Consider the following 47,890-nt stretch of genomic DNA (forward strand, 5'->3'; position numbering starts at 1 on the left):
ATCTCAACAAGCCTTAGGCCGGCACCAATTGCGGCTCCTGCCGGGCCGAAATCCGGGCGATCAAATCAAGTCAGGTAGCGGAGTTAGTTGTGGCGGCGGCCCGCAAAACCGGCGCAAGGCCCGTTTGAATATCGCTGAGAAGCAGCGTTCAGAAGGGGCTCAGAATTTGTATGCCATGCCGATACGGAGGTCATGGGAGTGCAACTTCACATCTATTTCGGATGCCGACAATTCCTTGCTGCCAAAATCGGTATAGCGATATTCTGCCCGCCCGACCCATTGGTCGGAGAATGCGTATTCTGTACCGAGACCCAACGTCCAGCCGACATGGGTACTGGTCCCGCCACTGTCAAATACGGTACCGTTGTCAAAGCCTTTGTACTCGATACTGCCAACCGCCACACCACCTGCTATGTAGGGGAGAAACCGGTCGACCGCATAGCCAAGGCGCGCGCGTACCGCGCCAGACCATTTCAAGTTCACATCGCTCTGAAACTCTGGATCAAACGGATCCCCGGCGTCTGTGAAGTAACTGGCCCCGCCCTTCATGTCGCTGTAGGTGACGTCAGCGTCCAGGCCGACAACCACATTGTTGGACAACTGGTAGTTATAGCCGACGTAGACGCCGCCGATGAAACCATCAACCTTGGGGCTGGTGGTGTCGCCATCGCTGTAAGTCGCGTCCGACTTACCCCAACCGTAGCCAGCCTGTAGGCCGACATAACCGCCGGTCCATACGAAACCGGCGGGTACCGCTTCCGGGGCAATTGCATCTGCTGCAAAGCCGTTGCCGGCAATCGCGAGAAGAAAGGCTGAAGTGAGCAGAATGCGTTTCATCGGAAATCCCCGGTTACCAAGAACATAACACGGTCGCTCTGGATTGGGAGCAAGGGACAAGCATTTAACACCGCGTGTTGTATCGTCGCCACAATGCTACTTGGCGGTGCGGCCTAAAATGCGTTTAGGCCGGCCTAAAATGCGTTCAGGCCGATGTATAGGTTCTTCAGGCAGCCGGGCGACGCGCCAGATCAGGGAGCCGGTCCGCGCGCCGGATTTCGTCTGCATCATTCACGTCGCCTTGCCGACTGCCGCGTCCGGTTCCAGCTCGCCTTCGGAAATATCGTCGAACGAGGCGTAGTTCATGGTGTAGAGGCGTGCGTAGAGGCCTTTTCTTGCCATCAGCTGTTCGTGGTTGCCGCTTTCGACGATCTCGCCGTTCTGCAGCACGATGATGCGGTCGGCGCCGCGGATGGTGGCCAGACGGTGGGCGATGACCAGTCCGGTGCGGCCTTCGAGCAGTGTTATCAGCGCCTTCTGGATCAGCATCTCGGTATAGGAATCGATGCTGGCCGTGGCTTCGTCGAGCACCAGGATCTTTGCATCGGCGACGAGTGCGCGCGCAAAACTGATCAGCTGGCGCTGGCCGAGCGAGAGGTTACCGCCGCGCTGCTCGAGCTCGGTGTCGTAGCCATCGGGCAGGTTCTCGATGAAATCATGCGCGCCGACGGCCTGCGCGGCGCGCACCACCTCCTCGCGGCTGGCTGATGTCTTGTGGTAGCGGATGTTCTCCAGCACCGAGCCGGAGAACAGGAATGGCTCCTGCAGCACCATGGCCACCTGATCGCCGAGCGAATCCTGGGTCAGGTCACGCACATCATGGCCGCCGACCAGAACCTCGCCTGACCAGACATCGTAGAAGCGGTGCACCAGCGCCATCGAGCTCGACTTGCCCGACCCGGTCGGGCCGACAAGGGCCACGGTCTCGCCCGGATTGACGCGAAAGGAGATGTTCTTCAGCACCGGCTGGTTGTGCCTATAGCCGAAGGTGACGTTCCTGAACTCGACCGAGCCGTCCATGTCGCGCGACAACGCCACCGCACCTTGCCTGTCGCTGACGTCCACCGGCACGTCGAGCACTTCGGAGATGCGCTGGCCCGAAGCCATGGCGCGCTGCATGACGCTGTACTGCATGGTCAGCGAGCGGATCGGGTCGAAGAAGCGCTGGATGTAGAACAGGAACGCCACCATGACGCCGATGTCGAGGCTGTGCGACAGCACCATCGAACCGCCGACGACGATGACCGTCGCCATGGCGATGCCGGTCAGCGTGTCGACGATCGGCACCATCACCTGCGCGTATTTCGCCGACGTCAGATGGGCATTGAGATTGGCCAGCACCTTCTCGTCGTAAAGGTCGAAATTGACGTGCTGGCGCTCGAGGCTCTGCACGGTGCGCACGCCATGGATGCCTTCGGCCAGCGCGCCGTTGGCGATGGAATTGGTTTCATGCGCGGCCATGAAGGCGACCTTGGCGCGCGGCAGCCAGAACAGGCGCACGATGAACAGCACCGGCATGGTCGACAGCGTCAGCAGGCCGAGGCGGAAGTCGAGCCACAAAAGCACACTGACGATGCCGAACAACAGCACGATGTCGCCTACAGACATGACCGACGTCTCGAGGAATTCCTGCATCGAATTGACGTCGCCCTGCAGGCGCGACATCAGCCGGCCAACCTCGGTCTTGTCCATGAAGCTCAACGAGACACGCTGCAGGTGGCTGAACATGGCGCGGCGCAGGTCGGACAGCACGTTTTCGGCCACCTTGCCGACGACGCTTTCCTGCACATAGCTGGCGGCGTAGTTGATGAGGATGATCGCAGAGAAAGCGCCGATCGCGGCGATCATCACCGACTGGTCGAGCCTGCCCGCCGTCATGCCGTGGTCGATGGCGTAGCGGATGACCAGCGGGATCGCCAATTGCGTCAGCGTGAACACCAGCACCGCGGCGACCGAGATGAAGATCCGGCTCTGATACGGCTTCACGAAGCTCCAGATGCGCCTGACAATGCGCGGGTCGTAGGCCTTGCCGAAGACCTCTTCCTCATCGCGGTGCGAGCCGACGACCGCCTTTGTCGGCCGGCCGCTGGTGTCTTCCTTGTCGTCGTCGCTTTGTGTCGACATCACGCGGCTCTATCTCTTTAGTTTTGACGCAATTCCCAAGGGAAAGCGGCTACGCGCTTTTCCCGGGAAAACCGGTTTCCACTTTTCCTGGAATTGCTCCCGCCACGACAGGCCGGTCGTCGTCGGGCCGCAACTGCAAATCGTAGAGCGCGCGATAGCGCCCACTGAGCGCCAGCAGTTCCTCATGCGTGCCGCGCTCGACGATCCGGCCGCCCTCGACGAACAGGATCTGGTCGGCATGCATCAGCGAACTCAGCCGGTGCGAGATGATCAGCGTGACGCGATCCTTGGCGAAGCGCTTCATGGCCGCCCGGATCCGCTGCTCGGTGCCGGCGTCGATGGCCGCGGTGGAATCGTCGAAGACCAGCACCGATGGCCGCAACATCAGGCTGCGCGCGATGGTCAGGCGCTGCCGCTGGCCGCCGGAAAGCGATGCGCCGCGTTCGCCGACGACCGTGGTGTAACCCGCCGGGAGCCCGATGATGTAGTTGTGCAACTGGGCGTACTCGGCGGCCTGCCCGATGCGGGTCTCGCGCGCCCAGGGATTGCCATAGGCGATGTTGTTCTCGATCGAGGTGGTGAACAGGAACGCGTCCTGCTGCACGACGCCGACGGCCTTGCGCAGCGATTGCAGCGTCACCTCACGGATGTCCTGGCCGTCGATGGTGATCGTGCCCGAGGTCACGTCGTAGAAGCGCGGGATCAGGTGCGCGATGGTCGACTTGCCGCTGCCGGGTGGGCCGACAAGGCCGATGGTCTCGCCGGACCGGGCCTCGAAGGAGATGCCGGACAGCGTCGGGCGGCCGCCCGCGCCCTCATAACGGAAGCCGACATTGTCGAAGCGCAGCACGCCGTCGGTGACGACGAGGTCCTTGGCGCCGGGCGCGTCCTCGATGTCGAGCTCGGCGTCGAGCAGTTCGAACAGCCGGGTGCCGCAGGTCGAGGCGCGCGCGAAGGAGTTGACCATCAGCCCGAGCTGGCGCACCGGCATCTGCAGGATGGTCATGAAGGTGAGGAACTGGGCCAGCGTACCGACGCTGATCTGGCCTGCAATCACCTTCTGGCCGCCGAACCAGAGCACCAGGCCCATGGCGGCCAGGAACGAGAAGTTCATGGCGCTGGTGTTCGAGACGCGGATGTCGACGCGCTGATCGGCAAGCTCCAGCGCCGACAGCTTGGCGCGGTCGAATTTTTCCAGTTCATGCCGCTGCGCCGCAAAGGCCCGCACGACGCGGATGCCACCGAGGTTCTCATCCATCACCCGGCTCAGCACCGAAAGGCGCTCCTGCAAAGTCAGCCAGGTGCTGCGCAGTGCCAGCTGGGTGACCGAGGACCGCCAGGCGACGAACGGCACGAAACTCAGGCTGAGCAGCCCGAGCACGAGATCGGTGCTGATCAAGAGATAGGCGCCGACGCCGATCAGCACGCCGAGCAGGACGACGCGCAGGATGCCGGTGGAAAAGAACATGCGCACGCCGTCGAGATCGAGCAGGCCGAGCGTGATGAGATCGCCGGTGTGGACCCTGTCGTGGTAGGCGAAGCTGAGGCGCTGGATCTTCTCGTAGAAAGCCAAGCGCAGTTCATAGCCGGTGCGGTGGCCGACGGCCTCGCCATAGTAGTTCTGGGCCATGGTGAAGAGGCCGCGCAGGATGCTGACGACGAGCAGCGTCAGCGCCGTGTTCCACAGCGCCTGCTCCGCGGCAGCTCCGGCACCCGCGGCCATCACGCCCTGCGCCTGGTCGATGGCGCGTCCCAGCAGGCGCGGAATGAAAAGCTGCAGCGTCGCGGCGATGAAGGTCGAGACGATGGTGATGGCGACCTGCCAGGGATGGCGCAGCGTCATGCGCACGATGCGGAGCAAGGTGCTGAGGCCCTTGCCCCAGGAGGCTTCCGCCACATGGGCAAACGATTTGCCGCGCTCCGGCGCGCCGCCGATTGCTTGCGTGTTCAAGGGAAATATCCAAACCAATCCGGATGTTAGCCCGGACTAATGAAGCAGACTCAATTCAGATGGCGCGATGGTACGCGTGTCCGAGTCGACCGTTCAAGAGCCAATTCTTGTATCGCGCTGTGCCTGAACGGAAAGCGAGCATGCGGCTGTGACCCGGCCCAGTGGCGGAATCCTGCCGATCTTGCTGAAGGGCGTTGGCCGGACGAGGCCAGCACCCGGCTGTAGGCAAGCGACGGCCGGACGGCATGCGACCTTCCATCCGGCCGGAATCCGGTCTGCTAGGCAGGTATCAGGACGGCGATACGATGCACGCCGACCTCCTTGCTTGTATTCGTCGACTCGTCGGTCTTGCCCTTGGCGCAGGTGTACATGTCACCTTCCTTGAGCTTGAATTCCTTGTCCGCTTTCTTGATCGTGAATGTACCGGCGGTAATCGTGCAGACCATATCGTTGACCATCATCGTTGCCGGAGCGTGTGCTCCGGGCTGAAACACCACGTCGACAATTGCGATGCTCTTGTAGGCGGGAATGTCGGAGTTGCCGGTGCTGACCTCAACCATCCTGACACCGGGCGCAATCTCCTTGCCTTCCTTCGGGCCGTATTTCTTGACCTTCGCGGACGCCACCAGGGTGAACAGAGGCGTTATCGCGGCAGCCGTCACACCGAGAGCAATTGCAGACCTGCGATTCATGGTTTTCATCGCATCCTCCCACATGTTCGTCACGAACGAATGTGCATGACTGCTATATATTAGCACAAACGCATTTAATTGTACGCAATGCCGCAGTAGAGCGCCGGCCGGCGACCGGATCGCGCGGTAGCGGTCCATTTCACAGGACCATGCCTTCTCCCGACAACTCGTCGATGATCGGGCAGTCCGGCCGCTCGTCGCCCTGGCAGTACTCGACCAGGTGATGCAGCAGATCGCGCAATCCGACCAACTCGGCGATCTTCCTGTCGATCTCCACCAGCTTGGCTTCAGCAATTGCCTTGACGTCGGCGCTCTCGCGGTCCTTGTCGTGGTAGAGCGACAGCAACTCACGGCACTCGTCCACCGAGAACCCCAAGCTTCGAGAGCGCTGCAGAAACCGCAGCCGGTGAACATCAGCCATCGAATAATCGCGATAGCCATTGCCTGTCCGGGCCGGGCTCAAAAGGCCGATATCCTCGTAGTAGCGAATTGTCTTGGACGGCAGACCTGATTTTTCGGACGCGATACCAATGTTCATCGTGAGAAATCTCCGTGTCACACGGACGGTAAGGCTTCCGGTTGATGGAAGGTCAACACACCGGCGGAATTTTTACATGCCACCACCGCAACCATCTGACAGGTCCCAGACGTCGACGATCTGCTTGCCCGTGAAGTCGTGCTCGTGGATCAGGTATTTCGCCAGGCCGCCATACGTCTTCCAGCGCCAGCATGGGCAACAGCATGGCCCTTTCTCCTCGGAATTGGCCATCGCGTAGTCATGGGCCTTCTGTTCGTCGCCGGTGAGTTTCGTGTCGTAGTAAGGGATCATCTTCTGCGCGATGCCCGCCGGGATGTCGTAGGGATCGCTCGGGATCATCGCGATGGCGCGGTATTTGGTCAGGCCGTTCACCTGCTCGACATAGCGCTTCATTTCCATCGGGCTGCAACATGAGCCCGTGATCCGCGACATCGCCGGCATGGTCGCGATCGATTCCGTGAACTTGGCCGAGCAGGTGCTGTTGCCGTTCTGGCTAAGATCCTTGAAACGCTTGGCTAATTCCGGATCGTCGGCAGCGTTTGCCAAACCCGAATCCTTGAAAAGTCCCGCAACCATTGCGGCGCCGAAGACACCGCTCAGAACGACCATTCGTCTGTTTGGGCACATTGTTCGGATCATGGCGAACCTCCGTTCTCGGCTCTCAGCCGATTCGTGTGAAAACTGGAAATTGCTCAAGCAACCAGAATGAGAATGTCGACATCTGCCCCGTAATCATGGCGAGCCCCATCGCGACCATGACTGCGCCTGCCGCGGGCTGCAAAACCCGACCCGCCTGGCGCATCGCCTTTAGCCGCCGGGCCAGACTGTCGGTGAACAGCGCGGCAAGAAGGAACGGAACGCCAAGGCCGAGCGAATAGATCGCAAGCAAGGCAACGCCGTTGGCGACGGTGGCGGACGCCGCACCGATGGTCAGAATCGAACCGAGAATCGGGCCGATGCAGGGTGTCCAACCAAACGCGAAGGCAAGGCCGAGGGTATAGGCTGAAATCGCGCGTCCGCCGGGCAAGTCCGCATGAAACCTCGCCTCGCGCATCATCCAGCCCGGGCGAATGAGCCCGATGAGAAAGAGGCCGAACAGCATGACAACGGCGCCGCCGACAAGGTTCAGTTCAACGCGGTAGCTGAGCAGCAGCCGCCCCAACGCGGTGGCGCTCGCGCCCAGCACGATGAAGACCGTTGAGAATCCGAGCACGAAGCACAAGCTCAGGCCAACAGTCGACAAGCGGGCTGCGGTTGTTTGATTGGGTGCACCGTTCATTGGTGTTCTGCCAGCCACATACGAAACGTAGCCTGGCACCAGCGGCAGCACGCACGGCGAAAGAAACGAGACAATGCCCGCTGCAAAGGCGGCAAGAACGCTAATGTTGGATATCGCGGGCATCGCTCAGCTCTTCAACCATAGGCTCACTTGCCGGCCCTTGCTTGCCTGATCAATTTCTTCATGGTCGCAAGATCGGTCGCACCCGGAAAAATCTGATCGCCAACGACGAAGCCCGGCGTTCCCGTGATCCTCAGCGCCTGGGCCAGCTCCACATTGCGGTCGATCAGCGCCTGGATGTCCGGCTGCTGCATGTCGGTCTTCATGCGCTCAACGTCGAGCCCGGCCTCGGCGGCGATCTTGAGCACGACCGCCTCTGTCACCCTTGTCCTGGACCCAATGAGCGCCTTGTGAAACGCCGTGTATTTGCCTTGCTTGTCGGCGGCCAACGCTGCCTTGGCCGCGAACAAGGAATCCGGGCCGAGGATGGGGAATTCCTTGTAGACGATTTTGAGCTGCGGATCGTCGGCCACGGCCTGCTCCATCACCGGCGCCATTTGGCGGCAGTAAGGGCAATTATAGTCGAAGAATTCGACCAGGGTGACGTCGCCTTCGGCGTTGCCGCCAATCGGGCTCTGCTTGTCGCGGAAGATGTCGTCCGCGCGCGCTTTGAGCACCTGCTTTGCCTGGGCTGCCTCTGCTTCACGCTGGCGCTGGTCCAGACTTTGCAGCGCCTGCATGAGAACCTCCGGATGCGCGAGGATATAGTCGTGGACGCGTTGATCGAACTGGCTCTGGGACATTTCGTCCGCGGCGATCGCCTGGCTGTGAAAGCCGGGACCGAGCGCGAGCCAGGCCGTTGCAATGACCAGCATGAGGGAGCGGGCCATTTTGCCGGCAACTCCGCCGAATTGCCCTGAATTATAAGCCATGGGGTTCTCCTTCCTTCGGATGATGCTTCAGAAAAGGCTCTTCAATTTCGCCAACCAGCCAGCTTCCTGCTCGTGATGCGGACGCTCCAGGTTATTGGTCAGGGCATTGACGAAGGTGACGAGATTGATCGGTGCGAAATCCAGGCCATGGAAATTCGCGCGCCAATGGCCCTCCTTGTCGATCACATGGGTGACGATGCCGTGCGCCTGAATGCCGTCGTCCGTTTTGGTGAACTTGTGGCCGAAAGCTTCCGCCAGCCTGCGGGTGGCATCTTCCGGTTGGTCCGGGGCCGTGGTCAGGAACAACCAATTGACAGGGTCGAGGCCATGCGTTGGCCCGTAGTTGCGCATGACGTCCGGCGTGTCTCGCGTCGGATCGGTGGTGATGCTGACAAAGGTGACCTGGCCCTTCATCGGGGTGCCGTTCACCATCTTCTGGATTTCTGCGATTTTCTCGGCATGCAGGGGGCAAACGTCCGTGCACGATGTGTAGATGAAATGCAGGACCACGACTTTGCCGCGCAGATCAGCCAGACGAACGACGCGTCCTTCGGCGGTGCGTAGCGTGAAATCTGGTGTTGGCCTGTCGATCGGCTGGAAATACTTCTCGTCCCCCTGAAGCATGGTGTCGAGTTCTTCGAGCGAGTGAGCTTGCGCGCCATGTACCAGGCCTCCAATCAGCGTCGCCACCGCGATCAGGCTTCCGAGCAAGTGCATACATCCGTCCCAAGCCGACGAAGCGTGCCTTGGCTTGTATTCGACCTGGCCGAACATCAACCATTGCCTTTCAGATCGGCGGGGATTGGGTTCGGATCGTCGACAGCTTTTTTTTGTGACGCGTCATCGGTCTTGCACGATCGACCGGTCATCCGGTGCATGCACAGGCCAAGCGCGCACATGGCAACGCACGGCAAAACGCTAAGAAGCAGCGGCGCGATGCCGGCGGCGACCAGCCAGGCCCAGTTGAATGCAAGGCCGGCGACGGCGGCGGCCGCCGCCGCCGCGATCAGGCCGCGCCGGCCGCCAAGATAGTGGCGGACAGCGGTAAAGGCGTCACGGCTCGATGCAGTTTGCGAGGCCGGGGTCGATCCTATGATGGTCATGGCGGTTCCTTTCTCAATGGACAGCAAAATGGCTGCGGATGAAGTCGACCATGTCGGGCGAATCCCATTCGGCCGGGCCGATCAGTCGTCCGATTTCCTTGCCCTGGCGGTCGACCAGCAATGTCATGGGAAGGCCCGGGGCGCCGAGCGCGAACATCGCCTTGCCCGACGTGTCGATGTTGAGGGCGAGATGCGCGATGCCGATCTCGGCGAAGATTTTTTTCACCTTGTCCGGGCCGCCGCGATCCATAGACAACGCGACGACCTCGAAGTCCGGCCCGCCGAGTTTGGCCTGCAGCCTGTCGAGCGTCGGCATTTCCTTGCGGCAGGGCGCACACCACGTCGCCCAGATGTTGAGCAGCACGACCTTGCCGGAAAAATCCGCGAGCGTTCTGGGTTGCCCGTCGCCGTCCTGGAACTGGATTTCCGGGAGCGGCTGCGGCGTTTCTTGAACAGCAAAATTCTGCGGCGGCTCGCCGGCGGTCGCGGGCGGGGATGCCGCCAGCAACGCACCGAAGAGGGCGAGAGCGGACAGGAACGTCATCGCGAGCCAGGTTCTGGCCGGGCGATCGGACATATCGGCAGACATCGCGGTTGCCTTTCAGTCCGTCGCGTAGACAGTGGGCGCCCTGCCGTCCTTGGTGAAGGCGTAGACGACGAAGGGGCCGACCTTCTCGCCACCCATGCCGGGGGCGCCGGTCGGCATGCCGGCCAGCGTGATGCCTGATATGGCGGGCCGTTCGGTCAACAGCTTCTTGACGATATCGACCGGCACCAGGCCGTCGACGACATAGCCGTCGACCATCAGCGTGTGGCAGCCTTCGAGGTCGGCCGGCACGCCGGCATCGCTGCTGATCTGGGACAGGTTGTTGACCGGCTTGATGTCGACCTTGAAGCCGTTGTGTTCCAGATAGTTGGCATAGGATTCGCAGCAGCTGCATTGCGGGTTCTTGTACATCACCGCATTGATGGTCGCCGCGACAGCTGGCAGCGGCATGGCGATCGCGACCGCGAAGGCGGCGAGGGAGTAAGTCAGTTTCATTGCAGTTCTCCTTGTTGTTTCGACGTTGTTTGACGAGAAAATCAGGTCACTCGAAACACCGTCATGAGGCCGGCCATCTGGTGGTCGGCGACATGGCAGTGCAGCATCCAATCGCCGGGATTGTCGGCGACGAAGGCGCATTCGATCGTGTCCTTGGGGGCGAGCAGCACCGTGTCCTGCCATTGCCGGTGCGGCACCGGCGAACCGTTGCGCGCAAGCACCAGCATGCTGAAGCCGTGGATGTGCATTGGGTGCCACCAGGCGGTTTCGTTGCGCATGGTGAGGTGACAGGTTGCGCCGCGCGGCAAGGTGAACTGCGGCGCCATGCCGGCGTGGCCGTCACCGGTCATCGACATGCCGTTGATCGCCCAGGCCGCGCCACCATTCATGCCGGGTGTCGCCATGCCCATCATGCCGCCGACGCCGGCGAGCTTGCCACCACCCATCATGCCGCCTTGCAGGACGATCTCCTGACGTTCGGCTTTGGCAAGGTCGGGTTCAGGCAAGGGATTGCGCGGCAGGCCAGGCGACACGTCGAGAGGATGGGCTCGCAGCGACGATGCGGTGTCGTAGGCAAGCGTGGTCAGCGTGTAGGCGAGACCGTCATAGAAGTCGTCGATCACCGCGTAGCGCTTGCCGGGGTCGCCCTGCATGTCGAGCACGATGTCGATGCGCATGGCCGGAGCCAAGATCAGACGGCCGCCCTCCGGCTCATGCGGGTCGCAGGGTTGGCCATCGACTGCCACGACGACCGGGCGGTGGCCCTCGAAGCGTAGCGCCATGATGCGGGCGAGCGAGGCATTGGCCAAGCGCAGCCTGATCCGCTCCCCCGCCATCACGCTCTGATCGATTGGAACCGTGCCATTGATGGTGACGATATTGCCGATGCGGCCTGACATCGCCGCGTCCATTGTGCTGCCGAAGCCCGGCGCCATCTGCCCATCGGCGGCGAGCCGCCAGTCCTGCAGCAGCCACAGCAGGTCGCGGTCGACGGCAACGGGTTCGGCCTCCTCGACAATGAGGGCGCCGGCGAGCCCGCGGCCGAGCTGGACGAGGCTGTTGGCATGCGGATGGTACCAGAACGTGCCGGCGTCTGGCGGGGTGAATTCATAGACGAAATCTGTCCCCGGCTTGATCGGCGGCTGTGTCAGGCCGGGCACGCCGTCCATGGCGTTTTGCAGGCGGATGCCATGCCAGTGGACTGTCGTGTCCTCGTTCAACCCGTTCTCGACGACGATGCGGGCGGGCTGACCCTGGCGTAAGCGCAGCATCGGGCCGGGGACCGTCCCATCATAGGTCCAGACAGGCGTAAGCGGACCGCTAGCGCCGGTGAACATGGCCTGGCCTGGCGCGATCCTGACGCGGCGCTCATCGACGGCGGATGCCATCGACGATACGGGGCGCACTACGGTGGCCGCCGCAACGCCCGCCGCCGCGAGGACAAACCTGCGGCGTGAAATGGAATGACGGAAATCGATACTCACTCTCAAGCCCTTTGCGATCTCGATCGACGGCGAGCCGCTCGACGTCGAATTGCCGTGTGCTCGCCGGCGCAAAGCGCCAGCGGCAATCAAACGCCAGAAATCAGCCGCGAGGCGGCTGAAACTGCGTCAGACGAGATCGGTGGATTTGGGAGGGAATGGGTCGGGCACGGAACTTCGCCCGTGACGGAACGGGGTCGGCAGCGCCGACGGCAGCGATGCCCGGACTACGGCCATCACCGCGAGCTCGAGCGGCAACACCGCGAGCACCGGTGCGATGCAGGTCGGCGGACAATGCATCGGCTTGCCGCTGTCGGCGGCGCCCTTGAGGCACGCGCTGCAATCGCCATTCATGGCGGTGTCGGCCATCTTGGCCATGCCGGTGCCGGCAGGCATGGTCATGCCGCTGCCAGTCGTCATCATCATCTTCGCCGACATGACGCTCGCCTGAGCGGCAGACAGGCTGAACCCGGCGGTCAGGAATACCGCGAGCAGCATGACAAGAACATGTTTTGGCGACCGGCGTGCCATCATCCGTCTAGGCTGGCCTCAAAAGATGGCATTTGCAAGCTGGATTCCAATGCTGCGACAATCCCGGCATCGCATCGCGCCTGAAGAGGATCCGTGCTGTTGCGGGCCTTCGGACTGCCGGTGATCCGCTTACAAAGCCTGGCCATGCCGCCAGCAGGCGATCAGATGGCCGGCTGCGACCTCCATGGCCGGCGGCTCTGCCTTTCGGCAGTCGGGCAGGACCAGGGGGCAGCGGTCGGCGAAGGAGCATCCCGTGTTCGGGGTGCCAACGGCCTCGATCTCGATGGGAGCGGATGTCTTCGGCTCGGCCTCATTGGAGGACGCGGCCAGCAGCAGCTCGGTATAGGGGTGATTGGGGCCTTGGAAAATCTGGTCGGAGGAGCCGGTTTCGACGAGGCGGCCGCGATAGAGCACGCCGATCCTGTCGGCCATGTAGCGCACCACCCTGAGGTCGTGGCTGATGAACAGATAGGTCGTGTCCTTGTCGCGCTGCAGGTCGTTGAGCAGGTTGAGAACCGTCGCCTGAACCGAGACGTCGAGTGCGGAAGTGGGTTCGTCGAGCACGACGACCTTCGGCACGCCGGCGAAAGCCCGCGCGATCGCCGCCCGCTGCCGCTGGCCGCCGGAGAGCGAGCGCGACTTCTGCTCGGCCGTGGCGCCGGCGAGGCGAACCGAGGCCAGCAGGTCGCTGACGCGGGCTCTCACCTCACTGCTGCGCAGCCCGGCGAGCCGGCGCAGCGGGCGGCCGAGGATCCTGCCGATCCGCTGGCGCGGATTGAGCGTGCGGTCCGGCGACTGGAAGACCATCTGCACGTCTCGGCGTTCGGCAAGGTTTCTCTTCTCGACACGTGGCGCGACCGTCCTGCCAAACAGCTCGACCGATCCGGCGTTGGGCGTCTGCAGACCGGTGACGATCCGTGCCAGGGTCGATTTGCCGGAACCGGACTCGCCGATCAGCCCGAAGGTTTCGCCCTGGCCTATGTCGAGATCGATATTGCTGAGCACCGGCTGGCCGCCGAAAGCATGGCTGATGCCTTTGCAGGCGATCGCGATCCGGCGTTCTTTCGGCGCGCCGGCGTCTTCATCCTGGGCGGTCGGGTGCGATGGCACGCCGTCCGCCTCCGCCAGTCTTCCATCCCGCTTGGTGTAGTTGAGCGCCGGAATCGAGGCGATGAGCGCCTTGGTGTAGGCGTGTGAAGGGTTGTCGAAGACATCGCCGGCGGCGCCGCTTTCGACCACGGCCCCCGCCTGCATCACCGCCACCCGGTCGCAGGAGCGGCGGATCATGTTGATGTCGTGGCTGATCAGCAGGATGCTGGTCCTGTGATCCTTGCGCAGGTCATGCAGGATGGCGATGATCTCGGACTGGACGCTGGCGTCGAGCGCCGTCGTCGGTTCGTCCAGCACCAGCAGCGACGGATCGAGCGCAATGGCAATGGCGATGTTGGCGCGCTGCTGCATGCCGCCGGAGAGTTCGTGCGGATAGAGCCCCAGCACCCGCTCCGGATGGCTGACCCGAACCCGGCCCAGCAGTTCGGCGGCACGCCCGCGGGCCTCGTCGAGGCGCACCGGGCGGTGCCGAATGATCGTCTCGGTGATCTGGCGGCCGATCGTCATGCTTGGATTGAGGGCCGCGCCCGGATGCTGGTAGACGGCCGCGATGTGATTTCCCCTGAGCCGGCGCAGCTGCTCGGCGGAGAGGTCGCGGATTTCGCGGCCCTGGAATTCCAGCGCTGACGCCGCGATGCGGGCGTTCTTCGGCAGATAGCGCAATATGGCGAGCGCCACCGAGCTTTTGCCCGATCCCGACTCGCCGACCAGGCCGAGCGCTTCGCCTTCGCCTATGTGCAGCGACACGCCGTTGACGGCGGGATGCGATCCCTTGCGCCCGTCATAGGCGATGGACAGCTGGTCGACGTTCAGAACCGAGGAGGACATGGGGACTTGAAACCACTTTCTTCGCGGGCTGCGATCGAGGGCAATCGCTTCCGCTTTCGCAATGCATTATCTCTATAAAATTACTCGGATTAAGCCGGAGCGCAATCTACCTTTTATCGCTCAGGAGAGATTGTCGCCGCTTGCCGAGGCAGCGCGACGGTCTCCGGAGCAGATCTGGAAGGAGGCCGGCATGGCTCGAGACCACATGATCCTCAGCGCATTTTTCTTCAACCCGCAGGGCGATCATCGGATGTCATGGCGCCACCCGCGGGCGCCGGGCCGGGAGGTGCTGGATTTCGAGTTCTACCGCGACCTCGTGCAGGCGGCCGAGCGCGCCAGGATCGACACGATCTTCGTCGCCGACCACGTGTCGATCTGGGATTCGGTCAAGAGCGGCGTTGCCCACTATGCCAATGCCCGCCTCGAACCGCTGACGCTGCTCTCGGCGCTGGCCGGCGTGACCAAGCATATCGGCCTGATCACCACGGCGTCGAGCTCCTACAGCGAGCCCTACAATGTGGCGCGCATGTTCGCCTCACTCGACCATATCAGCAAGGGCAGGGCGTCGTGGAACGTCGTCACCTCGGCCATGGATGAGGAGGCGCGTAATTTCGGCCGCGACGGCAATATCGAACATGCGTTCCGCTACGAGCGCGCGGCCGAATTCCTCGATATCGTCAAGGCGCTGTGGGACAGCTGGGAAGACGAGGCGCTGCTGATCGACAAGGCGTCAGGCTATTTCGCCGACCCCGACAAGGTTCATCCCATCGATCACAAGGGCAAGCATTTCAAGGTCCGCGGGCCGCTCAACGTCTCGCGGCCGCCACAGGGCCATCCGCTGATCGTCCAGGCTGGCTCCTCCGAGGACGGCAAGAACTTCGCCACCGCCCAGGCCGATGCGCACTTCGCCATCTACAGCACCAAGGAGGATGGCATCAAATATCGTCAGGACATCAACGAGCGTCTCGCCCGCCACGGCAGGCGGCCGGAGAGCTTCAAGATCCTGCCCGGCATCCTGCCGATCGTCGCGGCTTCAGAGGCGGAAGGGCGGGAGAAGCAGGAATACCTGCAGACCTTGCTGCCCGATCAGGTCGGCATCGACCTTTTGTCCAGTTGGAGCGGGCTGGACCTGTCGGTGTTCCCGCCGGACGGGCCGCTGCCGCCGCTGCCGGACGAGAGCACGTTCAATGGCGGGCGCACATCGCTCAACCGGGTCAAGCAGTGGGCGAAACAGAATCTCAGCCTGCGTGAGATCGCCCGCAAGCTCGCCAACAGCGGTTCGGTGCCGACGGTCGCCGGCACGCCGGTACAGATCGCCGATCAGTTGCAGGACTGGTTCGTTTCGGGTGCCGCAGACGGCTTCAACCTGATGTTCCCGCTGCTGCCGGAGGACTGGGTGAACTTCGCCGAACAGGTGGTGCCGGAGCTGCAGCGCCGTGGCGTGTTCCCGACCGAATACGCGCCGGGAACGCTGCGCGACCGCTTCGGCCTGGCGCGGCCCGCCAACCGCTTCGCCGAGCAGCGCGACAATGCGCGCGCCGTGTCCTGACCGGGAGAACAATCATGACTGTCGCACCAAGATTGCAGCCGCGCGAAGCGACCACGCCGCAGCTTGTCAACGTCCTGCACAGCCCCAAGCGCGTACGCGTCAAATTCGGCGGCCGCACCATCGCCGACAGCCGCAACGTGCTGGTGCTGCGCTCCAACCATTTCCTGCCGATCTATTTCTTCCCGCCGTCAGCGGTCGACCCGTCGGTGCTGAAACCCTCGCTGCATCGCGAGCCGCACCCGGTCGGTGGCGAGACCGCCTATTGGGATATCGACAGCGGTGACAGGCGCAGTGCCAACGCGGCGTGGTCGTTCGTGTCGCCGCCGGATGAAAACCTGTCGCCCTTGGCCGGGCGCATCGCCTTCACCTGGAAGGCCGTCGACCAATGGTTCGAGGAGGAAGAGGAAGTCTTCGTCCACGCCCGCGATCCCTATGCACGCATCGATGTGGTGCAAAGCTCGAGCCATGTGCAGGTCTGGTTCGACGGCGAGCCGATCGCCGACAGCCACCGCCCGGTGCTGCTGTTCGAGACGCATCTGCCGACGCGTTTCTATCTGCCCGCGGAAGACATCCGGCTGGAGCGGCTGACGGCGTCCAACTCAACGACGCGATGTCCCTACAAGGGCATCGCCTCCTATTGGTCCGGCCTGCTGAGCGACGGAACGGTGCGCCCGGACATCGCCTGGAGCTACCGGGATCCCATCGAGGAAATGCCTAAGATCAAAGGACTCATCGCCTTCTATCCGCAGGCCGTCGACCGCATCCATCTCGACGGTGAACCCGTCGCATAGCTTTTCAATCTTCATTTCGGAGCAGGGGTTTAACATGACCAAACACAGAGATATCGACGCAGTTCGCAATCTGTCGGGGGACATCTGGAATGTCGCCGTCGACGAATATCAGGGCGGCTTTCTCAAACGCCGCGATCTCCTGAAATACGCAGCACTGCTCGGCCTGACCGGCTTTGCCGCCTCGCAGGGGCTTGGAGGTGCACGCGCCGCGACTGCTGCCGGCGGCACGGTTCGCGTCGGGCTGGGTCAGCCGACCAAGGCCATCGATCCGGTTTCGGTCACCGATCCGGCCAGCATCGGGGTGATCAGCCAGGTCGGCGAATATCTGATCCTCGACGATCCGAAGGACGGTCTGCAGCCGAAGCTCGCTCTGTCCTGGGAAGCCGATGAGACGGCCAGCCGCTGGACCTTCAAATTGCGGCAAGGGGTGAAATTCCACGATGGCCGCGCAGTTACTGCCAGGGATGTGGTGGCGAGCTTCGAGCGGCTGGTCGACCCGGCCAGCGGCTCGTCGGCGCTGTCGGCCTACAAGGGCATCCTGTCCAAGGGCGGCGCCAAGCTGGTCGACGACGAGACGGTCGCCTTCGATCTCGACGGTCCCAACAGCAACTTCCCCTTCTATGTCTCCTCCGACGTCTACAATGCCGTCATCCTGCCGGCCGACTATGCCGGCGATTTCGAGAAGAACTTCAACGGCACCGGTCCCTTCAAGCTCGAATCCTTCCGGCCCAAGCAAGGCGCCAGCTTCGTTCGCAACCCGGACTATTGGGGCGACAAGGCGCTGCCCGACCGGGTCGAGATCAAGTTCTTCGACGACGAGCAGGCGCAGGTGCTGGCTTTGCAGGCCGGCCAACTCGACGTCATCCCGAGCACGACGCGCCTGGAACTGGCAATCGAGGGCAATCCCAATTTCAAGCTGCTGAGCGTGCAGGCAAGCTCGCATGACCAGGTGCATCTGCGCACCGACCAGGCGCCGTTTACCGACAAGCGCATCCGCCGCGCGCTGGCACTCACCATCGACCGCGAGGCGGTGGTCAAGGGCTTGCTGAAGGGCCGCGCCATCGTCGGCAACGACACGCCGTTCGCGCCGATCTTCCCCTCGGCCGATCCGTCGGTGCCACAGCGCAAGCAGGACATCACCGAGGCCAAGCGGCTGCTTGGCGAGGCGGGCGTGCCGAACGGCTTCGAGGTGACGCTGACCACCGAGCGCGCCTATGACATTCCCGATTACGCGGTGATCATCCAGAACTTCGCCAAGAAGGCCGGCATCGACGTCAAGCTCAACGTCCTGCCGCAGGATGCCTATTACGGTTCGGCGACCTTCGGCAGTTCGCCATGGCTCGATTCGGTTCTCGGCATCACCGACTACGGCCATCGCGGCACGCCCGATATCTTCCTCAACGCGACGCTGAAGAGTTCGGGAGCCTGGAACGCGGCGCATTTCAACAACCCGGCCTATGACGCGCTGCTGCTCGACTACTCGAAGGCGCGCGACCTCAACGCCCAGCGCCTCGTTGCCGGCAAGATCCAGACCTTGCTGCTCGACGAGACGCCGGCGATCATCAGCTACTTCTCGCAATACAGCCGGATCGTCAGCGCGAAGGTCGAGGGCGTGCGCTTCACCGCGATCTCGCATCTGCTGCTCGACCGCGTTTCCTTCGTCCAGGCATGATCGCGACATGCTGACCGGCCGCATCCTGTCAGCGCGTGTGGGCACACTTGTCCTCACGCTGTGGCTGGTCAGCATCCTGGTGTTCTTCGCCGGGCAGGTTCTGCCCGGCGATGTCGGCCGCGTCATGCTCGGGCCTTTTGCCGATGCGCAAGCGGTGGCGGAACTGAACAAGCGGCTGGGCGCCGACCAGCCGGTTCTCGTCCAGTACTGGCTCTGGTTCAGCAAGGCCGTGACCGGTGACTTCGGCACCTCGCTGTCGATGCGCGGGCCGGTGGCGCCGTTCGTGCTGGAAAGCCTCAAGCGCTCCGCGGCCCTTGCCGGCATTATTTTGGTTTTTCTCGTGCCGCTCGGGGTCGGCGCCGGCGTCGTTGCCGGTCTCAATGCCAGTCGCCTCATCGACCGGCTGATCGTGATGGCGGGCGTATCCTTCGGCATCGTCCCGGACTTTGTCTCCGGCCTGATGCTGCTCATCGTTTTCGGCCTGTGGCTGAACTGGTTCCCGATCTCCGGCGTTGCGCCGGACGGTGCGGGCTTCTGGACGCATGGCTATTATCTGATCCTGCCGGCGCTGCCGCTGGTGCTGAACCTTGCCGGCTACATCGCCCGGATGACGCGGGCAGGGGTGATCGAGGCGATGGCCGCCGACTACACACGCACCGCCGTCCTGAAAGGGCTCGAGCGGCGCGAGATCATCCTTCGGCATGTGCTGCGCAATGCGCTGACGCCGACCATCGCGGTGCTGGCGACACAGACCGGCTACATGCTTGGCGGGCTGGTGGTGATCGAGGCTTTGTTCGGCATCCAAGGCCTTGGCAATCTGGTTCTGAACGCGGCCAAGGCACGCGATTTCCCGATGCTTGAAGCCGGCGTGCTGGTGATGGCGGCGATCTTCGTGCTGTCGGCGGCGGCAGGCGACCTCGTGCTGGCCTTGCTCGATCCGCGGCAACGCCGCCGAACCTCGCCATGACGGATCTGGCTGAGTTTCCAGCACCACGGCGCGCTGTGGTCGGCTTTCCGGCAGCGCGCAGGATCCGCAGGGCTTTCTCCGGACTGCCCCCATCGGTCGTGGTCGGATCGCTGCTGCTGCTGTTCTGGGTCGCCTGCGCGCTGTTCGGCAACCTCTTCGTTCCATACGATCCCTATGCCGAGGATTTCCTCGCCATGCTGACGCCGCCCGATGCCGCGCACTGGTTCGGGACCGATCAGCTCGGCCGCGACGTGCTATCCCGCATCGTCGTCGGATCGCGCGACATCCTGCTGGTTGCGCCGCTGGCGACGCTGGCCGGCGTTGCCGCCGGCAGCATCATCGGCCTGGTGCTCGGCTATTTCGACGGCTTTGTCGATGCCATCGGGGCGCGGTTGCTCGATACGCTGATGGCGTTTCCGTTCATCGTTCTCGTCACCATGACGCTGGTGGCGATCGGCCCGTCGAACCTGACCGTCATCCTGGTGATCGGCATCGCCTATGCGCCGCTGGTGGCGCGCACCGTCCGCGCCGCCGTGCGCGAGCAGAAGGAGCGCGACTATGTCAGCGCCGCCCGGCTCGGCGGCGAAGGCCCGCTTGCCATCATGTTCCTGGAGATCCTGCCCAACATCAGGGAAACGATCCTGATCGAGCTCGTCACCCGGCTGGGCTATGCGTTCTTTTCGATCGCGACGCTGAGCTTTCTCGGTCTCGGCATCCAGCCGCCATCGGCCGACTGGGGGCTGGCCGTCGCCGACGGCTACGGCTTCGTGACCGGCGGCAAATGGTGGGTCGTCGTGTTCAATTCCGCGGCAATCGTCTCGCTGGTCATGGCGACCAACCTCATCGCACAAGGCGTCGGCGCCTTCGAAAACAGCGATGCATGAGTTTTGATCCAGACGTGCCGGAAATCTCTTTTGCATTGAAGCCTGGCGCGCATCCTTATATCGCATGGCTATGAAGAAAATCGGTTTCCTGTCGTTCGGGCACTGGACGCCCTCGTCGCAATCGCAAGTGCGCTCGGCTTCGGATGCGCTTTTGCAATCCATCGAGCTGGCCGTCGCCGCCGAGCAGCTGGGCGCGGATGGCGCCTATTTCCGCGTGCATCACTTCGCCCGCCAGCTCGCTTCGCCGTTCCCGCTGCTGGCGGCCGTCGGCGCCAGGACCAGCCGCATCGAGATCGGCACCGCGGTCATCGACATGCGCTACGAGAATCCACTCTACATGGCCGAGGATGCCGGTGCCGCCGACATCATCGCCGGCGGCCGCCTGCAGCTTGGCATCAGCCGTGGCTCGCCCGAGCAGGTGATCGATGGCTGGCGCCATTTCGGCTACGCGCCGCCGGAAGGCAAAAGCGACGCCGACATGGCGCGGCATCACGCCGAGGTCTTCCTCGAGACGCTGCGGGGCGAGGGGTTCGCCCAGCCCAACCCGCGGCCGATGTTTCCCAATCCGCCCGGCCTGCTCCGCCTCGAGCCGCATTCGGAGGGTTTGCGCGAGCGGATCTGGTGGGGCGCGGCCACCAACGCCACGTCGGAATGGGCGGCGAAGCTCGGCATGAACCTGCAGAGCTCGACGCTCAAATTCGACGAGAGCGGCAAGCCGTTCCATATCCAGCAGGCCGAGCAGATCCGCATCTATCGCGAGGCCTGGAAGGCGGCCGGCCACAAACGCGAGCCGCGCGTCTCGGTCAGCCGCAGCATCTTCGCGCTGGTCGACGATCGCGACCGCGCCTATTTCGGACGCGGCAATGAGAGCCGCGACCAGATCGGCTTCATCGAGGAGAACACCAAGGCGATCTTCGGGCGCAGCTACGCGGCCGAGCCGGATGTGCTGATCAAGGAATTGGCGCAGGACGAGGCAATCACTGAGGCCGATACGCTGCTGCTCACCGTTCCGAACCAGCTCGGCGTCGACTACAATGCGCATGTCATCGAGGCGATCTTGACCCATGTCGCGCCGGCTCTGGGCTGGCGCTGACGCCGGATCGAAGAAGGCAGATAGCTCCTGGGAGGTAAAACCATGCCGAAGAAAGCCCTGATTGCCTGGGGCGGCTGGGAAGGCCACACACCGGAGCGCAGCGCCAAAATCATCCGTGCGCTGCTTGAACGCAACGGGTTCGACGTCACGCTGGGCGAAGGCACGGCGATGTTCGCCGATCCGCAGCTTGCTTCCTTCGATCTCATCGTGCCGGTCATCACGATGTCGACGATCGAGAAGGCCGAACTGCAGAACCTGACGCTTGCGGTTCGCGGGGGAAGCGGGCTCGGCGGCTTTCACGGCACGATGGGCGACAGCTTCCGCAACGAGCCCGACTATCAGTTCATGACCGGCGGCCAGTGGGTCGCGCATCCCGGCGACATCATCGACTACACGGTCGCCGTCACCAGGCCGGATGACCCGATCACAAAGGGCGTCGGTGATTTCGCCTACCGGTCGGAGCAGTATTACATGCATGTCGATCCGAGCAACGAGGTGCTGGCCACGACCATTTTCACCGACGCGCATTTCCCGGGGATAGGCGGCGTCGTCATGCCGGTCGTCTGGAAGCGTCGCTATGGCGCGGGCAAGGTCTTTTACAGCGCTCTCGGACACAATGCCGACGAGTTCGCGGTCCCGGAGATGGCGCTGATCGTCGAGCGGGGTCTCATCTGGGCCGCCCGCTAGATCAGCGGAAATGAGGAAGTGACCATGACGGCATCGGTGAGAGATTTGTCCCTGCACACGCCCATCGATGGCAGGCACCGCAAGATGCTGATCGACGGCGTTTGGTGCGATGCGCTTGATGGCCGGACCTTCGAGACGCGCAACCCCGCCACGGGTGCTGCAATCGGCACCGTGCCGCTCTCCGATTCAGGCGATATCGACCTCGCCGTGGCGGCGGCCCGGCGCGCCTTCGACGGACCGTGGAGCCGGTTCAAGCCCTATGAGCGGCAGGTGCTGCTGCTCAAGATCGCCGATCTGATGGAGCGCCACTGGGAGGAGATCGCGCTTTCCGACACCACGGATATGGGCATGCCCATCGTGCGCACGCTGGCCAACAAGAACCGCGTGCTCGGCATGCTGCGCTTCTATGCCGGCATGGCGACGTCGATCCACGGCCACACGATCGGCAATTCGCTGCCGGGCGAGATCATCTCCTACACGCGCAAGGAGCCGGTCGGCGTGGTCGGTGCGATCATTCCCTGGAATGCGCCGACCGCCGCCTCGATCTGGAAGATCGGCCCGGCGCTGGCGACCGGCTGCACCATCGTGCTGAAACCTTCCGAGGAAGCGCCGCTGACGCCGCTCTTGATCGGCGCGCTGATGATGGAGGCCGGCGTGCCGCCCGGCGTCGTCAACGTCGTCACCGGCACGGGTGCGGAAGCCGGCGCGCCGCTTGCCGCCCACATGGATGTCGACAAGATCGTCTTCACGGGCTCGACGGTGACCGGCCAGAGCATTCTGCGCGCCTCGGCCGGCAACATGAAGCGTGTCTCGCTGGAGCTCGGCGGCAAGTCGCCGGTCATCGTCTGCGCCGACGCCGATCTCGAGCGTGCCGTGCCGATCGCGGCGATGTCGGTGTTCGCCAATTCCGGCCAGATCTGCATCGCCGGCTCGCGGCTGTTCGTCGAACGGCCGATCTACGAAGAATTCGTCGAGCGGGTCTCGGCCTATGCGGCCAAACTCAGGATCGGCGACGGCGCCGACCCGGAGACCGAGATCGGGCCGCTGATTTCGCCCCGCCAGCTCGAACGCGTCACCGGTTTCATCGCGGACGGCACCAGGCAGGGTGCCAGGCTGGTCACCGGCGGCAACCGCATCACCGAAGGCGCGCTGGGCGCCGGAAACTTCATCACGCCGAGCGTCTTTTCCGGCGTCACCGACGACATGCGCATTGCCCGGGAAGAAATCTTCGGCCCGGTGATTTCGGCGCTGCCATTCGACACGCTGGACGAAGTGGTGCGGCGCGGCAACGACACGCTTTATGGGCTGGGCGCCGGCGTGTTCACCCGCGACCTCGGCAAGGCGCACCAGCTGGCCAACCGCCTGCGCGCCGGCTCCGTCTGGGTCAACACCTACCACGCGATCGACCCGGCGGTGCCCTTCGGCGGCTACAAGATGAGCGGCTACGGGCGTGAAGGTGGGGCCGAGCATCTCGACGAATATCTGAACACGAAAGGCGTCTGGATAAGGGCGGATTGAGACACCGTTTGGAAACTCTACTCCTGCGGCGAATTGCGAAGATTAGCGATGCCAGCCCTCAACCTTCGCGATTGTCGACAGGCCCATGCCTTCGTCATCCTAGGGCGAAGCAGGAGCGTAGCGACGTCGCGGAGACCCTAGGATCCATGCCGCGACTATCGAGCGATGCGACGGTGCAGAAGTTTCGGATCGCTATCGTGGCATGGGCAAGGCACGTCCACGTAACGGGCGATTGGTGCAGACGACAATTCTGGGCCGTTGTACTCTTTGGTATCAGTCACGGCATGGATCCTAGGGTCTGCGCCGCGTCGCTTCGCTCCTTGCTCCGCCCTAGGATGACGAAGCCGGGGTGGCCGGCATTCACTCAATCCCGCTCGTGACAAGTTGCGGCGCTGATTGCGGCGCGCGCTACTATTGCCGGTTATGGCGGCCGCGTCTTGGTGTCTCGATCCCTGCCATACTGGAAAAGCGGTCGCTATCGAATTACCATCCGGCGAATGGCGAGGGGGATGGAATGGATCATCAGCGAACTGTATTTTTGGTCGGAGGGGGCACAGGCGAAGAAGAGGTGGCGATGTTTACACTGCATGTTGACGGCGCCGTCTGCAGCTTGACATGCGGCTACCGGGACAGGGTTATCAAGGCCGAAGAAGAAGACTTTTTCGAAGCTCTGTTTCAGATACGTCTGAGGCTGGAAGTCGACGGCTTATTGCCCTTTTGTTATGGCGCGAGCGCGAATGTTTATCCCGAAAATACGGTGATGGAGAAGAGTCGCGGATTGATAGCCTGCAAGGTGAAGATGGGACAACTTCCCCAAAAGACCGATCTGGTTGACATATTTGATGATGGCGTCGACGTGATCCCGGTTTTCGTCCGCACGCAACAGGAGTTTTGGGAAGAATGGCTGGCTTCGTTGCCCTCTTAGCGGCCGGACGACCCGATCACAAAAGGCGTCGGTGATTTCGCCTACCGGTCGGAGCAGCATTACATGCATGTCGATCCGAGCAACGAGGTGCTGGCCACGACCATTTTCACCGGCGCGCATTTCCCGGGGATCGGCGGCGTTGTCATGCCGGTGGTCTGGAAGCGGAGATATGGGGCTGGAAAGGTTTTCTACAGTTCCCTTGGGCACACTGCGGATGAGTTCGCGGTGCCGGAAATGGCGCTGATTATGGAGCGGGGTTTGGTGTGGGCGGCGCGGGGGGTAGCAGCAAGCGCCGTTTCATGAGAATCTCCGGCCGAATTCGCAGGAACATCTACGGAGATATCCAATGAATTCCAAGGAGCAAAGCTGGTCCGCATCCGAAAAGAAACTCGCACGCCATGCCTTCGATACGGCTTTTGAGGTGGCCCTCGCAAAGACGATGGCCGAATTCAAGAGCAAGGCCATTGCTGTGGCGGTTCCATCCGAGATGTGGGAGCTGGAAGACTATTTGCGTGAACGGCGACGGGAGATCGACCGGACGTTCGACTACCGCTACTCCCAGCTTCTTTATGTCTCCGCGGGTCTCATTCGGGCAGGCTATCTCGACGAAGGCCTGCTTGCCGGCCTGTCGCAGGACAAGCGGGACGCCATTCGCCGGGATATTGCTTTTGCCGAGAGCCGCTGAGTCTCAAGGGCGCAGGAAAGGCAAGATGGCGCTCTGTGGCGCCCCCCTCTGTNNAGAGGGGGGCGCGAAGGAACTCGACGGGGGGTTCTGGGTTCTTCCCGCTCTGCTCACCCAATGCCGCCAGTAACTGCATAGGCACCTGCCGTCCGCCCATCCTCCAAGCGCACTACCGCCGTGACGATCGAGCCATACGGGCCGCGCCAGACGCTGTGCAGCCGCTGGTGTTCGGCGGCCGGGACGAGCGCTCGTCCGCTGAAGCGCACACCGCTCCGCTGCACCACGGCGACCTCTCCGTTGACATGCACCTTGACGCTGGCCGTTTCGGCTACCTCGCCGGGCAGGTCGAGCGTGATGGCGATTTCCTCCTGATCGCCGGCCGGCCGTGTCTCAGCGGCAAGCGTGATGGCGAACGCAGGTACCTTGCCGTCGCCGGCCTGTCCGGGTCGCCCCAAAAACACATCATCGGGCAGTTCGGGCGTGCGCGGCGGGCGGCTGCGGCGCTGAGCGGAGCGTTCGAAATCGCCGGCCATGCGCAGCAGCCTCTCGTCGTCATAGGCCTTGCCGGCGAAGGTGAGGCCGACCGGCATGCCGATATCGGCCATGGTGCCCATCGGCACGGTGACGGTCGGGATGCCGAAATGGCGCCAGACCAGATTGCCGTTGGCGACCCAGGTGCCGTTGCGCCAGGCCAGCGCTGCGGACGCCTCGTTGATATCGGCATCGGCCGACCCGACATCGGCGGCGGTGGGCAGCACCACGGCGTCGATGCCCTGCGCGTCCAGCCAGTCCTCGAAATCGATCCGCCTCGTCGCTTCCAGCCCCTTCAGGCCGTCCTCCATTGTTGGAATTTCCAGAACCGGCGTGACGCCGGCTCGCGCTCGCTCGACATACTCGGCCAGGTCGAAGCCGCCCTCATAGCGGTCGGGCAGGGTGCCCGGCGGCTGCGGGAAGATTTTTGGGCCATCGACCGAAACGAGATCGGGCAACGCCGGGTCGGCATTGGCGCGCAAAAAATCGTCCCAGCCCCAGATGCAGAGATCCCAGAGCTCGCGCTCGGCGAAGTCCTGCGGCACCAGCCCGCGCTCGACCATGCTGCGCGCGCCGGGGCGGTCGCGCTCGTAGTTGGAAACGACGGCGAAATCGACCTCGACCACCTCGGCGCCAAGCCGCTTCAGATCGGCGGCTGCCTGCTCCCACAGGGCAAGCACCGAGGTGCGGGTTTCGATCGGCCTATCGGCGCCAGTGTCGCGGCCGATATACATTCTGGGCACGCCGAGCCGCATACCTCTCAGCGACCCCGCCAGTGTGAGGTCGGTATAGCGTGGCGGCCGCACGTCGGCGCTTTTCGGCAGCCTGACCCAGGGCTGCGCGCGCCAGAAATCGCCTCGCGTCTCAGGGTCGTCGGCGACGATCACGTCGAGCAGTTCGAGCATGTCGGGGACGCTGCGCGTGTGCGGCACCACGACATCCATGGTCGGCACCAGCGGCCAGTTGCCGCGCACCGAAATGACGCCGCGCGACGGCGTGTAGGCGACCAGCGCATTGTTGGTGGCCGGCGCGCGGCCGGACGACCAGGTTTCCTCGCCAAGCCCGAAGGCGCAGAAGCTGGCCGCCGTCGCCGTGCCCGACCCGTTCGACGAGCCCGACGCGAAGGCGGCGGTCAGGTAGTCTGCATTGTAGGGGCTTTCGGCGCGGCCATAGACGCCGCGCTGCATGCCGCCATTGGCCATTGGCGGCATGTTGGTCAGCCCGATCAGCACCGCACCGCCAGCGCGCAAGCGCGCGATGGTGAAAGCGTCCTCATTGGCTATGAGATGCTCGAAGGCTGGCGAGCCGGCGGCCACCGTCAGGCCTGATACTTTGTAGCTGTCCTTGGCGGTGTAGGGGATGCCGTCGAGCGGCCCGAGCACAGCACCGTTGCGGCGGCGCCTGTCGGAAGCGGCCGCCTCCTCGAACATCGCTGGATTGAGCACCGGCACGGCGTTGAGGGCGATGCCGTGCCGGTCGAAATGCGCGATGCGCCTGAGATACGCCCCGACCAGCTCGACACTGGTGACGGTGCCGTCATCGAGCGCGCGGCGCAGCTGGTCGATCGTCGCTTCGACGAGATGAAGGCTGGCATCGGTCATTGCTGCTCCCAGGCTGTCGTTTCCATCCCATGGATGGGCGAGGTGGCCTGCTTCGGCAAGAGCCTATCGCGGTCTTCGCTGGAACTTTTGTCGGGCTGGCGATTTTGGATGTATGGTGTGATACCGAAATGGCCAGGAGGGTGTTGCCGATGACCACGAAATGCGTTGCGATCCTAGCTCTCGCCTTGGCAATGGGCTCAAGCCTGTACGCCCCGGCGTTCGCTGGCGATCGGCATCATGATCGCCGGGTGCAATCCGAACGCTACGTTCCCGCCGATGACGATCTCATCAACTTCCTGTTTGGCGGCCCGCGCTACTACGATCAGCAGCTGTTCACGACGGCTGCCGGCGCCTGCTCATACAATCGCGTCGGACCCGACGCCAATGCGTTGAACAAGATCAACGATCATCACTGCGGGAAGTAGGGCAGTAGGCCGCGCCTCAGCGCCGGCCGCTCTCCTTCATGCGCTCGATGATGTCGGCCATCAGCGCCAGGTCGCGGCGTGAATCGGCGAGGTCGGTCAGCGGCTTCGTGCCTTCGGTGATGTGGCGGTGGAAAATCTCGAGTTCATTCGAGAAAGCGTCGCCATAAAGGGGGCCGAAGGTTTTCGTCACCGGGCCGAGCGGGCCGGCGTCGGTGACCTCCAGCCGCGTCGGCAGGCTGCGGATGTAGGGCGTGTCGTAGATGATGCGCACGCGCCTGGCGTTGGAACGCACCTCGATCATGGCGTCGAACAGGCCGAGATCGTCGACGACAGCGTCATACAGGCAAGCGAAATGTCCGTAGTCGAAAGTGACTGATGTGTTGGCGCCGCCATTGGTGCGGTGCGCGGCCAGCACGCGGGTCGGCTCGCCGATCAGCCCACGCATTGCCGAAATGTGGTGCGAGGAGAGGGCGGTCAGTCCTCGATAGGCGCGCACCAGGTCGGCCGGCGCATCGGCGCCAACCACCTCGCGGATCAGCGCGTCGCGTTCCTTGGCGCCACGCGCCAGCAGGGCAGGGTCTATGTCTTGGGGATAAAGGACGTTCTGGCTCTTCTTGAGGAAATGCCGGCCTTCCGAGATCAGGTCGAAGATGCGGACATGGGTGATGTCGGCGAAGGCCGGCAGCTCGTCCCTCGCCGCCAGATAGGCCGGCGCATAGCGGCGCATGTAGCCGACAAACAGGGTCTTGTCGTAGCCCGGCATCAGCGCCAGCAGATCATCTATCTCGCGCACCGTCAGGCAGGCGGGCTTTTCCAGCAGGATGTGCTTGTTGGCGGCAATCGCCGCGCGCACGAAGCGGCTGTGGGTGTCGTCGGACGACAGCACGAACACCACGTCGATGTCGGGCGAATTGATCAGCGCTTCGGCCGTCTCGAAGGCTTTTGCCGTCGGATGTTGCGAGGTGCACAGCGCCACCAGGCTCGGCGACACATCGTACACGCCCGCGACCACCCAGCGGTCGCGCTGGTCGCTCAGCACCGGCAGATGGATCGATTGTGCGACCTCTCCAAGACCGACAAGCCCGACACGAATTGGTGCCACTCGCAAACTCCCTTTGATTTCAAGTCTCGGGCTGGCCAGGACGGCCAGCTGTTGATTGACCGATCAGGCCGCGCCGGTGACCAGCGCGACGAGTTCGTTGCCTGATGTTTCCGAGGCGCGCACGGTCGCCGCCATTTTTCCCGCCCGCATCACCCAGATCTGGTCCGACAGGCGGCGGACCTGATCGAAATTGTGGCTGACCAGGATGACGCTGACGGACTGCTCACGCAGGCGCCGGATCAGCGCCTCGACATTGGCCGTCTCCTGTACGCCGAGCGCTGCCGTCGGTTCGTCCATGACCACCAGCTTGGCGCCGGAGCCGACGGCGCGGCAGATCGAGATCGCCTGCCGCTGGCCGCCCGATAGGCGCCGCACACGCTGGTTGATCGACGGCACGTTGATCGACAGCCGCGACAGCATGGAACGGGCCTCGCGCTTCATCGCCTTGCGGTCGAGGAAAGCGAAGGGGCCGATGCGGCGCACGATCTCGCGGTTGAGGAACAGGTTCTGGGCGACGGTCAGTTCATCGATCAGCGCCAGGTTCTGGTGCACGGTCTCGATGCCGGCCTTGCGCGCCTCATCGGGGTTGGCGAAGGGTCGCGCCCTTCCGTCGAAGAACAGATTGCCGGCGTCGGGCTGATGCACGCCGACCAGGCTGCGGATCAGCGTCGACTTGCCGGCGCCATTGTCGCCGATGACGGCGGTGACCTCGCCGCGGCGGGCCTGGAAGGCGACGTCGGTGAAGGCGCGGATGCCGCCGAAATGCTTGCTCAGCCCTTCGCAGGCGATGATCGCCTCAGTGGCGGGGATGTGATGGGGAGCGCTCATTTCTGATACCGCATGATCAGCGCCGCCAGCACCACGATGGCGCCCACGGCGAGCGGTTGGTAGAAGGCCGATACGTTGAGCAAGGTCAGGCCGTTGACCAGTGCTGTGAGCATCAGCGCGCCGATGGCCGGTCCCAGAATGCTGGCGCGGCCGCCGAACAGGCTGACGCCGCCCAGCACCACCGCCGCCACCGAATTGAGCAGCAGGCTGGTGTTGATCTGCGGTTCGGCCGAGCCGATGCGGGCGACCAGAAGGATGGCCGCGATGCCGGCGCAGAGGCCGGAGATCGTGTAGGCGGCGATCTTGACCCGGTCGGTGCGGATGCCGAGCGCGCCGGCACTCTCGGTCTGGCCGCCGGTCGCTAGCAGATGCACGCCGAAGCGTGTGTGGTAGAGCGCGATGTGCGCCACGATGACGGCCGCGATCGCCACCCACACGGGATAACCGAACGGCCCGAACGAGCCGGAGGCGAGCCTGAGCAGGAAGGTCGAGCCGACCATGGTCGGTTCGCCGCCCGACAATATGAGGCCAAGCCCGGTGATGCCCGACAGCGTGCCGAGCGTCACCACGAAGTCGGGGATTTTCCCGGCCGTGATGATCAGGCCGTTGAGGAAGCCGACGGCGCTGGTGGCAAGAACCGCGAGCACGCAGGCGATGACGATGCCGTAGCCGGCGGCGTTGACGAGGCCCAGGATGATGGCGCCGAGCATGACGGCTGCCGCCAGTGACAGGTCGATGCCCGAGGTGGCGATGACGAAGGTCTGGCCGATCGACAGCACGACCAGGATCGCGGCCGCCAGCAGCAGCGCCTGCAGGTTGGCGACGCTGAGAAAGACCGGCTGGGCGATGCCGAAGACGATGACAAGGCCGACCAGGCCGACGACGGATGCCCAGTCGGCCCAGAAGGAGGGATCGAGGAGGAGAGCCGCCAGGGAGGGACGGCTCTCCTCCGCACCCGCCGAATGGGCGGCGGGCGCGTTGTCTGCAGGTGTGCTCACTTCAGCATCTCGCGGAAGGGATCGGGATAGTCGCCGCCGGGGCGCGGAAAGTTCTTCAGCGAGGTTTCGGCATTGTCCTTGTTGATCAACAGCACCGGCGCTGGCACGTTGGCGGGCAGTTCCTTGCCCTTGGCGGCGATAGCACAGGCTTCGACGCCCATGGCGCCGACGACATAAGGGTATTGCGCGACGGTGGCGGTGAGTTCGCCTGATGCGATCGATTTCAGCGCGTCGACGATGCCGTCGAGGCCGATCACCTTGACGTCCTTGCCAGAGGTCTGCACGGCGCGCTCGACGCCGAGCGCCATGATGTCGTTGGCGGCGAAGAAGCCGGCGAGATCCGGATGGGCGGCGAGGATGTCAGTGGCGGCGGTCAGCGCCTTTTCGCGGTCCCAGTCGGCGCTCACCATCACCACGACTTCGAGCTTGCCTTCGACGGCCTGCTTGAAGCCCTTGATGCGGGCGTTGGAGCCGACATCGCCGACGATGCCGGCGACCAGCGCGACCTTGGAACCCTTCGGCACCAGCTTCAGCATCTCTTCGCCGGCCAGCGCGCCGGCGGCGACATTGTCGGTGCCGATATAGGTCGAGACGGCAAAGCCGGCGGCCTTGGCCTGCTCGGGGTCGATGGTCGAGTCGATGTTGACGATCGGCTTCTTCTTCTGGGCGACCGGCACCAGCGCCTGGACGAGGTTGGAGACGCTGATCGGGTTGACCAGATAGCAATCGAAATCCTGCATGGCCATGGCGGTCAGGCGGTCGGCCTGGCCGGTGGCGTCACCCATATTGGCGGCGGCCTGGACGCTGACATTGACGCCGTTCGCCTTGGCCTGCTCCTCGATGCCCTTCTGCATGGTCTGGAAGAACGGGTTGTCGAGGCCTTTGACGATGGCCGCGACTTTCGCCGCATCCTCGGCGTGGGCGGGCACCGAGACGATGGTTGCAAGCATGCCTGCGCCAAGCAGGCTCGTGCCGAGTTTCAGGCAATTGAACACGCGCATGGTTTTTCCTCCTCCTGATTGTTTTATGTGCTGCATCAATGTCGCTGTCCGGCGACTGCAATGTCCGATGGTACGCAAGCGACCCCGGCGCCTGGCGCGACGATCCGCCAACAGGTGGCTGCCCGCCCTGTGGTGTGCGGGTCGCAGCCCCGGTTCGGGCGCTTTTCGATGTCAGGCATTGCTCCTCCCAGAGCGCCGGCCGATGCCTCGCCGGCGTTTCCGCATGTTTTAGAAAAAATTGACACGCGTCAAGATTTAAAATGGTGCGCAGTGATTTTGACTGTGGGCCCCTACCGGCATGACTGACGTGTCGACTTGCGCTACAACCAAGACGCGAAAAAAATGCTGTCCGGAGGGAACCTCTTGGGGGGCATCGGCGTTGGTCGCTACTTTTGTGCAAGGGGAGGTTTGGGGATGGAGCGTTTCGAAATCCTGGAAGAGCCAACAGGCACATTCTCGATTTTCGACACATTCACGGAATTGCCGGCAACGGTCGAAGGCGGGGTGTGCATCGGGCTTTACCGGCACGAAGTGCCGCTGGCGCTGCTTGCAGCGATTGAAGCGGTTCAGCCTGGCAATTTTTCGCTGCTGCCATCCTTGTCGGCGTTGAACGACTGGCGGACCGATGAAGGCGATCGGTCGCTTTCAGACGACCTGCTGGCGTGAGCAAAGCCAGCCGACATCGCATCAAAAATCATACCGTAAGGGAAATCACGCTCTGTCGTCGAAAGCGGCGGTGAGGCATGGGAAGCAAGGGGAGGTTGTAGGGCGTTGGGAGGTGAAACAATGTCTGATCAGGACGACCTGATCCGAGCCGCCATCGGACGGCTGCTCGCCGAGAAGACAGGCGCCGCCGTCATATCGATGAGAGAGAGCATCACCGAGCTTCTGGCGCTGACCGGTGCCGCGCTGGATGAAAGACTGCAGGATCTTCTGCTCGAAATGGCCGAAGTCCGCGGCATGATGGTCGCTCTCGATATTTAGGACCGTTATCGATCTGGCAGGCAGAGCCGATGCCGTGTCGGGTCGGATTCGGTCTTCACCTCGACTGGATGCTGATGACGACGGTCGTGGGAGGGCACGCTCGGCCCGATCCTTGACGCGTTGGAAGGACGCGGTGTTCGACTTCGCGCGGATCGTGGTGCCCGACCATCACCCGGTGATTTCGGGCCTGACGATTGTTTTGGCGATGCTGGCTCAATGTCAGAAATGCGCCACGAGCGGACCTCTACTGGTCCGAAAACCTCACGCTCACGCCGCGCTGCCGAAAATAAGCCTGCATCAACTTGCGGCCCGAGCGGTTGTTCTGCGCCAACTTGGTCGGATCGAACACCGCCTGTTTTATCCCCTCTCGTGTCAGCGCCGCCTTAAGCGTCGCGATATGTGCGTCGATGTCGGCATTGTCCGCTCGGAGCGAAGCATAGATACTTTCGGTCGCCTCAGCCACGGTCAGTTCGCTCACAGGTGTCGTCCTTTGGTTGGTTGGGCGGCGGCTTAGCACAGATTCGCGGCTCCGCCGATACCGATGAGACCCTCAGTGCACAGCGCACGGGTTTTGGTAAACGACAACAGTGTCGCTTCGAACTTGCAAAGGTAGACGCCAACCAATTCGCGATCGTCGTAAGCGGCGGCGAAGCCCGATGCATTCGCCATCTCGTGTCACGGACCGCCGCCATCTAAGTATCTCGCTGCAACCTGACTCTTTTCCCTCTCCTCAAACGTCTTAGCTACAGTGAAGCAACGGAGCAGGGCCAATGAGCCTTAGGGACAAGAAGATCGTGGTCACCGGGGGCAGCCGTGGGCTTGGCCTCGGATTGGTCGAAGCGCTGGTCGAGCATGGCGCTAACGTGACGGTCGTCGCGCGTGGCGCCAAGGCGCTGGAGGCGGTCGGTGCGCGGCTCGGGGTCGCCACGATCTCAGCCGACGTCACGGACGAGGACGCGGCCTATCGCATTCTTGGCGAGGTTCGCCCTGACATAGTGGTGCTGAACGCTGGTGCTACGCCTCGGATGGGGCGGTTGGATCAGTTGAAGTGGGAGGATTTCTCCGTCGCCTGGGAGACCGACGTGAAGGCCGGGCTCTACTGGCTGCAGGCGGCGCTGAACCTGCCGCTCAAGCCCGGCAGCCGGGTGCTGGTGGGATCGAGTGGTGCTGCCGTCACCGGATCGCAGATGTCGGGTGGCTATGGCGGCTCCAAGCGCATGCTGTGGTTCATGGCCAAATACGCCAATGGCGTCTCACAGGAGAAGAACCTCGGCATCCGCTTCCAGGCGATCGTGCCGCGGCAGATGATCCTCGGCACCGGAACCGGCGATGCCGCGGCCAACGCCTATGCAGGCTCGATGGGGATCACGCCGGAACAATTCGTCACCCGCTTCGGCGCGCCGATGCCGCCCCGGGCGTTCGGCGACAGGGTGGTTTCGGTGCTGGAAGACCCGCAATATGCCGAGGGCGTCGTCTTCGGCCTCAATGGCGACGCGGGCGTAACCGTGATGGAGGGCGCAGCGGCTTGAGCGGACGAGAACCAGCCGTGGACCGCGACCGACAGGAAGGGCTGCTTGCCCTTGCCGCCGCGCTGCGGCCGGAACTGCACCGCTATTGCGCGCGTCTGATGGGATCGGTCATCGACGGCGAGGATGTCGTGCAGGACACGTTTGCCCGGGCTTTCGTTGCGCTGGACGAGCTAGGCGAGGTGCCGCAGCTCAGACCATGGCTGTTCCGGATCGCCCACAATCGCGCGCTGGACCTGCTGCGCAGCCGTGCGATCCGCGTCGCGGAGCCGATCGAGGCGGCGCTTGAGATTGTCGACGACACCAAAGCCGACCCGGTGGAGACGCTGATGCGCAGGCAAGCCGTACAGACCGCCGTGTCGCGCTTCGCGGAGCTTCCGGTCCTCCAGCGCAGCGTCATCATCCTCAGGGATGTGCTCGACGAGCCATTGGCCGAGATCGCCACCCTGCTGGACATCACGGTCGATGCGGTGAAGGGGCATCTGGCGCGCGGCCGCGCTCGGCTTCGGGAGATCAATGCCCAGGCCAGCCCGCTTGCCGATGCACGGATCGCATCCGCCGCCGTGGTCCGTTATGCGACCCTGTTCAACCAGCGCGACTGGGACGGCTTGCGCGCGCTGCTTGCCGACGACGTCAGGCTTCATCAGTCCTTGCACCCGCCGCGCTCGGGCGCCGCCGACGTCGGCATGTTCTTCACGATCTACGCCAGGAGCGATCGCGTATGGCTGACGCCGGCATGGCTCGAGGGCCGCGAGGTGATCGCGGTGTTCGAACATCAGGCCGACCCGAAGCCGCATCATTTCATGCGGCTGGAGTGGCGGGACGGGCGGATCAGCTTCATCCGCGACTATCGCTATGTCAGCTATGTCGCCGAGAATGCGGAACTGGTGCTGGCCAGGGACGCCGGATCTTTCGGTCGCGGCACCGGGCGATGAAGAGTGGCGACCTTGGGCTGATGCGAAGCTTTGGGGCAGGGGGGCTTAAGGATGTCCTTTTCCTGCCCAATGCGACGGATGGCGCGCCGCGCTAACGCTGCTCGATCAGCGTCCGCGCCGCATCTTTCCCCGCCGCGAGGATACGATCCGACAATTCCGTCCCTTCGACGGCGCGAGCCAATTGGAGCGCGCCGATGAGCGTCGCAAAGACAGCCAGTGCCACGCCTTCCGGATCCTTGGCCTGCGGAAGTGCGGCAGACAATTGGTGCGCCAGAGCCAGCAAGCGGTCGGTATAGACTTTACGCGTTTCAGGCGGCTGACGCGCGAGTTCCGGCAGCAGCGCGGCGGACGCGCAGCCTGTTCCCGGATTATCCCGGTGCTCGGCAGACAGATACGCTTCTATGGCCATCTCCGGGCCACCCGAGGCCAATGCTTCCGCCAGCTGCTGCGCCTGAAGCTCCATGGCCGCCGCCACGCTTTCGCGGACAAGCTCGGCCTTGGATTGAAAGTGCGGATAGAAGGCTCCGTTCGTCAGCCCGGCGTCGCTCATGATGGTTGCCAGTCCGGACGCAGCTATGCCGTCACCGCGAAAACGGTCGGCGGCGACTTCCATGATCCGGCCGCGCGACGCGTCCTTCCGGCCCTTTTCGTAGCGCATGGCTGCTATTCCCTTTTGTTATTGCATTATGGTCGTAATTTGATATTATGAGTGTAATTCAACGGGCGCAAAAAAGCTAGCCCTCATGATTTTGGAGCACGAAATGAATGCGAATTCCGGAAAAACCGCCGTTGTGACCGGAGCCTCCTCCGGTATTGGCCGCGCCAGCGCCGAGGCACTGGTGCGGGCGGGGTTCACTGTCTTCGGAACGAGCCGCCGCAAGGCCGGCAACGACCCGGACGGGGTGACCATGCTGGTTTGCGACGTGACCGACAGTGAGGCCGTCGCCGCACTCGTTTCAACAGTGCTCTCGCAGACCGGCCGGATCGACCTCTTGGTCAACAATGCCGGCGTCGGCCTGCTTGGAGGCGCCGAGGAATTCTCGATCGCGAAGGTGCAGGCCCTGTTCGACGTCAATCTCTTCGGTGTCATCCGCATGACCAATGCGGTGTTGCCGTCGATGCGTCGGCGCGGCGAAGGGCGCATCGTCAACATCGGCTCGGTGCTCGGCCTCGTACCTGCACCGTATTCGGCGCATTATTCGGCAGTCAAGCACGCGCTCGAGGGCTATTCGGAATCGCTCGACCACGAGGTTCGTGCGTTCAATATCCGCGTCTCGGTTATCGAGCCGGCATTCGTTCGCACCGTCTTCGACCAGAACGGAATCCAGCCGGATTCGCTGTTGAAGGAATACGATCAGGCCCGAGCCGGGCTCGAAGCGCTGCTTCGCGATGTGATGCCTGTAGCCGACCGGCCGGAAGTGGTGGCGCAGGTGGTCGTCAAGGCAGCGACCGATGCCCGACCGCGACGGCGTTACACCGCAGGCAAGGCAGCGCGCCAGGTCAGTCTGCTGCGCCGCTTTGCCCCCGCGGCGATATTCGACAAGAGCTTGCGCAAGCAGTTCCGCCTGCCGGTCTGAACAACAGCGAGGCAGAGGATTTCACGCACATGCGACACGCCAAAATCACTTTCAGAAAGTCACTGCCATGAAGGCATTCGTTGTCGACAAGTATAGCAAGAAGGGCACTCTGCGGCTGGCCGAGATGCCGGAGCTCGGGGACAACGATGTCCTGGTCGAGGTCCATGCCGCAGGGGTGAACCTCCTCGATTCCAAGATCAGAACAGGAGAGTTCAAGCTCATCCTGCCCTATCGCCGGCCCTTCATCCTGGGCCACGACGTGGCCGGGAGGGTTGTGCGCGTGGGATCGAAAGTCCGCAAGTTCAAACCCGGCGATGATGTCTATGCACGGCCGCGCGATGGCCGGATCGGGACGTTCGCCGAGTTCATCGCCATGGATGAAGCCGACGTGGCCTTGAAGCCTGCGAATCTCAGCATGGAAGAGGCGGCCTCGATCCCCCTGGTCGGTCTGACAGCTTGGCAGGCGCTCATCGAAAGGGCGAGCCTGAAGAAGGGACAGAAGGTCTTCATCCAGGCCGGTTCCGGCGGCGTGGGGACATTCGCCATCCAGCTGGCAAAGCATCTCGGCGCGACCGTTGCGACCACCGCCAGCGCGGCGAGTGCCGGTCTGGTCAAGGGGCTCGGCGCCGATGTCGTCGTCGACTACAGGAAAGACGACTTCGAGAAAGTCCTGTCGGGCTACGACGTGGTCTTGAACAGCCAGGACGCCAAGACGCTTGAAAAATCCCTGAATGTGCTGAAACCGGGCGGCAAGCTCATTTCCATCTCCGGTCCACCAGATCCCGAATTTGCCAAGAAGCAGGGACTGAACGTGGCGCTGAGGCTGGTGCTGCGCTTCCTGAGCCGCGCTATTCGGACCAAGGCTAAGCGCCGTGGCGTGAAATTCTCGTTCCTTTTCATGTGGGCGCAAGGCGGTCAGCTGGGCAAGATCACGTCCCTTATCGAATCCGGAGCGATCCGCCCGGTTGTCGACCGGGTCTTTCCCTTCGAAGCGACCAATGAGGCGCTGGCCTACGTCGAAACAGGACGCGCCAAGGGCAAGGTGGTCATCAAGGTCAAATAGCATCCCTGTTCGATGTCGGGCCGGTGTTCGACCTTATTGGATGCTGCGCTGATGATGACGATGGTCAGCGGCACCGGCACGCTGCTTGGCCGCCTTAGGCATATGCCCTGGCGACGCGGCCCGAGGCAATTGCCGATTGCCGTTAACCTGGCCAGCGCTTGCTCGACTGTCTGCGCGGAGGCATCCGGGCGCTCGATGTTCTCACCATATGCTGCCCAAGCGTCGCGAGCCCCGCGGCATGATAGACCTCGCCGTTTCTCGCAGTAGGTCGAAGATCGCGATCGTCGTGGATCAATTCGTCCTGGTGGGATCGATCGTCGTCAGGCGTGCTTTGGCCTCGATGAGGCGCCTTTGCGCGATCCTTATCCGTCCGCACAACGCGAGATTAAGGGCGACGCCACCTTCCTCATCTAGCAAGTCATTCGCGCGCTTAAGAGAGTTCTCAGCTCTTCTTATGCGCAGTCTGGCATTGGCGGTTTCGATGCTATGAATTTCAATCATTTGTCCAGAGTCCTTTTGGAGTTCCGGTCCCTTCATTGAGTAAACCGCCGCTGATCGGATTGGTTCCGGCGATGGCGGGCACCGCCGTGGCAGGTGGCGCGATCCAATCGCGCCTACAAAGCTGTCGCTGCGATTGTGACGATGCCTGCCAGGCTTTGACCGGATGACCTCCGGCTCGCGGCCTACCAATGGTGGCGATCCGCCCGCTATTTCGTTGTGGTGTTGAATTCACGGTTTGCCGCATAGTCGATAGTGAAGGTACCCATGGGAGCGCGAACGCCCTGCTTCACATTGAATATCGTGACCGTCGTAGTGAGGCCCCTTTCATCGGTAAGGCTCCATCTGCGTAGATCGAGCGATTTCCTGTCAAACACAATAGTGATGTTCGAATTGCCGAAGGCTGACTTGTCAGCCAGCTTAATGATAATTTGAGCGCCGTCGTCTCTGATGCTTTTGAGGCGACGGCCAGAGAAGTCGACCTTGTTGTCGAGCAGCAGCTTAAGCGGCGTCTTCGAAAGCGCATAAAGCCGCGATGTCTTAAGCTTCTTATTGTAAACCACCAAGGATTTGCCATCTGCAATTACGCTGACCCCTGATTGGCCTGCATAGTTGAACCGAATCTTGCCCGGGCGTTGGAGAAAAAACCTGCCGCTGATCTTTTCCGCTTTTGGGCCCGACTGGACGAAGTCCCCGGACATGGACTTTACCGATGAGAAGTGATCGGCAATCGTCTTCGCTTCTACAGGCGCGGCCGAGATCGCGGTCGTAAGTCCAACATTTATCGCGGCAGCGCTGACAACGGCGAACCAGAAACCCAGCAGTTTTTTGATCTTACATGCCATTCACTTATCCTACCCCGAGCAGGCGCGTGATCGAAAGGCGCGCCTTGAGATCAGTAGCCGTCCGGGCACCGTGCAACGTAAACTCGGCCATGCCGATCGCGATATCTGCACTGGCCGGCTTCGCTGGCGTGCCCGATGACCGCCCCGGCTATCGCTCCGACCGCACCGCCAACAACCGCCCCTTGCACAGGGTCTCCGGCCACCGCGGCGCCTATGGCTGCGCCACCCAAGCCGCCGACGGCAGCGCCTTGTTCGGTGCGGGAGCATGCCGCGAGCGGAATGAGTAGGCTCAAAATGAGCAGCGTCTTCTTCATTGGTTCTCTCCAGAGGCCATTGTTAGCCGAAGCTTAAATGCACCACTGAGTTTTTCGATCCATCGACCCCTGCCTGTCGAGCGTCAGCCGCGACGCGCCGCATCGATCGCCGCGACGTCGATCTTCTTCATCTCCATCATCGCATCAAAGGCGCGCTTGGCTTCGTCGCCGCCTGCCGCCATCGCCTCGGTCAGCGTGCGTGGCGTGATTTGCCAGGACACGCCCCATTTGTCCTTGCACCAGCCGCAGGCGCTCTCCTGGCCGCCATTGCCGACAATGGCATTCCAGTAGCGATCGGCTTCCTGCTGATCGTCGGTGGCGATCTGGAACGAGAAGGCTTCGCTTTGCTTGAACGCGGAGCCGCCGTTCAGTCCGATGCAAGGAACGCCGGCAACGGTGAATTCGACCGTCAACACGTCGCCCTTCTTGCCGGACGGAAAATCGCTCGGCGCACGGTGAACGGCGCCCACTTTGGTGTCGGGAAAGGTCTCTGCGTAGAAGCGAGCCGCGGCCTCGGCGTCCTTGTCGAACCAGAGGCAAATCGTGTTCTTTGGCGTCTTTTGCATTGCGTGTTCCTTTCGATCCGAGGCCGGATTTCTGTCCTTGCGTCCCACCCACGCTCTTGCGACATAGGTCGCCAACCGACTTTCTCCACCTTGGCGGAAGCAGGCCGGCAAGCGCGGCTGACCGCTTCGCATCAGAGCGCTCGGTGGAATGCCGTTTCTGCGTCAGAGTGATCCGGCGGACGTCAGCCCAGCAAATTACGCGCCGTGCGCATGAATATCTTCGAGCCGATCGGGATCAGGTCGTCGGGAAAATCATAGTCGGGATTGTGCAACGCAGGGTGCCGCTCGCCTGCACCGAGGAAGAACATCGCCGAGGAAGCGCTGTGGCCGAACAGGCCGAAATCCTCCGAGGCGCGCATCGGCAGGGCTTCTTCGCCATGCACGACGCCCTCTTCGTTGAGTGCGCGTTGCAGATGCTCCACCGCGTCGGGCGCGTTGACGCTGGCGACGAAGATTTCGTGATAGTCCCAGTGGGTGGAAAGACCATGCTGGCCAGCGATCTTCGTGACCAGCGCTTCAGCGGCGGTGCACAGGTTTGCCATGCGCTCGTCGCGGCGGGTCCGCAGCGTCGCCCAAACCTGCGCATGAGCAGGCGCGATGCCGAAGACGGCTTCGCCCATCGCGGCATGGGTGACGGTCACCATGGAAAAATTGTCGTCGGCGAATGTCCCGCTGCCAAGCGCGGGCAGTGCCGGCATCAGCTGGCTGATCGCCAGCATCGGCGAGGTGCCGGTCTCGGGCATGGATGAATGGGCGGTCTTGCCCTCCAGCACGATGCGCATGCCGCGCGAGGCACAGTTGACCACGCCGGTTTTGACCCGCACTTCGCCCAACGGCACGCCGGGCAGATTGTGCAACGAGAAAGCGAAATCCGGCGCGATCTCGGCGAAGCGAGGATCGGCGACGACGCCGGCCGCGCCATTGCCGGTTTCCTCCGCCGGCTGGAACATCAGCACGACGCGGCCGCTTGCAGGCCTCTTGCGCCCTAACTGGCGGCCAAGGGATGCCAGGATCGCGGTGTGTCCGTCATGGCCACACATATGCGACTTGCCGGGCACGCGCGACGAATGCGGTACGCCTGAAAGTTCTTCGATCGGCAAGGCATCGAGTTCCGAACGGAACAGCACCGTCGGCCCCGACTTTCCGCTCTCGTATATCGCCGCCACGCCGTGCCCGCCCAATCCGGTGAGCACCTTGTCCGGTCCCGTATCGGCGAGGAAGTCGACGACCTCTTTTGCCGTCTTCTCCTCTTCATTCGAGATTTCCGGATTCTGATGCAACTGGCGCCGCCACGCGGTCAACTCGACAATGTCTCGGTTGGTCAGGGTCACGCTTTTTGGCCTCCGTCTCCTCGGTTCATCGTTTCTAGCGAACCGTCTTATCTCACGCGATTGGGGCACAGGGCTTTGAACTGATCCAGCGTATAATCGTATCCGGAAGCGCCCGAGCCATCCAGCACCACGTTGTCGTCGGTGGCGGTGATCAAATAGTCTGTCGCTGCACCTGGCTCACGATTGCGACCCTGGAACAGCATGTTCGCACCGTAGAAGGTGGTGAATTTGCCGGTCTTGCAGTTCGCGGTGATTTCCAGATGCAAGGGCGTCTGCAATTCCTTGGCAATGCACGCCTCTGTCACCTTGCCGACATAGTCGCGGCAGAAGGCGATCGCATTCTGCCGCGTGTGTTTGGCCACTATCCTGGCATGGGAGGACCCGATGCTGGATGTCTTGACGATGGTGACCTCCATGCCCGCCCTGCCGCCGTAATAGAGGGTCTTGGCCTCAGCCGACGTGACCAGCATCAAAACGGACAGCACGAGCGGCAAACGTCGCATGAACACCTCCCATTGCGTGGAAAGGATTCCCGCGCACCGTCGTCCGGTCAAGACCTGATGCACCACCGCCGCTGACGCTGCCGATCACTCCCAACCATTGGGCCGACCCGCCGCGCACCCGCCTATTGATTGATCTCGGGTTCGACGAGCTTTGCCAGGTTTCTGAGCGACTCCTGCCAGCCGAGATAGCAGGCCTCGACCGGAATGACGTCCGGAATGCCGGCCTGGGTGATGTCAATTTCGGTGCCGACCGACACTTTTTTCAAGATCACGGTCACTCGGATCTCGCCGGGCAGATTGGGATCGTCGAACCTGTCGGTATAGAGCAGGCGCTCGGCCGGAACGAGTTCGAGATACTCGCCGCCGAAGGAATGGCCGTCGCCGGTGGTGAAATTGCGGAAGGACATCTTGAACGTGCCGCCGACCTTTGCCTCGAGGTGATGGACCGTGCAGGTGAAGCCGTTCGGCGGAAGCCACTTGGCCAGTGCGTCCGCTTCAACGAAGGCGCGATAGACCTTCTCCGGGCTGGTCGTCAGAACGCGATGCAAACGTACGGTGCCGGGCATATCCTGTATCCTTTCATGATTGCCATTCGGTACCCCAAGGACGAACGAGGTTTGGCCGATCCGACAAAAGCCTCGGTTTTTTTAAAGGCCGGCAGCCTGTCCGGCCGGCGCATAGATTGTACTCCACTTGAGGGGCGCAGGGTCAAACAGTGGATCCAAGGCCGGTTTGCCCCCTCAACACACCACCGGCTGAGCCTCTCCCTCGGGACGCCTCGCCGTCGGCGACGCTCACATGGTGGGCGGCAGCGTGCATTTGTTCCTCCTCCAAAACAGCCTTCCCGTCTTGTCGCGGGATTGTGGCGCGGGGACATGCCCCGATGCAACGTTCAGGAACTTAATATGATAATTATCTCTGCCGCAACGGGACAGACGCATGCCATTGTTCGCCGGTGAGGTGGGCAGAGATCTTGCGGCCGGCCTCGCACGCGGCCTGTCCCTGGCTGTCGGCGATGGCGTCGTCGATGCGCGATACCGGTGATGCCACGGCCAGCGTGCCGAGGGGGAACCCATCGGAGCCAAGGATGGGTGCGGCGACCGAGTGCACGCCTTCCTCATAGCCCTGGGCGCTGCGCGAATAGCCACGCTCCGCCGCCAGCCGCACGGCCTCCATCACCTTGTCACGGCTGGTCATGGTGTGCGGGGTGAAGGCGGTCAGCGGCTTGCCGAAACAGGCCTCGACCGTCTCCGGGCGCGAGAAGGCGAGGAAGGCGATGCCGGAAGCCGTGCCGTGCAGCGGCAGGATCTGGCCGACATCGACGCTGACGCGGTTGGCTTTGGCCGACAGCTCGACATGCACGGTGAGCAGCGCGCCGGCACTGAACTCCGACAGATGCACGGTCTCGCCGGTCTCCAGCGCCAGTTCCCGCACGAAGGGTGCTGCGACGCGTACAAAAGGCAGATGCGCGTCGCGCATGCGGGCCAGCCGCGACAGGCCGGCGCCGAGACGGTAGCGGCGGCTGAGCGGTTCCTGCTCGATCAGCCGGCGCTCGGCCAGCGCCACCAGCAGGCGCCGCGCCGTGGCCTTGTCGAGGCCCGACTTGCGGGCAATGTCGGAGAGGCCGATTTCCGGCTCCTTCAGCGTGAAATGTTCCAGCAGCGAAATCGCCTTGCCGACCGTGCTCATTCCAGGGTTCTCCAATTTACTTAGCGTGTTAATTAGTAGATAGTTAGCGTGTGAATTAACTTGACAGCGGCGTCAGCGCCTTGCAGTCTGGCTATAACATACAAAACATCGGTTCATATTATGAACCGAGATGGGAACAAAAAACGAGACGGATCGCGGCCGCGCAAGGCGATGCGCGCAATGCCGAAATCGCCATAGAGCCGGGCGCAACCGGCGGCGACGTGAGGAGAGAGACGAAATGCCCGAGAGAAGTGCCGATCTGGTTCTCACCAATGGCCGCATCTACACGCTGGATCGCAAGCGGCCATGGGCCTCGTCGGTTGCGGTCAAGGGCGGGCGTATCGTGGCGGTCGGCGAGGCGGATGCGGTTGCGGGCCTGACGGGTCCGGAAACGCGCATTGTCGACCTCCAAGGCGCCATGTTGATGCCCGGCATTGTCGACGTGCATGCGCATCTGATGATGGGCGGCCAGGCGGAGCTGTTCGAACTGCGCTTTCCGCCGACCGCGAGCTTCGAGACGCTGATCGCGCGTGTCGCGGAGGCGGCGGCCAAGGTGCCGGAAAGCTCGTGGATCATCGGTGGCCAGTGGGGCAGCGACCTCTTGCCGAAGCTGAACACGCTGGAGGCGCTGGCCGCGCTCGACAAGGCCAGCCAGGGCCGGCCTGTGATGCTGCGCGACGACACCTACCACAACCGCTGGATCAATTCGCAGGCGCTGCGCCTGGCCGGCGTTTCCGCCGCGACGCCGGACCCTGAAAAAGGTTCGATCGGCCGCGACCCGGCCACCGGCGCGCCAACCGGCATGATGATCGAATCCGCCGCCGGCATCGTCGAAAGCACCATCGCCAAGTCAGGCCACTATACCGAGGAGATGGATCGGGCGGCGATGGCGCAGTCGATCGCCACGCTCAACTCCTATGGCGTCACCGCCTTCCTCGACGCCGCCGCCATGCAGCCGATTCTCGCAGCACTCAAGGGGCTCGACGATCGCGGCGAGCTGACCGCGTGGTCGGTTTCGGCGATGCCGGCGGTCGAGCCGTCCTTCATGTTCGGCATCGCCGGCGACGAACTGATCGCATTGCGCGACCAGTATCGCAGCGCCCATGCCAGGCCGGATTTCGTCAAAGTGTTCCTCGACGGCGTGCCGGGCGCGCGCACCGCCGCCTTCCACGAGCCCTATACCAGCGATCCGATCCTCGGCTGCTGTTTTCGCGGTTCGACCATCGTCACCGTGCCGGACCTGATCCGCTGGGTGGGCAAATGCGAGAAGCTTGGACTGGGGGTGAAAATCCACTGCGCGGGTGACGCCGCGGTCAGCCAGGCGCTTGACGCCATCGACGTCGTGCGCTCGTTCAACGGACCGACCAAACTGGTCCATCACATCGCGCATGCCAGCTACATCGCGCCTGATGACATTACCCGTTTCGCCGAGCTTGGCGTTGCCGCCGATCTGTCGCCCTTCCTGTGGTATCCGACCAGCTTCCTCGAAGGCCACAAGCAGACGATGGGCGAGGCGCGCGCGCTGCGCTTCTGGCCGAACAAGGATCTGCTCGAGGCCGGCGCGCTGCTGGCCGGCGGTTCGGACTGGCCGGTCATGCCCAACCCCGATCCGTGGGACGGCATCGAAGGGTTGGTGACGCGCCGCAACCCGAGCGGCGCGTTCAAGGGCGCCGCCCTGTGGCCGGAACAGGCGCTCGATGTCGCGAGCGCGCTCGAAATCTTCACCATCAATTCGGCCCGCGCCATCGGCCTTGCCGACACGGTCGGCTCGATCGAGATCGGCAAGTCGGCCGATTTCATCAAGCTCGACCGCAACGTGCTGGACATACAGGCCGACGAGATCGCCGATACCAAGGTGCTGACGACGTGGTTCGAGGGGAGGGTGGTCTATGAGCGGAGCTGACTCTCTCTCCGCCATTCCGGTGACGGTCCTCACCGGCTTCCTCGGCTCGGGCAAGACCACGGTGCTCAACCGCTTGCTGCGGCGCCCGTCGCTTGCCGGTGCGGCCGTCATCATCAACGAGTTCGGCGCCATCGGCCTCGACCACCTGCTGATCGAGGCGAGCGAAGAGCAGTTCACGCTGCTCGACAATGGCTGCGTCTGCTGCACGGTGCGCGGCGACCTTGTGGCGACGCTGAAGGAGCTCGACCGGCGCAGCCGCGCCGGTGAGGTGCCTGACCTGACCCATGTCGTCATCGAGACAACGGGGCTAGCCGATCCCGCACCGATCCTGCACACGCTGATGGCCGAGCCGGAACTTGCCGGCCGCTATTTTGTCGCCGGCGTCGTCACCACGGTCGATGCGGTCAATGGCTGGTCGACGCTCGACCGGCACGCCGAGGCGACCAAGCAGGTCGCGGTCGCCGACCGGTTGCTGGTCACCAAGACCGATCTGGTTTCGGCGGATGCCCTGAGCGAATTGCAACGCCGGCTGGCGGCCCTTGCGCCCGCGGCGCGGCAAAGCCTTGCGCATGATGGCGAGGCCGATTTCGATATCATGGACAACCGGCATCTTGGCGATCCCCAAGGGATGGCTGCCTGGCTGGATAGGCCGGCCGCGGAGCACGCGTGCGGCGCGGACTGTGCTCACGATCACGGACATGACCATACCCATGACCACGTCCATCACGGCATCCAGTCCTACAGTTTCGTCATCGACGAGCCGATCGAGTGGGCGGCTTTCGCGCGCTGGCTCGACTATGTCTCGGTGCTGAAGGGTGAGGACCTCTTGCGCCTCAAGGGGCTTGTGCATGTCACCGACCAGCCGGAGCGGCCGCTCGTCCTGCACGGTGTGCAGCATGTCTTCCACCCGCCGGTGCGGCTCGATGCCTGGCCGTCGGCCGACCGGCGCACGCGGCTGGTGTTCATAGTGCGCGATATCGCACGAGAAACAATCGCGCGCACGCTGACGAAGTTCGCGGCCATTGATGCCGCCAGCATCAGGGCGCCAACGCGTGCCGCCGCATGATCAGAAAATGAATCAGGAAAAACAGGGGAGTGACTGACATGCAATGGAAATCCAGCCTGCTTGCAGTGGCCTTAGCCAGCATCAGCCTTGGTGCGATGGCCGGGACGGCGTCCGCCGCCGGTCCGACCTGCAAGGACGGAACGATCAAGGTCGGCGCTGTCTCGACCATCACCGGTCCCGCCGATTTCAGTGAGGTGCCGAAGGCGACCCAGGCGGCCTTCGATGCCGTCAATGCCGCCGGCGGCATCAATGGCTGCAAGATCGACTACACGATCGCCGACGACAAGGCCGACCCGGCGGTCGCAGCCCAAGCCGCGCGCGATCTGATCGACAACAAGGAAGCGGTGGCGCTGGTCGGCTCGGGCAGCCTGCTCGACTGCGCCGTCAATTCCGCCACCTACAGCCGCAAGAAGATCCTGTCGGTGCAGGGCCTCGGCGTCGATGCCGCCTGCTTCTCCTCGCCCAATGTGGCGCCGGTCAATGTCGGACCCTACACGCTGTCGACCGCGATGGCCTATTACGCCACCAACCAGCTTAAGAGCGAGAAGCTGTGCGCCTTCTTCATCATCATCGGCGGCACCCAGGAAGCCTACAAGAAGGCGATCGAGACCTGGGAAAAGATTTCCGGCAAGAAGATCCATCTCATCGACCTGACGCTGCCCTTCCAGGGCGATCTGACACCCTATGTCATCAAGGCACGCGACGCCGGCTGCGACGCGGTGCTGACCAATCAGGTCGAGCCGCAAGTGGTGCAGCTGATCAAGACGGTCGACGCGCAGAAGATCACCGGCATCAACTGGCTGTTCCTGGCGCCGGGCTATACCGAGCAGGTCGCCTCGGCGCTGGCCGACACCAGGCAGCCGATCTATGTCGGCACCGAATGGGAACCCTTCACCGAGAAGAGCTCGGCCGCCAACGCGCAATGGGCGGCCGACATGCAGAAGGCCGGCCGGCCGCTGACCGCCTTCTCGCAGGGCGGCTATCTCGCTGCCCAGCTGTTCCTCAAGGTGGTGGCGTCGATTGACGGGGAAGTGACGCGCGAGAGCGTGACCAAGGCGTTGCACGAGATGCAGCCGATCGCCAATCCGCTGTCCGGCAGCGCTTACGTTTTCGGCACCGCCAAGGTTCACTCGCCGATGCAGGCGACCAAGGTGATGAAGCTGGAAAAGGGCGCCTGGACGGTCGAGACGCCGGACTGGGTCGTGCTGCCGCAGGCCAAGTGAGTGTGTTTGCGGGCATCAGGGCACGAACGTCTGCGCTGCCCCTCATCCGCCTGCCGGCACCTTCTCCCCGTATAGTGACGGGGAGAAGGGAGATGGCCGCAACGCCCGCGCCCCTTCTTGCAACGCTGGTGATTGGCGAAACCATCGATGACAGCGTCCCTCTCC

The 47,890-nt window shown here is 63.2% G+C and carries 50 protein-coding genes and 1 pseudogene; 21 read left to right on the forward strand and 30 right to left on the reverse strand.

The features are described from left to right. Window positions 1–159: 159 nt before the first annotated feature. From FCU66_RS07585 to FCU66_RS07655, 15 genes are all read right to left on the reverse strand, one after another. Entirely contained in the window at window positions 160–837 is a 678-nt protein-coding gene (locus FCU66_RS07585; RefSeq protein WP_136616290.1) for an outer membrane protein, read from the reverse strand. Window positions 838–1,068: 231 nt separating this feature from the next. Continuing rightward, window positions 1,069–2,961, reverse strand: a complete 1,893-nt coding sequence (locus FCU66_RS07590) for an ABC transporter ATP-binding protein (RefSeq protein WP_136616291.1) — start codon at window positions 2,959–2,961, stop codon at window positions 1,069–1,071. 49 nt (window positions 2,962–3,010) lie between these two features. Further along, window positions 3,011–4,912, reverse strand: coding sequence for an ABC transporter ATP-binding protein (locus FCU66_RS07595; protein ID WP_136616292.1), 1,902 nt, complete (start codon window positions 4,910–4,912; stop codon window positions 3,011–3,013). Between the two features lie 278 nt (window positions 4,913–5,190). Then, a complete protein-coding gene (locus tag FCU66_RS07600; protein WP_136616293.1) occupies window positions 5,191–5,613 on the reverse strand; it encodes a hypothetical protein in 423 nt (140 codons plus the stop codon). A gap of 130 nt (window positions 5,614–5,743) precedes the next feature. Then, complete coding sequence (gene cueR, locus FCU66_RS07605; protein WP_136616294.1) at window positions 5,744–6,142, reverse strand: Cu(I)-responsive transcriptional regulator; 399 nt, start codon at window positions 6,140–6,142, stop codon at window positions 5,744–5,746. Window positions 6,143–6,214: 72 nt separating this feature from the next. Further along, window positions 6,215–6,688 (reverse strand): hypothetical protein, encoded by a 474-nt coding sequence (locus tag FCU66_RS07610; RefSeq protein WP_246093824.1) that lies wholly within the window; start codon window positions 6,686–6,688, stop codon window positions 6,215–6,217. A 115-nt stretch (window positions 6,689–6,803) separates the two neighbouring features. Next, window positions 6,804–7,544 (reverse strand): cytochrome c biogenesis CcdA family protein, encoded by a 741-nt coding sequence (locus FCU66_RS07615; protein WP_136616295.1) that lies wholly within the window; start codon window positions 7,542–7,544, stop codon window positions 6,804–6,806. Window positions 7,545–7,567: 23 nt separating this feature from the next. After that, window positions 7,568–8,353, reverse strand: a complete 786-nt coding sequence (locus FCU66_RS07620) for a DsbA family protein (RefSeq protein WP_136616296.1) — start codon at window positions 8,351–8,353, stop codon at window positions 7,568–7,570. 27 nt (window positions 8,354–8,380) lie between these two features. Continuing rightward, a complete protein-coding gene (locus FCU66_RS07625) occupies window positions 8,381–9,127 on the reverse strand; it encodes an SCO family protein (protein ID WP_425462843.1) in 747 nt (248 codons plus the stop codon). Further along, window positions 9,127–9,456: a hypothetical protein gene (locus FCU66_RS07630; protein WP_246093825.1), complete on the reverse strand. Its 330-nt coding sequence runs from the start codon at window positions 9,454–9,456 to the stop codon at window positions 9,127–9,129. Before FCU66_RS07630 ends, FCU66_RS07625 begins: the two co-directional genes overlap by 1 nt. A 13-nt stretch (window positions 9,457–9,469) precedes the next feature. After that, the gene (locus tag FCU66_RS07635) at window positions 9,470–10,045 is read right to left on the reverse strand and encodes a TlpA family protein disulfide reductase (protein WP_246093826.1); all 576 of its coding nucleotides are present in this window, start codon (window positions 10,043–10,045) and stop codon (window positions 9,470–9,472) included. 12 nt (window positions 10,046–10,057) lie between these two features. Beyond that, the gene (locus FCU66_RS07640; protein WP_136616297.1) at window positions 10,058–10,498 is read right to left on the reverse strand and encodes a DUF411 domain-containing protein; all 441 of its coding nucleotides are present in this window, start codon (window positions 10,496–10,498) and stop codon (window positions 10,058–10,060) included. 41 nt (window positions 10,499–10,539) lie between these two features. Next, a complete protein-coding gene (locus tag FCU66_RS07645; protein WP_136616377.1) occupies window positions 10,540–11,976 on the reverse strand; it encodes a multicopper oxidase family protein in 1,437 nt (478 codons plus the stop codon). Window positions 11,977–12,108: 132 nt separating this feature from the next. Further along, window positions 12,109–12,477, reverse strand: coding sequence for a hypothetical protein (locus FCU66_RS07650; RefSeq protein WP_246093827.1), 369 nt, complete (start codon window positions 12,475–12,477; stop codon window positions 12,109–12,111). A 162-nt stretch (window positions 12,478–12,639) separates the two neighbouring features. Then, window positions 12,640–14,448 carry a dipeptide ABC transporter ATP-binding protein gene (locus FCU66_RS07655; protein ID WP_136616299.1) on the reverse strand — a complete coding sequence of 603 codons (1,809 nt, stop codon included), beginning with the start codon at window positions 14,446–14,448 and terminating at the stop codon, window positions 12,640–12,642. 190 nt (window positions 14,449–14,638) lie between these two features. Between FCU66_RS07655 and FCU66_RS07660 the strand changes: the two genes are divergently transcribed. The 11 genes and pseudogenes from FCU66_RS07660 (at window position 14,639) to FCU66_RS07710 (ending at window position 25,219) form a co-directional block, all read left to right on the forward strand. Then, window positions 14,639–15,997 (forward strand): LLM class flavin-dependent oxidoreductase, encoded by a 1,359-nt coding sequence (locus FCU66_RS07660; RefSeq protein WP_126069960.1) that lies wholly within the window; start codon window positions 14,639–14,641, stop codon window positions 15,995–15,997. A 14-nt stretch (window positions 15,998–16,011) separates the two neighbouring features. Beyond that, window positions 16,012–16,788 carry a DUF427 domain-containing protein gene (locus tag FCU66_RS07665; RefSeq protein ID WP_136616300.1) on the forward strand — a complete coding sequence of 259 codons (777 nt, stop codon included), beginning with the start codon at window positions 16,012–16,014 and terminating at the stop codon, window positions 16,786–16,788. Window positions 16,789–16,822: 34 nt separating this feature from the next. Further along, window positions 16,823–18,460, forward strand: coding sequence for an ABC transporter substrate-binding protein (locus tag FCU66_RS07670; RefSeq protein ID WP_136616301.1), 1,638 nt, complete (start codon window positions 16,823–16,825; stop codon window positions 18,458–18,460). 7 nt (window positions 18,461–18,467) lie between these two features. After that, the gene (locus FCU66_RS07675) at window positions 18,468–19,427 is read left to right on the forward strand and encodes an ABC transporter permease (protein ID WP_136616302.1); all 960 of its coding nucleotides are present in this window, start codon (window positions 18,468–18,470) and stop codon (window positions 19,425–19,427) included. Then, window positions 19,424–20,311 carry an ABC transporter permease gene (locus FCU66_RS07680; RefSeq protein WP_136616303.1) on the forward strand — a complete coding sequence of 296 codons (888 nt, stop codon included), beginning with the start codon at window positions 19,424–19,426 and terminating at the stop codon, window positions 20,309–20,311. The genes FCU66_RS07675 and FCU66_RS07680 overlap by 4 nt, the downstream gene beginning before the upstream one ends. Window positions 20,312–20,381: 70 nt before the next feature. Further along, window positions 20,382–21,404 (forward strand): LLM class flavin-dependent oxidoreductase, encoded by a 1,023-nt coding sequence (locus FCU66_RS07685; protein WP_168991739.1) that lies wholly within the window; start codon window positions 20,382–20,384, stop codon window positions 21,402–21,404. 42 nt (window positions 21,405–21,446) lie between these two features. Further along, entirely contained in the window at window positions 21,447–22,091 is a 645-nt protein-coding gene (locus tag FCU66_RS07690; RefSeq protein ID WP_136616305.1) for a ThuA domain-containing protein, read from the forward strand. Window positions 22,092–22,115: 24 nt separating this feature from the next. Beyond that, window positions 22,116–23,609 carry an aldehyde dehydrogenase family protein gene (locus FCU66_RS07695; RefSeq protein ID WP_136616306.1) on the forward strand — a complete coding sequence of 498 codons (1,494 nt, stop codon included), beginning with the start codon at window positions 22,116–22,118 and terminating at the stop codon, window positions 23,607–23,609. Window positions 23,610–24,123: 514 nt separating this feature from the next. Then, window positions 24,124–24,534, forward strand: a complete 411-nt coding sequence (locus FCU66_RS07700; RefSeq protein WP_136616307.1) for a hypothetical protein — start codon at window positions 24,124–24,126, stop codon at window positions 24,532–24,534. Continuing rightward, window positions 24,535–24,837: pseudogene (locus FCU66_RS07705) on the forward strand (ThuA domain-containing protein); the annotation flags it as partial. Between the two features lie 43 nt (window positions 24,838–24,880). Then, on the forward strand, window positions 24,881–25,219 hold the full coding sequence (locus tag FCU66_RS07710) for a hypothetical protein (protein ID WP_136616308.1): 339 nt from the start codon (window positions 24,881–24,883) through the stop codon (window positions 25,217–25,219). A gap of 107 nt (window positions 25,220–25,326) precedes the next feature. Here the strand turns inward: FCU66_RS07710 and FCU66_RS07715 are convergent, their stop codons facing one another. Continuing rightward, window positions 25,327–27,348: an amidase gene (locus tag FCU66_RS07715; protein ID WP_136616310.1), complete on the reverse strand. Its 2,022-nt coding sequence runs from the start codon at window positions 27,346–27,348 to the stop codon at window positions 25,327–25,329. A gap of 149 nt (window positions 27,349–27,497) precedes the next feature. Here FCU66_RS07715 and FCU66_RS07720 point away from each other — a divergent pair, with 149 nt between their 5' ends. After that, the gene (locus FCU66_RS07720; RefSeq protein ID WP_136616378.1) at window positions 27,498–27,773 is read left to right on the forward strand and encodes a hypothetical protein; all 276 of its coding nucleotides are present in this window, start codon (window positions 27,498–27,500) and stop codon (window positions 27,771–27,773) included. A gap of 16 nt (window positions 27,774–27,789) precedes the next feature. On the opposite strand, the gene FCU66_RS07725 is transcribed toward FCU66_RS07720, so the two are convergent. From FCU66_RS07725 to FCU66_RS07740, 4 genes are all read right to left on the reverse strand, one after another. Continuing rightward, complete coding sequence (locus FCU66_RS07725) at window positions 27,790–28,875, reverse strand: Gfo/Idh/MocA family protein (protein WP_136616311.1); 1,086 nt, start codon at window positions 28,873–28,875, stop codon at window positions 27,790–27,792. Window positions 28,876–28,938: 63 nt separating this feature from the next. Continuing rightward, window positions 28,939–29,703 (reverse strand): ATP-binding cassette domain-containing protein, encoded by a 765-nt coding sequence (locus tag FCU66_RS07730; RefSeq protein WP_109660272.1) that lies wholly within the window; start codon window positions 29,701–29,703, stop codon window positions 28,939–28,941. Beyond that, window positions 29,700–30,701 (reverse strand): ABC transporter permease, encoded by a 1,002-nt coding sequence (locus FCU66_RS07735; protein ID WP_136616312.1) that lies wholly within the window; start codon window positions 30,699–30,701, stop codon window positions 29,700–29,702. The genes FCU66_RS07730 and FCU66_RS07735 overlap by 4 nt, the downstream gene beginning before the upstream one ends. Further along, the gene (locus tag FCU66_RS07740) at window positions 30,698–31,702 is read right to left on the reverse strand and encodes a sugar ABC transporter substrate-binding protein (RefSeq protein WP_136616313.1); all 1,005 of its coding nucleotides are present in this window, start codon (window positions 31,700–31,702) and stop codon (window positions 30,698–30,700) included. Before FCU66_RS07740 ends, FCU66_RS07735 begins: the two co-directional genes overlap by 4 nt. 315 nt (window positions 31,703–32,017) lie before the next feature. Here FCU66_RS07740 and FCU66_RS07745 point away from each other — a divergent pair, with 315 nt between their 5' ends. Then, window positions 32,018–32,368, forward strand: a complete 351-nt coding sequence (locus FCU66_RS07745; RefSeq protein WP_168991735.1) for a hypothetical protein — start codon at window positions 32,018–32,020, stop codon at window positions 32,366–32,368. Between the two features lie 120 nt (window positions 32,369–32,488). After that, on the forward strand, window positions 32,489–32,686 hold the full coding sequence (locus FCU66_RS07750; protein ID WP_136616314.1) for a hypothetical protein: 198 nt from the start codon (window positions 32,489–32,491) through the stop codon (window positions 32,684–32,686). 244 nt (window positions 32,687–32,930) lie between these two features. Here the strand turns inward: FCU66_RS07750 and FCU66_RS07755 are convergent, their stop codons facing one another. After that, entirely contained in the window at window positions 32,931–33,164 is a 234-nt protein-coding gene (locus FCU66_RS07755; protein WP_126067124.1) for a hypothetical protein, read from the reverse strand. 292 nt (window positions 33,165–33,456) lie between these two features. Here FCU66_RS07755 and FCU66_RS07760 point away from each other — a divergent pair, with 292 nt between their 5' ends. Together FCU66_RS07760 and FCU66_RS07765 are read left to right on the forward strand one after the other, a co-directional pair. Continuing rightward, window positions 33,457–34,215 (forward strand): SDR family oxidoreductase, encoded by a 759-nt coding sequence (locus FCU66_RS07760; RefSeq protein ID WP_136616315.1) that lies wholly within the window; start codon window positions 33,457–33,459, stop codon window positions 34,213–34,215. Then, window positions 34,212–35,147 (forward strand): sigma-70 family RNA polymerase sigma factor, encoded by a 936-nt coding sequence (locus FCU66_RS07765; RefSeq protein ID WP_136616316.1) that lies wholly within the window; start codon window positions 34,212–34,214, stop codon window positions 35,145–35,147. The genes FCU66_RS07760 and FCU66_RS07765 overlap by 4 nt, the downstream gene beginning before the upstream one ends. Before the next feature lie 91 nt (window positions 35,148–35,238). On the opposite strand, the gene FCU66_RS07770 is transcribed toward FCU66_RS07765, so the two are convergent. After that, window positions 35,239–35,805, reverse strand: a complete 567-nt coding sequence (locus FCU66_RS07770; RefSeq protein ID WP_136616317.1) for a TetR/AcrR family transcriptional regulator — start codon at window positions 35,803–35,805, stop codon at window positions 35,239–35,241. Window positions 35,806–35,908: 103 nt separating this feature from the next. Here FCU66_RS07770 and FCU66_RS07775 point away from each other — a divergent pair, with 103 nt between their 5' ends. Together FCU66_RS07775 and FCU66_RS07780 are read left to right on the forward strand one after the other, a co-directional pair. Further along, window positions 35,909–36,724: an oxidoreductase gene (locus FCU66_RS07775; RefSeq protein ID WP_136616318.1), complete on the forward strand. Its 816-nt coding sequence runs from the start codon at window positions 35,909–35,911 to the stop codon at window positions 36,722–36,724. 67 nt (window positions 36,725–36,791) lie between these two features. Then, the gene (locus FCU66_RS07780) at window positions 36,792–37,787 is read left to right on the forward strand and encodes an NADP-dependent oxidoreductase (RefSeq protein ID WP_136616319.1); all 996 of its coding nucleotides are present in this window, start codon (window positions 36,792–36,794) and stop codon (window positions 37,785–37,787) included. Between the two features lie 291 nt (window positions 37,788–38,078). On the opposite strand, the gene FCU66_RS07785 is transcribed toward FCU66_RS07780, so the two are convergent. The 8 genes from FCU66_RS07785 to FCU66_RS07820 all read right to left on the reverse strand — a co-directional run bounded on the left by FCU66_RS07785 (window position 38,079) and on the right by FCU66_RS07820 (window position 43,533). Continuing rightward, a complete protein-coding gene (locus FCU66_RS07785) occupies window positions 38,079–38,288 on the reverse strand; it encodes a hypothetical protein (protein WP_136616320.1) in 210 nt (69 codons plus the stop codon). A 206-nt stretch (window positions 38,289–38,494) separates the two neighbouring features. Beyond that, the gene (locus FCU66_RS07790) at window positions 38,495–39,130 is read right to left on the reverse strand and encodes a LolA family protein (RefSeq protein ID WP_136616321.1); all 636 of its coding nucleotides are present in this window, start codon (window positions 39,128–39,130) and stop codon (window positions 38,495–38,497) included. 50 nt (window positions 39,131–39,180) lie between these two features. After that, the gene (locus FCU66_RS07795; RefSeq protein WP_056591248.1) at window positions 39,181–39,444 is read right to left on the reverse strand and encodes a YMGG-like glycine zipper-containing protein; all 264 of its coding nucleotides are present in this window, start codon (window positions 39,442–39,444) and stop codon (window positions 39,181–39,183) included. 83 nt (window positions 39,445–39,527) lie between these two features. Beyond that, entirely contained in the window at window positions 39,528–40,010 is a 483-nt protein-coding gene (locus tag FCU66_RS07800) for a VOC family protein (protein ID WP_136616322.1), read from the reverse strand. 182 nt (window positions 40,011–40,192) lie between these two features. Then, the gene (locus FCU66_RS07805) at window positions 40,193–41,341 is read right to left on the reverse strand and encodes an amidohydrolase (protein WP_136616323.1); all 1,149 of its coding nucleotides are present in this window, start codon (window positions 41,339–41,341) and stop codon (window positions 40,193–40,195) included. Window positions 41,342–41,388: 47 nt separating this feature from the next. Then, complete coding sequence (locus FCU66_RS07810) at window positions 41,389–41,844, reverse strand: hypothetical protein (protein ID WP_136616324.1); 456 nt, start codon at window positions 41,842–41,844, stop codon at window positions 41,389–41,391. Between the two features lie 122 nt (window positions 41,845–41,966). Further along, a complete protein-coding gene (locus FCU66_RS07815; RefSeq protein ID WP_136616325.1) occupies window positions 41,967–42,410 on the reverse strand; it encodes an SRPBCC family protein in 444 nt (147 codons plus the stop codon). 346 nt (window positions 42,411–42,756) lie between these two features. Continuing rightward, window positions 42,757–43,533: an IclR family transcriptional regulator gene (locus FCU66_RS07820; protein ID WP_136616326.1), complete on the reverse strand. Its 777-nt coding sequence runs from the start codon at window positions 43,531–43,533 to the stop codon at window positions 42,757–42,759. Between the two features lie 238 nt (window positions 43,534–43,771). On the opposite strand from FCU66_RS07820, the gene FCU66_RS07825 reads away from it, so the two are divergent. The 3 genes from FCU66_RS07825 to FCU66_RS07835 are packed head-to-tail and all read left to right on the forward strand — an operon-like array spanning window position 43,772 to window position 47,725. Then, the gene (locus FCU66_RS07825) at window positions 43,772–45,436 is read left to right on the forward strand and encodes an amidohydrolase (RefSeq protein ID WP_136616327.1); all 1,665 of its coding nucleotides are present in this window, start codon (window positions 43,772–43,774) and stop codon (window positions 45,434–45,436) included. Further along, the gene (locus FCU66_RS07830; RefSeq protein WP_136616328.1) at window positions 45,423–46,502 is read left to right on the forward strand and encodes a CobW family GTP-binding protein; all 1,080 of its coding nucleotides are present in this window, start codon (window positions 45,423–45,425) and stop codon (window positions 46,500–46,502) included. The genes FCU66_RS07825 and FCU66_RS07830 overlap by 14 nt, the downstream gene beginning before the upstream one ends. Before the next feature lie 38 nt (window positions 46,503–46,540). Further along, window positions 46,541–47,725: an ABC transporter substrate-binding protein gene (locus FCU66_RS07835; protein WP_136616329.1), complete on the forward strand. Its 1,185-nt coding sequence runs from the start codon at window positions 46,541–46,543 to the stop codon at window positions 47,723–47,725. Window positions 47,726–47,890 lie beyond the last annotated feature (165 nt).

The organism is Mesorhizobium norvegicum (genome assembly GCF_004919685.1).
Taxonomy (GTDB): domain Bacteria; phylum Pseudomonadota; class Alphaproteobacteria; order Rhizobiales; family Rhizobiaceae; genus Mesorhizobium; species Mesorhizobium norvegicum.

What these genes read in the sequence shown, in the direction of transcription:
- FCU66_RS07585 (WP_136616290.1), bottom strand. Translation starts at nt 837, where the DNA reads ATGAAACGCATTCTGCTCACTTCAGCCTTTCTTCTCGCGATTGCCGGC.
- FCU66_RS07590 (WP_136616291.1), bottom strand. Translation starts at nt 2,961, where the DNA reads ATGTCGACACAAAGCGACGACGACAAGGAAGACACCAGCGGCCGGCCG.
- FCU66_RS07600 (WP_136616293.1), bottom strand. Translation starts at nt 5,613, where the DNA reads ATGAAAACCATGAATCGCAGGTCTGCAATTGCTCTCGGTGTGACGGCT.
- cueR (WP_136616294.1), bottom strand. Translation starts at nt 6,142, where the DNA reads ATGAACATTGGTATCGCGTCCGAAAAATCAGGTCTGCCGTCCAAGACA.
- FCU66_RS07615 (WP_136616295.1), bottom strand. Translation starts at nt 7,544, where the DNA reads ATGCCCGCGATATCCAACATTAGCGTTCTTGCCGCCTTTGCAGCGGGC.
- FCU66_RS07620 (WP_136616296.1), bottom strand. Translation starts at nt 8,353, where the DNA reads ATGGCTTATAATTCAGGGCAATTCGGCGGAGTTGCCGGCAAAATGGCC.
- FCU66_RS07625 (WP_425462843.1), bottom strand. Translation starts at nt 9,127, where the DNA reads ATGTTCGGCCAGGTCGAATACAAGCCAAGGCACGCTTCGTCGGCTTGG.
- FCU66_RS07630 (WP_246093825.1), bottom strand. Translation starts at nt 9,456, where the DNA reads ATGACCATCATAGGATCGACCCCGGCCTCGCAAACTGCATCGAGCCGT.
- FCU66_RS07635 (WP_246093826.1), bottom strand. Translation starts at nt 10,045, where the DNA reads ATGTCTGCCGATATGTCCGATCGCCCGGCCAGAACCTGGCTCGCGATG.
- FCU66_RS07640 (WP_136616297.1), bottom strand. Translation starts at nt 10,498, where the DNA reads ATGAAACTGACTTACTCCCTCGCCGCCTTCGCGGTCGCGATCGCCATG.
- FCU66_RS07650 (WP_246093827.1), bottom strand. Translation starts at nt 12,477, where the DNA reads ATGCTGCTCGCGGTATTCCTGACCGCCGGGTTCAGCCTGTCTGCCGCT.
- FCU66_RS07655 (WP_136616299.1), bottom strand. Translation starts at nt 14,448, where the DNA reads ATGTCCTCCTCGGTTCTGAACGTCGACCAGCTGTCCATCGCCTATGAC.
- FCU66_RS07660 (WP_126069960.1), top strand. Translation starts at nt 14,639, where the DNA reads ATGGCTCGAGACCACATGATCCTCAGCGCATTTTTCTTCAACCCGCAG.
- FCU66_RS07665 (WP_136616300.1), top strand. Translation starts at nt 16,012, where the DNA reads ATGACTGTCGCACCAAGATTGCAGCCGCGCGAAGCGACCACGCCGCAG.
- FCU66_RS07670 (WP_136616301.1), top strand. Translation starts at nt 16,823, where the DNA reads ATGACCAAACACAGAGATATCGACGCAGTTCGCAATCTGTCGGGGGAC.
- FCU66_RS07675 (WP_136616302.1), top strand. Translation starts at nt 18,468, where the DNA reads ATGCTGACCGGCCGCATCCTGTCAGCGCGTGTGGGCACACTTGTCCTC.
- FCU66_RS07680 (WP_136616303.1), top strand. Translation starts at nt 19,424, where the DNA reads ATGACGGATCTGGCTGAGTTTCCAGCACCACGGCGCGCTGTGGTCGGC.
- FCU66_RS07685 (WP_168991739.1), top strand. Translation starts at nt 20,382, where the DNA reads ATGAAGAAAATCGGTTTCCTGTCGTTCGGGCACTGGACGCCCTCGTCG.
- FCU66_RS07690 (WP_136616305.1), top strand. Translation starts at nt 21,447, where the DNA reads ATGCCGAAGAAAGCCCTGATTGCCTGGGGCGGCTGGGAAGGCCACACA.
- FCU66_RS07695 (WP_136616306.1), top strand. Translation starts at nt 22,116, where the DNA reads ATGACGGCATCGGTGAGAGATTTGTCCCTGCACACGCCCATCGATGGC.
- FCU66_RS07700 (WP_136616307.1), top strand. Translation starts at nt 24,124, where the DNA reads ATGGATCATCAGCGAACTGTATTTTTGGTCGGAGGGGGCACAGGCGAA.
- FCU66_RS07710 (WP_136616308.1), top strand. Translation starts at nt 24,881, where the DNA reads ATGAATTCCAAGGAGCAAAGCTGGTCCGCATCCGAAAAGAAACTCGCA.
- FCU66_RS07715 (WP_136616310.1), bottom strand. Translation starts at nt 27,348, where the DNA reads ATGACCGATGCCAGCCTTCATCTCGTCGAAGCGACGATCGACCAGCTG.
- FCU66_RS07720 (WP_136616378.1), top strand. Translation starts at nt 27,498, where the DNA reads ATGACCACGAAATGCGTTGCGATCCTAGCTCTCGCCTTGGCAATGGGC.
- FCU66_RS07730 (WP_109660272.1), bottom strand. Translation starts at nt 29,703, where the DNA reads ATGAGCGCTCCCCATCACATCCCCGCCACTGAGGCGATCATCGCCTGC.
- FCU66_RS07740 (WP_136616313.1), bottom strand. Translation starts at nt 31,702, where the DNA reads ATGCGCGTGTTCAATTGCCTGAAACTCGGCACGAGCCTGCTTGGCGCA.
- FCU66_RS07750 (WP_136616314.1), top strand. Translation starts at nt 32,489, where the DNA reads ATGTCTGATCAGGACGACCTGATCCGAGCCGCCATCGGACGGCTGCTC.
- FCU66_RS07760 (WP_136616315.1), top strand. Translation starts at nt 33,457, where the DNA reads ATGAGCCTTAGGGACAAGAAGATCGTGGTCACCGGGGGCAGCCGTGGG.
- FCU66_RS07770 (WP_136616317.1), bottom strand. Translation starts at nt 35,805, where the DNA reads ATGCGCTACGAAAAGGGCCGGAAGGACGCGTCGCGCGGCCGGATCATG.
- FCU66_RS07775 (WP_136616318.1), top strand. Translation starts at nt 35,909, where the DNA reads ATGAATGCGAATTCCGGAAAAACCGCCGTTGTGACCGGAGCCTCCTCC.
- FCU66_RS07780 (WP_136616319.1), top strand. Translation starts at nt 36,792, where the DNA reads ATGAAGGCATTCGTTGTCGACAAGTATAGCAAGAAGGGCACTCTGCGG.
- FCU66_RS07785 (WP_136616320.1), bottom strand. Translation starts at nt 38,288, where the DNA reads ATGATTGAAATTCATAGCATCGAAACCGCCAATGCCAGACTGCGCATA.
- FCU66_RS07790 (WP_136616321.1), bottom strand. Translation starts at nt 39,130, where the DNA reads ATGGCATGTAAGATCAAAAAACTGCTGGGTTTCTGGTTCGCCGTTGTC.
- FCU66_RS07795 (WP_056591248.1), bottom strand. Translation starts at nt 39,444, where the DNA reads ATGAAGAAGACGCTGCTCATTTTGAGCCTACTCATTCCGCTCGCGGCA.
- FCU66_RS07800 (WP_136616322.1), bottom strand. Translation starts at nt 40,010, where the DNA reads ATGCAAAAGACGCCAAAGAACACGATTTGCCTCTGGTTCGACAAGGAC.
- FCU66_RS07810 (WP_136616324.1), bottom strand. Translation starts at nt 41,844, where the DNA reads ATGCGACGTTTGCCGCTCGTGCTGTCCGTTTTGATGCTGGTCACGTCG.
- FCU66_RS07815 (WP_136616325.1), bottom strand. Translation starts at nt 42,410, where the DNA reads ATGCCCGGCACCGTACGTTTGCATCGCGTTCTGACGACCAGCCCGGAG.
- FCU66_RS07820 (WP_136616326.1), bottom strand. Translation starts at nt 43,533, where the DNA reads ATGAGCACGGTCGGCAAGGCGATTTCGCTGCTGGAACATTTCACGCTG.
- FCU66_RS07825 (WP_136616327.1), top strand. Translation starts at nt 43,772, where the DNA reads ATGCCCGAGAGAAGTGCCGATCTGGTTCTCACCAATGGCCGCATCTAC.
- FCU66_RS07830 (WP_136616328.1), top strand. Translation starts at nt 45,423, where the DNA reads ATGAGCGGAGCTGACTCTCTCTCCGCCATTCCGGTGACGGTCCTCACC.
- FCU66_RS07835 (WP_136616329.1), top strand. Translation starts at nt 46,541, where the DNA reads ATGCAATGGAAATCCAGCCTGCTTGCAGTGGCCTTAGCCAGCATCAGC.